Here is a 44,440-nt window from a genome sequence, read left to right on the forward strand (position 1 = left end):
GAAGCCGATGCGCTGGCCCGAGCGGTCCGACAGCTTCGCGGCCATCGGCGACACCACGATCATCAGCAGCCAGTAGAGCAGCAGCACGCGCCCAATCCAGGACTGGCTGACCCCCTGGTCGTCCAGCGCCAGCGGCAGCAGGAAGAACAGCAACGCCGTCAGCCCCAGCTTGGCCGGGACCGCGCTGAAGACGGCCAGACCGACGAAGCGCGGGTTGCGCAGGCACAGCACGGCGTCCGCCAGACGCAGGCCGCGGCTGGATTTCGCCTGCGCCGCGCGCACCCGCGGCAGCACCTGCCACGCCATGAAGGCGGCCAGCAGCGCCAGCCCGGCGGAGATCAGGAAGGTCGTGCGGAACCCCACCTGCCCGGCGATCACGCCACCGATGGCCGGGCCGCAGACGCCGGCGCTGAGGATGCCGCCGGCGTACAGGGCGATGGCCTGGGCGCGCTGCTTGGGGTCGGTGGCGTCGATGACGAAGCCCTGAGCCGCGATGAAGACGCTGGCGTAGCCGATTGCGGTCAGGCAGCGCGCGACGATGAGCTGGATGAGGTCGGTGGCAAGGCCGGAGCCGACCAGACCGACGAAGGAGAGCAGCGCCCCGCCAAGGAACACCGCCCGCCGCCCCCGCCGTTCCGACACGCTGCCGGCGATCGGCTGGCTGACCGCCCAGAGCAGCATGAACAGGGCGATGGGCGCGCCGATGACCATCTCCATCGACAGGCCGGGCACCGGCTCGAACAGCTGCTTGATGTAAACGGACAGGAAGGTGCGGGTCAGCTCCTCCGCCAGGGAGAAGATGAAGATGGCGAAGCGCAGCTCCACCACCCGCTGCATCATGCCGATCTTGGTCATGGCCTGCTCGGAGGCGGTCATGTCGGCCTTGTGCTGCACGCTGTCCAGCGCCCAGTCGACGGCGCGCGACAGCTCGCCCACCTCGTCGCGGTTGCGCAGGGCGACGCGCACGCCGAGATGCCCGTCGGCGGCCTGCTTCATCACCGCCGTCACCCGGCGCAGCGGCGCCGCGACGGAGGAGCCGACGACCAGCAGCAGAATCTCGATGTTGAGCAGGATGGCGACGATCAGCACGGAGCCGAGGTCGAACACCACCTCGTTCATGGCGGAGCGGACATAGCCGGAATCGACGCCGACATGCAGCCGCGCCTCGCCGTTCCCCTCCAGGGGCAGGACGGTGTCGAGGAATTGCGGGGACTCGCCCTCCGGCGGGGCATCGGCGACGGTCAGCCGGCTGCCGGACCGCGCCTCCTCGGTCCCGGAGAAGGCGTGGAGGCGCCCGCCGATCTCCAGCGCCAGATACTTGACGTCCGGGTTCGCAGCCAGCGCGTCGGACAGCAGCTCGTCCATCCCGACCAGCTTGTCCAGCTCGAAGCCCAGCGCCACCGCGCGGTCGATCTGCGCCACCACGTAGGAGCCGACGACCTCGGCCTTGCGGGCCAGCTCGGGCTCGATCAGCGGGCGGAACAGCGTGTTGACGTGGTTGGTCTGGACGGCGAGGCTGACCAGCATCAGAATGGACACGACGCCCGTCAGCAGCCAGTTCAGGCGGCGGATGAAGGACAGCTTCATGGCGTGACTCCCGCCGGACGCGCGGACTCCGCCGCCGGACCGGCGGGCGGGGGATGGTCCTCCTCCGCCCCGTGCTGCTGCTGTTCCAGGATGCGGTCGGCGAAATCCTTCAGGCCGGGGGCGAAGGCCGCCAGTTCCGGGGTCAGGTTGGGCGGCTCGCCCATGCCCAGCATGTTGATGCTGGCGGTCATCTCGCGCAGCCGCCGCTGGATCGGGCGCAGCAGCAGCCAGACCGCCACCATGGTGACGAGAAGCCCGGTCAGCAGATTGATGCCGCCGGACAGCAGCAGGTCCGGGATGGTGCCACGGATGCCCGCCTGCACCTCGCCCAGCGAATAGGTCAGGGCGACGCCGCCGGCCACGCCGCCGAAGGCGTTGCGGATGCCGAGCAGAAGCGCCTGGCTGTCGCCATCGGCGACGGCGGCCACCCGGTCGGACTTGCCGTCGCGGGCGAAGGCCGCCTTCCAGCCGGCGGGGATCGCTCCCACCGGCCCGCTATGTCCCGCCCCCCGGCCCGCCGCCGCCAGCACCTCGCCCGTGTCGGTGAACAGGACCAAGCCGGTGATCCGGTCGTCCCGCGCCATCGCGCGCTGGATCAGCGCATCGAGATTGCGCAGGGCGGTGATGGACACGCCGAGGCTGACGGCGCCCTCCACCTCTCCCGCCAGCCCGCGCAGGGCGACGGTGAAGCGGGACGCCACGGTGTCCTCCACCATGCGCTCCATCTTCAGATAGGAGAGCGCCGCGGTGGAGAGCAGCGCGAAACAGAGCGCCACCTGCAGCAGCAAAATGATCTTGGTGGTCAGGGTTAGGCGCATGGGTCCGGTGCCGGCAAGGGATGCGGCCAACCTTACGCGCATCGCGCAAGCCGCCGATTCCAAGACGGGTCCAGTCTGGAGAAGACCCCGGCGACATGGCTCCGCTCCGGCCCGACCCTGCCGAACGCGTACCCTTGCCCACCGCACCGCAACCCAAAAGGGCAATCCGTTGAATTTGACTTATCAAACCAAGAATAGAAGACGCGGCGAACTCATCGTCTTATGCCGTTCCGCCTAATCCATCGAATTTTTGCGGAATTTTGAGACATTCTTCGATTGCTCTATTTTGGACCATGATTGCATCCATGATGGTTTGCTTTGCGTGGTAATCCTTAAGCACAGCATTCCATGCACCCAACGGGGAAGGGCTTCGATGCGGATCGAGTTGGAGCGACCCTTGGCGTGGCCGGTGCGCCCGGTCCAGACCACCACCGGCCTTCATGTTTCGGCGACGTCCATCCTGATCGCCTGCGCGGACCGCGCGCTGGGCATCGGCATGCACGACGCCTTCGAACGCAACGGCCACCGCATCCATGTGACCCACGACCCCATCGCGGCGCTCGACACGCTGGAGGCGGACGGCAGCATCGGCATCGTGGCGGTGGAACTGGCCCTTCCCCATTTCGACGGGCTGGCCCTGGTCGAGCGGATGCGCAAGAGCGTGCAGCGGCACCTCCAGGTCATCGTCGTCGCGCCCAACGCCACGGCGGCCGACGTCGTCCGCGCCATGCATCTGCGCGCGGCGGATTTCGTCAGCGATCCGCAGGACGGCAGCCAGCTTCACGGCGCGCTCGCCCGCGCACTGGCCGCCCATCAGGCGGCGGCCCCCTTGCCCGCCCCGCCCCCGTCCGCCGGCAATGGCGAGTTGCAGGGTGCGCTGGAGGACGCCTACCGCCACGGCCTCGCCCTCATCGAAGCGGTGAAGGCGCTGCGCGAGGGCCAGCCGGCGGCTGCCGCTCCGGCCCCGGTCCCCGCTCCCCCCGCCTCCACCTCCGCCGCGACAGGAGAGAACCGGCGCTTGGCGGTGCTGAGAACCCTCCAGCAATCCCGCGTCGCCCGCGACAAGTATTTCCCGAAGGGGCTGTTCGAGGACCCCTGCTGGGACATGCTGCTCGATCTGATGGCCAACCATCTGCGCGGGCGGCGGATTTCCGTGTCGTCGCTGTGCATGGCCTCCGGCGTGGCCCAGACCACGGCGCTGCGGCGGATCACCGAACTGCACGACCGCGGGCTGGTACGCCGGATCGCCGATGAGAAGGACGGCCGCCGTGTCTTCATCGAACTGACCGAGCAGGGGATCGCCGCCCTGTCCGACTATGTCGAGCACATTCAGGAATTGACCTGACCGGCAGGAGTTGACCTGACCGGCAGGAGTTGACCTGACCGGATCGGCGCGAATTGGCCCGGTCCGGCGGGTTTCCCGCCCAGACTGCTTCAACCGGGACCCGTCCCGGATCGACAGCGCTCCCCGAAAGCGGCCAACATCGCGGTAAGGAACGCCCTGCGCGCAGGACGGCGGAGACCCGATGGCCGACCAGAAACTGAAGGATGTGATCGTCGTCGCGACCCCCACCGAGGGGATCGGCCCGACATCCTCCCTGCCCACGCGCCCGGCGACGCCCAGCGAGGAGCCGGACCGCCAGCGTCTGGCCGAACGGCTGCGCGCGCAGGGCTGGAGCTACCGCCGCATCGCGGAGGAACTTCAAGTCTCCTACATCCTGGTGTCGCGCTGGCTGGGGGGTGACGGCGCCACGCCCACCGGCTCGCGCACGCCCCCTGCCGCCGCAACTCCCTCCCCACCGCCGCCCGTGCCAAACGGGGGGCGGACGACCAAGGCGACCAAGGCCGCGAAGTCGACGGCAACCGCAGCGGCGGCCAACGCCGACGAGGATGTTCTGGCGCTCCAGTTCCGCGCCTTCGAACAGTATGTGCGCGAGGTCATCGACGCGATGGAGACGCGGCACGAGTCGCTTCTCCAACGCCAGGAGGATTTGATCCAGGCGCTCGACACGGAACGCGCCGCCGCCCGCGTGCGGGAAGAGGAACTGCTCGCCACCCTCGACCAGGAGCGCCAGCGCTGGAGCGAGGCCGAGGATCGCTTCCGCGAGGAGCTCGATCGCTTCAAGGCGGAGATGCGCCGCGGCCAGGGCGCGGCGAGCGCGGTCGCCGTTGCCGCCACGGCTCTCGGCGAGGACGATGAGGAGGAAGAAGAATCCTCGGATTTCTCTGCCTTCAGCTTCGACGACGATGAGGACGAGGCCAAGGACGACGAGGCGGGCGGCGGTGACGCCAACGCCTTCAACTTCGATGATGACGAGGACGAGGACGAGGACGGCAGCGATCCCTTCAGCTTCGACACCGACGACACGGAGGAGAAGACCGAAGACGAAACGGCCGAGGCGACCGACTCGGCCAACAACTCCGACGACGACAGCGACCCCTTCAGCTTCGACGATGACGAAACGGAGGAGACGGCCGAGGACAGCCCCGCCAAGACGGATGCGGAACCGGAGGAGGACCCGTTCTCCTTCGACACGGACGACGATCCGGACGAGTCCAAGGCCGAAACCGAGCCGGCCGGAACCGCGAAGGCCGACGCCGAGGACGATCCCTTCTCCTTCGACGACGAGCCGGAGCCGGAACCCGAACCGGAGGCTCCGCCGAAGAAGAAGGGGCTCTTCGGCTTCTGGCGCAAATGAAGCGCCGGGCCTGAGTCTTGAGACTGCGGCCAACGCACACGTTTGCGTGTTGATCGTGCCCCGCCTCCGGTTGTATGAAGTGGCTTATGATTCAACCGCGCCGCACCCTGTCCGCCGCCGAGCGGTTCGACTGGCTCCGACTCATTCGAACCGAGAATGTCGGACCGATCACCTTCCACCGCCTGCTGGAGCAGTTCGGCAGCGCCGGCGCCGCACTGGAGGCGCTGCCCGACCTCGCCAAGCGCGGCGGGCGGACCAAGCCGCTGCGCATCGCGGCGAAGGCGGACATCGAACGCGAGTTGCGCGCCAATGACCGCATCGGCGCCCGCCTGCTCTTCTCCTGCGAGCCCGACTATCCGGAACCCATGGCGGCGCTGGACGACGCCCCCCCGGCTGTGTCGCTCCTCGGTCACCCGCATCTGCTGCAACGGCGCGCGGTGGCGCTGGTCGGGGCGCGCAACGCCTCGATGAACGGCAAGAAATTCGCCGAGCGGCTGGCGCGGGAACTGGGAGAGGCCGGACTGCTGGTCGTTTCCGGGCTGGCGCGGGGGATCGACACGGCGGCCCATGCCGGGGCGCTCGGCAGCGGAACGGCGGCGGTGGTGGCGGGCGGCGCCGACGTGGTCTACCCGCCGGAGAACGAAAAGCTCTACCGCGACATAGTGCAGCAGGGTGTGATCGTGGCGGAAAGCCCGGTCGGCACGACGCCGCAGGCCCGCCATTTCCCGCGCCGCAACCGGCTGATTTCCGGCCTGTCGCTGGGGGTTCTGGTGGTGGAGGCGGCGCTGCGGTCCGGCTCCCTCATCACCGCGCGCATGGCGCTGGAACAGGGACGGGAGGTGATGGCGGTTCCCGGTTCTCCGCTCGACCCGCGCTGTCAGGGCACCAACAATTTGCTGCGTCAGGGGGCGGCCTTGGTGGAGGGGGTGGACGACGTGCTGCGGGCGCTGGACAACCGGTCGCCGCCAACCCTGCGGGAGCGCCAGGGCGACCTGTTCGCCCAGGCCCGCCCCGCTCCGCCGTCCGAGGCGGACCTTGATTCGGCGCGCGCCGTCATCCTGGAAAACCTCGGTCACACACCAGTTGCCATTGACGAACTCGTCCGCGGGTGCCAATTGTCCGCTCCGGTGGTGTTGACCGTGGTGCTGGAACTTGAGCTTGCGGGCCGTGTCCAGCGCCAGCCTGGGAATCAGGTGAACCTGATCTGATCCCGATCCGCACCGCCGGTGAATGGGATAGGCACTTTCAGGGGCGCGGACTCTTGCCGGGCAGCAACGTCGTCATCGTCGAATCGCCGGCCAAGGCGAAAACCATCAACAAATACCTTGGCTCGGACTACACCGTGGTCGCCAGCTTCGGCCATGTGCGCGACCTTCCGGCGCGCGACGGATCGGTGCGTCCGGACGAGGACTTCGCCATGGACTGGGAGTTGGGCGACCGCTCCAAGCGCCACATCGACGAGATCGCCAAGGCGGTCAAAGGGGCCGAGCGCGTCTATCTCGCAACCGACCCGGATCGCGAAGGGGAAGCCATCGCCTGGCATTTGTCGGAGCTGCTGCGCGAAAAGCGGCTGATCGACGACTCCAAGGTCCAGCGCATCACCTTCAACGAAATCACCAAGACCGCCGTCCAGGCCGCGCTGGAAGCCCCGCGCGACGTCTCGCGGGAGCTGGTGGACGCTTATCTGGCCCGCCGCGCCCTCGACTATCTTGTGGGCTTCACCCTGTCGCCGGTGCTGTGGCGCAAGCTGCCGGGCTCGCGCTCGGCCGGCCGCGTGCAGTCGGTGGCTCTGCGCCTGATCTGCGAGCGCGAGTCGGAAATCGAGGTCTTCAAGCCGCAGGAGTATTGGACCATCGAGGTGGGCTTCGCCACGCCGGGCGGCGCCTCCTTCACGGCCCAGCTCACCCAGCTCGACGGCAAGCGGCTCGACAAGTTCGCCCTGCCCGCCCGTGAGGCGGCGGAGGCTGCGGTGGCGCGCATCAGCCCGCAGGCCTTCTCGGTCGCGACGGTGGAGCGCAAACAGAGCCGCCGCAACCCCTCCCCGCCCTTCACCACCTCGACCCTTCAGCAGGAGGCCTCGCGCAAGCTGGGCTTCGGCGCCACCCGCACCATGCGCACCGCGCAGCGGCTGTACGAGGGCGTGGACATCGGCGGCGAGACGGTCGGCCTGATCACCTACATGCGAACCGACGGCGTCAGCCTGTCGCAGGAGGCCATCGAGGGCGCCCGCAACCTGATCGGCTCCCATTGGGGCGAGCGCTACGTCCCGGCGCAGCCGCGCGTCTACAAGACCGCCGCCAAGAACGCCCAGGAAGCCCACGAGGCCATCCGCCCGACTGACCTGTTCCGCCGCCCGGAGGAGGTCGCCACCTATCTGGAAGGCGACGAGCTGCGGCTGTACGAGCTGATCTGGAAGCGCACGCTGGCCAGCCAGATGGAAAGCGCGGTGTTGGATCAGGTGGCGGTGGACATCGCCTCGCCGTCCAAGGACGTCGTGCTGCGCGCCACCGGCTCGGTCGTCGTGTTCGACGGCTTCCTGAAGGTCTATCAGGAGGACCGCGACGACGGCGCCGCCGACGACGACCAGGAGCGCCGCCTGCCCGCCATGGAGCAGGGCGACGCCCTCGCCCGCGGCGACATCAGCCCCGAGCAGCATTTCACCCAGCCGCCGCCCCGCTACACCGAGGCGAGCCTGGTCAAAAAGCTGGAGGAGCTGGGCATCGGCCGCCCGTCCACCTACGCCTCCATCCTCCAGGTGCTCCAGGACCGTAATTATGTGCGGCTGGACAAGCGGCGCTTCATTCCGGAAGACCGCGGCCGTTTGGTCACCGCCTTCCTGAAGAACTTCTTCAACCGGTATGTCGAGTACAACTTCACCGCCGACCTGGAGAACAAGCTCGACGAGATTTCCGACGGGCGGATCGACTGGAAGACCGTGCTGCGCGACTTCTGGCGCGCCTTCCACGTCGCGGTGGACGGGACCAAGGACCTGACCATCACCCAGGTTCTGACCACGCTGGACGAGGAGCTGGGTCCCCATTTCTTCCCGACCAACGCCGACAGCGGCACGCCGGGACACGACCCGCGCGTCTGCCCGGTGTGCAGCCAGGGCCGGCTCGGCCTGAAGCTCGGCAAGATGGGCGCCTTCATCGGCTGCTCGCGCTATCCGGACTGCCGCTACACCCGCCCGCTCGCCGTCGCCAACGACGAGAACGGCGAGGCGCAGGAAGGCCCGCGCGAGCTGGGCAACGATCCGGAAACCAGCCTGCCGGTGACCGTGCGGCGCGGCCCCTACGGCGCCTACATCCAGCTCGGCCCGCCCCCGGTGGCCGCCGCTCCGGCCGAGGCCGTGGCCGAGGAGGCGCCCGCCGACGGCAAAAAGACCAAGGGCAAGAAGAAGGTCAAAACCGAGGAACCGAAGCCCAAGCGCGTCTCGCTGCCCAAGGGCATGGCCGCCGCCGACGTGGATCTCGACACCGCGCTGAAGCTGCTCGCCCTGCCGCGCAGCATCGGCAACCACCCGGAAACGGGCGAGGACATCAGCGCCGGCATCGGCCGCTTCGGCCCCTACCTGAAGCACGGCAGCGTCTACAAGTCGCTGACGCCCGACGACGACGTGCTGACCATCGGCATCAACCGCGCGGTGGATCTGCTGGCGGGCGCCGCCAAGAAGGCCTCGGCCCCCGCCAAGACACTGGGCGACCATCCGAAGACCGGCAAGCCGGTGACCACCGGTTCGGGTCGCTTCGGCCCCTACGTCAAGCACGGCTCCGTCTACGCCTCCATCCCCAAGGGCACGGAAGCGGACAGCGTGACCCTGGAGCAGGCGCTGGAGCTTCTGGAGGCCAAGGCCGCCAAGGACGCCGCCAAGAAGGGCAAGGCCCCGAAGGACGCCGAACCGGCGGCGGCCGACGGCGCCGAGGCTCCCGCCAAGGCCGAGAAGCCGACCAAGGCCAAGGCGACGGCCTCGAAGAAGGAGCCGGCCAAGAAGGACGCGGTGAAAAAGGCCGCTCCGAAGAAGGCGGCTGCCAAAAAGGCCGATACCGAGAAGGCCGATGCAGGCAACGAGGAAAAGCCCGCCCCCCGCAAGCGGGCCTGACCGCGGGGAGAATCTCGGCCCGATGAGTGAGCGCACGGCCCCCGTCAGGCGGTGGCGGTCGCCTTGGCCTTGGCCGCGTTGCGGCGATGGCGCAGCTTGACGCGGATGCGCTCGACGGGGCCGAGCAGCCGGGGATGACGACGCTTCAGCCGAACGAACAGGCGGCGGGCGTTCGCAGAATTGCGCAGCAGGATCACCCCACCGGCAAGGGCCACCGGGAAGCCGAACGGCCCCGGCAACGGCGACATCAACGCGCCCAGACCGATCAGGCTCCACCCCGTGCCGATCAGAGCCAGTTGCCGGACACGGGCTAGCGTGGGCCTCGGAAAAGTGGACCGGGCCAGCAGCGAACGGCGAATGATGGCGCGGCGATGCATCGGGGCTCCTCCTCCTGTGCCGAGAGCCATATGGGGGCAGCCGGGCATGGGGGAAGAGCCTGGAGGATGTGACTTTTCGGGGAGGTCGCGGGCAAAGGGGGGTGTCAGTGCAATGGCGCGGCGCTGCGGGGCGGTCCCAGGACGAACAGCGCGGCGGTCACCTCCGCCGGGGCCGGCGCCCATTCGAAGTCGCGCATCAGCTCGCTGCGGGCGGCGTCGGCGCGCTCCGCCAGGGCGTTGCAGTCGGTCCGCCGGGCCGGCTTGCGGCACCTCCGGTCGGCGCAGCTTTCTAGCATCAGGCGGATCATCCGTTCCCGCTTGGCGGCGTCGACGAATCCCGACTGGTCGAAATACAGCTTGGTGAAGGCGACCTCGGTCACCGTCGGCGTCGCGCCCTGCTTGCCGACCAGCACCGCCGACACCAGTTCAACGCAGCGGCCGGCGTAATCGGGGATCGGCGCCGTGCCGTCGTCGGCGCGGTCGTATTGGCGGCTCGGCAGTTCGACCAGCCGCCCGGTCGATTCCTTCACGAGGTAACGGCGCCACACCGGCATATCCGTCTCCCGTCTGGTTTCCCCATGGGCTGAAAAAAGGGTACACCAGACCGGACCGCGACGGAACAGCCCCTTTCCGGCTTCGGCCGGAACCGGACAGCACTCACCGGAGGAGAGGCGCGGCTCAACCTTCGGGAACGGGAAGGGTTTAGACTGATGAAACTTCTGCGATTCGGCCCGCCGGGCGATGAGCGTCCGGGCCTTCTGGACCGCAACGGCGTGATCCGCGACCTGTCGGGCGTGGTGTCGGACATCGGTCCGGCCACGTTGACCGAGGACGGTCTGGCCCATCTGCGCACGCTCGACACCGACCGGCTGGCCCAGGTGCCGGACGGGACCCGGCTCGGCCCCTGCGTCACCGGGGTGTCCAAGGTGGTCTGCGTCGGGTTGAATTACCGAGCCCACGCCGCCGAATCCGGCCTGCCCGAGCCGGCGGAACCGGTGCTGTTCATGAAGGCGACCACCGCCATCTGCGGCCCCAACGACCCGGTCCAGATGCCGAGGGGCGCCACCAAACTCGATTGGGAGGTCGAACTCGGCATCGTCATCGGCCGCACCGCCCGCTACGTCGATCGGGCCGACGCCTTCGACCACATCGCCGGCTACTGCGTCCTCAACGACGTGTCGGAGCGCGCCTTCCAGACCGAGAGCACCGGCCAGTGGGTCAAGGGCAAGAGCGCCGACAGCTTCTGCCCGATCGGTCCCTGGATGGTCACCCGCGACGAGGTGCCCGACCCGCAGGCGCTGCGCCTGTGGCTGGAGGTGGACGGCCAGCCGATGCAGGACAGCACGACCGCCGACATGATCTTCGGCGTCGCCGAGATCGTGTCCTACATCAGCCGCTTCATGACCCTTCTGCCGGGCGACGTCATCGCCACCGGCACGCCGCAGGGCGTGGCGATGGGGCGCGGACCGAACCATCCCTGGCTCCAGCCCGGCCAGACCATGCGCCTGGGCGTCGAAGGGCTGGGCGAGCAGCGCCAGTCCGTCCGCGCCTTCGAAGGCTGAGCGGCGCCGGGACCGGAATGGGAGAGTCTTCGATGAAGCGAAAAAGCCGTCTGGCCGCGTGGCTGCTCGCCGCCGGTCTCGGCACCTTGGCGGCGTCATCAAGCGCCGCAAGGGCCGAGGACAGCGCCGCGGCGCTGGCCGGGAAGACCTGCGGCACGCTGGAGTCGCGGGTGGCGGAGATCTCCGGCTCCGGACCGGTGTTCCTGCGCAGCTACGACAGCAGCTTCGGCGTCGGCCAGACGTCGGAGCTGCCGTTGCGCGACGCGGCCTTCACCTACGACAACGCGCTGGCCGTCATCGCCCTGGTCGCCTGCGGCAAGACCGAGCCGGCGCTGCGCATTGGCGAGTCGCTGCTCTCCGCGGCCACGCTGGACCGGGCGCGGCGCCAGGGGCGGCTGCGCAACACCTACCGCGCCGGCGCCCAGACCCAGAAGCCGATCCCGCCCATGGGCTGGTGGGACGTCACCGCGAACCGCTGGTTCGAGGACGCCTATCAGGTCGGCTCCGCCACCGGCAACGTCGCCTGGGCGGGGTTGGCGCTGATGACTCTGGGCGAGGCGACCGGCGAGGAGCGCTTCCGCAACGGTGCGGCGGAGCTGGCCCGCTGGGTGGTGGCCAACACCGCCGACCCGCGCGGGCCGGGCGGCTTCAACGGCGGCGTCCAGGGCTTCGACGACAAGCCGCAGGCCCTGACCTGGAAGGCGACGGAGCACAACACGGACCTCGTCGCCCTGTTCGGCTGGCTGGAGCGCAGCGGCACGGCAGGCGACTGGGCCGGGCCGGAGAAGGCGGCGCGCGGCTTTCTCGACCGCATGTGGGCGGACGGCGGCGGGCATTTCCCCACCGGCACGGCGCCGGACGGGGTAACGGTCAACCGGGCCACGTCCGGTCTGGACGCCCAGCTCTGGCCGTTGCTGCTGCGCGGCGCGCCGGAGGCGTGGCGGATGGCGCTGGATTATGCGGAGACGGCCCACGGGGTCGACGGCGGTTTCGACTTCAACGACGACCGCGACGGCATGTGGGTGGAAGGTACGGCGCAGGCCGCGCTGGTCTACCGCCTGCTGGGGCGGTCCGACGAGGCGCAGCGGCTTCTGGCCGAGGTCGGCAAGGAGGTCAGCCGCGGCGGCCATGTCTGGGCGACGCGCGAGGACAGCATCACCACCGGCCTCGCCATCGGGCCGGACAGCACCACGGACGATTTCCGCTACTACCGCCGCCCGCATCTGGCGGTGACGGCCTGGACGGTCCTGGCCGCCGTGGGCTGGAACCCGTTCACCGGTGAGCGGGTGAAGTAAAAAACCCCTTCTCCCCTCCGGGGAGAAGGTTGGGATGAGGGGGCGCCCGCAGGGCGGATACGCACTGCAATGAGGCTGCGTTTCCGGCCTGTGGCCGCCCCCTCACCCTGACCCTCTCCCCGCTTTCGGCGGACCACAGGTCCGCCTGTCGCGTCAGCGCAAACTTCGTTTGCGCGTGAGCGGAGGGGAGAGGGAATTTAGTGGCTTACTTGCGGACCTTGCTTACTTGCGGACCTTGTTGATCTCGCCCTGCAGTTCGTTGAGCAGGTCGGCGCCGCCTTCCGCGGCGAACTTGTCCATGGCCGGCTTGACCATCTCACGCATGCGGCCCAGTTCGGCGTCGCTCAGCTCGTTGATCTGCATGCCCTTGTCCTTGAGGTAGGCGATGCTCTGCTTCGACGCCTCGCGGCTGTCCTTGCGCTCGAAGTCGCGCGAGGCGGCGGCGGCTTCGTTGATGATCTTGCGCTCGTCGTTGGACAGGCCGTCGTACCAGCGCTTGGAGGCCAGAACGATCCACGGGCTGTAGACGTGCTTGGAAATGGTCAGGTACTTCTGGACCTCGTAGAACTTCGAGGACTGGATGGTGGTGACCGGGTTCTCCTGGCCGTCCACGGTGCCCGTCTCCATGGCGGTGAACAGCTCGGAGAAGGACAGCGGCACGGCGTTGGCGCCGAAGCCGTTGAACATGTCGATGTAGACCGGGTTCTGCATGACGCGCAGCTTGATGCCCTTCAGGTCCTCGACCTTCTCGACCGGGCGCTTGCTGTTGGTCAGGTTGCGGAAGCCGTTCTCCCAATAGACGAGGCCGACGAGGCCCTTGTCGTTCAGCTTGGCCGCCAGCTTCTGGCCGAACGGGCCGTCGAACACGGCGTCGGCCTCCTGCTCGTTGTTGAACAGGAAGGGCAGGTCGAAGACGGCGAAGTCCTTGACGATGCCGACCAGCGTGGCGGTCGAGCCGACCATCATCTCCTGCGCGCCGCCGATCAGGGCGTTCTGCATCTGGATGTCGCTGCCCAGGCTGGCGTCGGCGAAGCCCTTGACCTTCAGCTTGCCGCCGGAGCGCTTGGACATCTCCTCGACGAAGAACTTCACGGCGCGGCCCTGGTTGCTGCTCTCCGACAGGCCATAGCCGAAGCGGATCAGGCGCGGCTTGATGTCCTGGGCAGAGGCGGCGACGGGGGCGAGGATGGCGGCGGCGAGGCCGGTCGCCAGAAGGACGGAACGGAGCAGCTTCATGGATCGGTTCTTCCCTGTAGCGTGTTGTGATTAATGGCGGAACAGAGTCAGCGGGGCCGTGACGATCTCCGGTACGGCGATCAGCAGGCTCAGCAGAAGCAGGTAGGTCAGAAGGAACGGCCAGATGCCGCGCGTGGCGCTTTCCAGCGAGATGCGGGCGACGCCGCACACCACGTTCAGCACCGTGCAGACCGGCGGATGGATCAGGCCCAGCGTGCCGGTCAGGACGAACATCACGCCGAAATAGGTCGGGTCGATGCCCGCCGCCGCCGCCAGCGGAGTCAGCACGGGGCCGAGCACCAGGATCGTCGGCGTCAGGTCCATCACCGTGCCGACGGCCAGCAGCAGCAGCGTGATGGCGACCATCAGCAGCTTCGGGTGCTCCAGCAGCGGCGACAGCATCTCGTTCATCTGCTGCGGCAGGTCGGCCAGCGTCACCATGTAGGACGACACCAGCGCCGCCGCGCACAGGAACATCACCGTGCTGGTGGTGCGCGCAGCCTGGACGAGCAGCGGCACCAGATCCTTCAGCGTCACCTGCCGGTAGACGAACAGCGCCACGACCAGCGAGTAGACGGCGGCGACCACCGCGGCCTCGGTCGGCGTGAAGATGCCGCCGCGCAGGCCGCCGATGATGATGACCGGCAGGGCCAGCGCCCACACGCCGTCGAGCAGCGCATGGCGGCGCTGCTGCCAGTTCGCCTTGGGCTGGAGCTTCACGGTCATGCCGCGCACCACCCACATCCAGGTCAGCACCAGACCGGCGCCCATCAGCAGGCCGGGCACGATGCCGGCCATGAACAGGCCGCTGATCGAGGTGTTGGTGGTCACGCCGAAGATGATGAAAGGCATGCTGGGCGGGATGATCGGGGCGATGATGCCGCCCGACGCGATCAGGCCGGCGGAGCGCGGCACAGGGTAGCCGTTGTCGCGCATCATCGGGATCAGCAGCGTGGCGAGCGCCGCCGTGTCGGCGATGGCCGAGCCGGACAGGCTGGCCAGCATCACCGAGGCGCCGATGGTCACGTAGCCCAGACCGCCGCGGATGTGTCCGACGAGGCTGACCGCGAGGTTGATGATGCGCTGCGAGATGCCGCCGGCGTTCATCAGCTCGCCGGCCAGGATGAAGAAGGGCACCGCCATCAGCGGGTAGTTGTCGGCGCCGCTCAGCATGTTCTGGGCGACGAGCTGGGCGTCGAAGAAGTCGAGATGCACCATCAGCGCCACGCCCGTCAGCATCAGGGCGAAGGCGATGGGCATGCCGAGCAGCATCAGGCCGAACAGCGAGGAGAGGAAGACCGCAAGGGCCATGGAACGGGCTCCGCTTTCAGAAGGCCGGACGGTGTCAGTGCTCGGCGATGGCGCCGCCCTGCGGGGCGGTGGCGCCGTGGGGGTCGCCGTTGCCGGGAATGTGCGCCGTCGCGTCGCCCGACAGGATTCGCCAAAGGTTGGCGAGGATCGTCAGAGCCATGGCGATCGCCGGGAAGAAGCCCGCGGCGGCGTAGAAGGCCATGGGGAAGCTCAACACCGTGGAGCGCGTCTCCATCCCGATCAGAAGCTGGAACCAGCTCCCCTCGATGAACAGCCACAGCGCGTAGATCATCAGCAGGTGGCTGACCACCGCGCAGGCCCGGCGGGCGCGGACCGGCAGGCGCGACTGGAGGATGTCCAGCCCGAGATGCTGGTTGCGGCGCAGCGCCAGCGTGGCGCCCAGGAAGACCAGCCAGACGAACATCAGGCGGGCCAGTTCCTCGGCGGCGACGATGCCGCTGTTGAAGCCGTACCGCAGAACCACGTTGCCGAAGACCAGCACCACCATCACGGCGAGCATCAGCGCCATGATCCATTCGGTGACCATCTCCAGCGCTTCCACCACGCGCTTCATGCACACTCCTCGGCCTGCCTCGCGGCGGGGCTCACCTGATCGGAAAGGGCGGCGGCAGGGGACGGCGCGGGAAGGCACGGGCGGCGCGACGCACCGGCAGCGGGGCCGGGCGGCGGGTCGGGGTTCCTCCCACTTGGTCTCTTGCCGGGGTCTCTTGCCGGGACCTTGAATTTTCTGTGTCGGAAAATAGAGGAGTCCCGCAACCGAGTGAAGAAGATTTTCTTCATATCGGCGGGATGGAGGCCCGACAATGAGCCTAACGACGAAAATTATCTTCACAAGCCGCCCCACCCCGCATAGCTTGGGGCCCATGGAAGGCGGCGCGACGACCCGGCCGCGCGGACCAGGGCACGCTATGCCGTTCGCGGCGGCGGTGGTACGGTCCCGCCGCCCAACGACGCCCGGAGCCGAGAAGGCCGGGGCCCAAGAACGCTTTTAGGGCAAGAACGCTTTTAGGGATGGACGGTCCGTTTCGATGCTCCAGCCGGTGAACATCCTCGATCACATCCGCGGCCGCCTGCCGGAGTTGAAGCGTTCCGAGGCCCAGGTCGCCGAGATGGTGCTGGTCGAGCCGCAGAAGGTCCTGGGGCAGAGCATCACCGTGCTGGCCCAGGCCGCCGGGGTCAGCGAGGCGACCGTCGTTCGCTTCTGCCGCAGCATCGGCTGCGCCGGCTTCCCGGATTTCAAGCTCCGGCTGGCCGAGGGGCAGGCCCGCGGCACGCCATTCGTCAGCCAGGACGTGGCGCCGGACGACGAGACTCCGACCGTCGCGCGAAAAATCTTTTCATCCGCCGCCGCCGCCCTGAACGACGCGGCCGGCGCGCTCGACATGGCGGCCGTCTCCCGCTCCGTGGAGCTGCTGGCCGAGGCCTCCAGCATCCTGTGCATCGGCACCGGCGCCTCGGCGGTGGTTGCGGAGGACGCGGCGCACAAGTTCATGCGCTTCGGCATGGCGGCGCAGGCCAGCGCCGACCCGATGATGGTCCGCATGCTGGCGGTCAACCTGGGAGCGCGCGGCGTCCTGCTGGCGATCTCCAACACCGGGCGCACCGTGATGGTGACCGAGTTGGCGCAGATGGCCCGCGACCTGGGCATCCCGGTCATCGCGATCACCGCGCCGGGCTCGCCGCTGGCCGCCGTCTCGTCGGTCGCCATCGGCCACACGCCGGTCGAGGACGCGGAGATCTACACGCCGATGGCCTCCCGCCTCGTCCATCTGGCGATCATCGACGTGCTGTCCACCGGCGTGGCGCTGAAGCTCGGCGCCGAGGCGCGGCATCATCTGGCGAAGGTGAAGGCCGTGCTGTCCGGCACCCGCTCCTCCCACGGCAAGCCCGCCCGGGGCCGCCATCGGGCATAAAAGGACAAGCCCCCTTGCCATCCGGCCCGGCTTGGTCCAATTGGTGCGCCGCCGTTCCCGATTTACAGACAGTTCTTGCCCATGCCCGCCATGCCCGCCATTGCCCTCAGCGTTGCACCGATGATGGACTGGACGGACCGCTCCTGCCGGTTCTTCCATCGCCTGCTGTCGAAGAACACGCTGCTCTACACCGAGATGGTCACCACCGGCGCCGTGCTGCACGGCGACCGCGAGCGGCTGCTCGGCTACGACGCGGCGGAGCATCCGGTGGCGCTCCAACTCGGCGGGTCGGACCCGGCGGAGCTGGCCGCCTGCGCCCGCATCGCCGAGGAGTGGGGCTATGACGAGGTCAATCTGAACGTCGGCTGCCCGAGCGACCGCGTTCAGTCCGGCCGCTTCGGTGCCTGCCTGATGGCCGAGCCCGATCTGGTCGCCCGGCTGGTCGGCGCCATGCGCGAGGCGGTGTCGATCCCCGTCACCGTGAAGTCGCGCATCGCCATCGACGAGATGGAGGAATGGCCGACGCTGGACCAGTTCGTCCGCACCGTCTCCGCCGTCGGCTGCACCCACTTCATCGTGCACGCCCGCAAGGCGTGGCTGAAGGGCCTCAGCCCCAAGGAGAACCGGGACATCCCGCCGCTGCGCTACGACCTCGTGCACCGGCTGAAGCAGGAGAACCCGCAGCTCACCATCGCCATCAACGGCGGCATCCGCACCCTGGACGAGGCGGCGGAGCATCTCGCCACGCTGGACAGCGTGATGATCGGGCGCGCCGCCTACGAGACCCCCTACATCCTGGCCGACGCCGACCGGCGCCTGTTCGGCGGGGAACCCGGCCCCGACCGCTGCGCGGTGGTCGAGGCCATGGCGGCCTACGCGGAGGAGCGGATGCGTCAGGGGGCGCCGCTGTCGGCGATCACCCGGCACATGCTGGGACTGTTCCAGGGCCTGCCCGGCGCCCGCGCGTGGCGCCGCCACATCAGCGAGAACGCCCACCTCCCCGGCGCCGGGCCGGAAGTGCTGCTGAAGGCCGCGGCGCTGGTGCCCCAACGCGAAGCGGTCATGCAGCGAGCGGGATGAGCGCGGCGAGCGACAGGCAGACGACGATGCTCAGGCGGGTCCGAAGCGTGCCGAACCAGCGGGGATAGCGCCCATCCGCCGCCGCGCTGCGGTCCACCGCCCAGGCGAGGAGGAAGGACAAAATCAGAGCCGGCACCGTCAGGCCGGACGGCAGCAGGGTGGCGCCCCACCCCAGCAGCGACGGCGCGACTCCCCAAGCCAGCCACGCCGGCCCGCTCGTCCCGCCGTCCCGCCCCGCCCCATCCCGCGCCGCGAGGATGCGGCCCCAGTGGATGGCGCCGATGAAGGACAGGATCGACACCGCGTAGACGACAACCGCCCGAACCACGGCGGCCTGCCCGTCGCCCTCCGCCATCCAGGCCAGCGCGGTGCCGACGACGAAGGGCACCAGCCCGCCGTAGGACAGCAGCCGGACGACCGAGGCCCGGCGATCATCGAAGGACAGCGCGTCCATGCGCTTACGGCGTCGGTGAGGATTGGGCCAACGCCTTGTCAACGGCCGCGGTCAACGTGGCGGACTCGGGCGTGACCGCGCTGCCGAACCATTCCAGCAGCCGTCCGTCGCGGCCGATCAGGATCTTGTGGAAGTTCCAGCGTGGCACGCCCTGCGGCCCGGTGACCGACGCCGCCCAGCGGTAGAACCCATGGGCCTGCGGTCCGGTGACGGACTGCTTTTCCATCAGGGGAAAGTCCACGCCGTAGTTGAGTTCGCAGAAGGACGCGACCTGGGCGTTGCTGCCGGGCTCCTGCCCGCCGAAATCGTTGCTCGGCACCCCCAGCACGACCAGCCCGCGGTCCCGCCGTCCGGCCCAGAGCTTCTGCAGCCCCTCGTACTGGCCGGTGTAGCCGCATTGCGACGCCGTATTGACCACCAGCACCGCCTTGCCCTGAAAGGCATCGGGCGCGAGCGTGCCGCCGTCGATGGCCGGCAGGGGCAGCGCAGCCCAGTCGAGCGCGTCGTCGGGCGCAGCCCGGCCGCCATCCGCCGCCGCCGCGCCAGGGACGGCCGCGGACAGCATCAGGACGGTGGACAGCATCACGGCGGCGGATTGGGCGGCATCGCGGATCGTTGGCATGGCTCTCTCCCGGTCGGCGGCTCTGGTCGGTACGGCCTTTTCCTATACGGCGGTCGAGGCGTGTCGGATCATGCACGCGCATGGGTGCCATGGCCATCTTGCCATGCGCCGGGCGGGTACGTCTGCTTTAGGGTTGTGCCCCCGCACGCCCCAGACCATAGACCGGCCGACGCCCTCCCATGCGCCTTCTCATCCTGATGCTCGGCCTCGCCGGATTCGCGAGCGCCTTTTCGCTGCGGACCACCGATCCGATGCTGACCGTCATCGCGTCGGACCTGGGCATCGGCGTGGCCGAGGCTGCCCTGCTCTCCTCCGCCTACACCCTGCCCTACGCGGCAATGCAGCTCATCCTGGGGCCGGTCGGCGACGCCATCGGCAAGACGCGGCTGATCCGGCTGTCGCTGGTCGTCCTGACCATCGGCGTGGCGCTGTCTGCGGTGGCGCCCGGCTACTACACCGTGCTGGCCTCGCGGATGCTGGCCGGCGCCTTCGCCGGGGGGATCATCCCGGCCGCCATGGCGCTGATCGGCGACCGGGTCATCTACACGGAGCGGCAGTTCGCCATCAGCCGCTTCCTGCTGGCGGTCATCCTCGGCCAGATGTCCGGCTCCGCGGTGGCCGGCGCCCTGTCGGAGGTGGCGGGCTGGCGCACCGTCTTCGCCCTGGCCGCGCTGGTGACCGGCCTGATCGCGCTGACCGCCTTCCTGGTCCTGCGGGGCGAGCGGGAGGAGCGGCATCCCCTGTCTGTGGCCGACGCGCGGGCGCGCTACGCCTCCGTCCTGGCGAATCCGGTGTCGGTGTGGGTCTTCGCGACGGTGGCGGCGGAAGGGCTGCTGATCTTCGGCGTTTTCCCCTTCGTCGCCCCCATGCTGGCCCGCCACGGGGCGGAGGGCGCCTTCGAGGCCGGGGTGACGCTGGCCGCCTTCGCCATCGGCGGAGTCGTCTACAGTTTCATCGTGCGGCGCCTGCTCGGCACGCTCGGCCAATGGGGGATGATGGGGGCCGGCGGTCTGGTCGCCGGCGGGGCCTATCTGGCGATGCTCGCACCGGTCCCCTGGCCGGTGGTGTCCATGCTGTTCCTGGTCGCCGGATTCGGCTTCTACATGCTGCACAACACCATGCAGACCCAGGCGACCGAGCTGTCGGCGACGGCCCGCGGGTCGGCGCTCGCCCTCTTCGCCTCCTCCTTCTTCCTGGGGCAGGGGATCGGGCCGGTGGTCTATGGGGCGGTCGCCGATCAGGTCGGCCTGCCCGCCCTGTTCCTGTTCGGCGGCGTGCTGACCATGCTGCTGGGCTTCGGGGCCGTTCAATTGATCCGTCGCCGGCCCGCCTGATATTTCAATATTTCGGATATCCCCAGATTCTGTGGATAACTCTGTTGGCGAATCGAGGGGTAACCGAAGGGACAGGCGGCCCCTCAAGGGGTCTGGCAGAAATGCACTGTTTTTAGGCACATTAGAAAACCGCGCCAATCAAGGGTTTTTCCCGTGCCCCTCGCCTCTCCAGCCCCGTTCCGGCGGCTGCCCCGCCCTGCAATGGGAGTCAAGCGAAGGATGTGGCCGCCTGTGAACAACTTTCCTTGACAGGGTCTATGGGCCACGGCAAAGGGCTGTTCCCGGCGCCGAGACGACTTGCGCGCCATAGGTCCGCGGGGCACTCTGGCGCCATGTTCACCGTCAGCGAAAGCGAAGCCGAAACGATCCGCCGGGCCTTCCACGACCGCGGCGAATGGTCCGCCGTGGTGGAACTGCGCCGGCTGTTTCCGGTCTTCGCCAACAACCCGGAGGCGCTGCGCTGCGTGCGCGCCATCGCCGGCTGGCAGCCACTGCCCGATCCCGCCGCAGCCCAGCCCAAAGTGACTCCGCTGCGGCGCCGCAAGCCGGCGGAGCCGCAGCCTTAAGTTAGGATGCTGTGCGCGGCCCGCGGTCGCCGAGGGTGTCGGCCAGCGGCACGACCTTGCCGCCGTCGGCCACCACCTGAAGCTCCGGCACGCCGCCCTGCGCGCGGCGCTCGGCCAGGAGGACCTCCAGCATCGCCTCCACCTTAGGCATGTGGACCGTCTGCTGGTCGAAGGGCATCTGAATGCCCTGCTCGCGGAACTGCTCCAGGATGCGCAAGCGCAGCTCGTTGCGAACCGGGATGATGTGCTCAGTGTTGGCGACGAAGCAGCGCAGCTCGAATTCCGGACCGCTCGGCCCGAAGTCGCGGAACATCACCACCGGCTCCGGGTTGCGCAGCACTTGGGCGTGGCCGTAGCCGATCTTGAGCAGCAGCGCGTAGACCTGCCGGGCGTCGGTGTCGTAGGTGATGCGGACCTTGATCTCGATGCGGGTGGTCTTGTCCTTCAGCGTCCAGTTGACCACCGACTTGGAGATGAACTCAGAGTTGGGGATGATGACCGACGCGCGCTGGAAGGTCTGAATTTCCGTCGCGCGGACGCTGATGCGGCGCACGGTGCCCTCCAGCCCGTTGACGACCACCCAGTCGCCCACCTTCACCGGCCGCTCCACCAGCATGATCAGACCGGAGATGAAGTTGCTGACGACGTTCTGGAGCCCGAAACCGATACCGACCGACAGGGCCGACGCGATCATGGCAAGGCTGGACAGGTCGAGCCCCAGCGTGCCGACCGACATCAGCACCGCCATGGTGGTGCCGAGATAGCCGACGCCCATGCGGATGGAGTTGCGCACGCCGTCGTCCATGTTGACGCGGCCGAGGATGCGCTCGTCGAGCTGGCGCTGGATGAAGCGGGTCACCGCGACGACGACGCCCAACACCATCAGCGCCGACATGATGTCGCCCGGCGCGATGCGCACGCCGCCCACCGTGACGCCGCTGAGGAAGCCGTCGGCCAGCCCCTTCATCTCCGACAAGGTCATGCCGGTCAGCGGCAGCAGGAAGAAGGCCGCCACGGTCAGCAGCAATCCGTCGATCACCGTCCGCCCGGCCTGCCCCAGCATCCGCCGGCCGCGGTCGGTGGCGATCACGATGTCGCGCACCTCGGCCACCTGCCCGCTGCCGCGCTCCAGCAGGACGCACAGCAGCTCGCGCAGGACGCCGCGCGCCACCAGAAGGACGCCGCCGATGATGAGGGTGGTCAGCATCAGCTTCGAGGCGTAGATCGCACCGACCAGATATCCGGCGCCCGAGGCGACCAGCGAGGCGAGCGCCACCGCGCCGATCAACAGGCGCAAACGCAGTCCGACGACCCGCGGACGGGCGGGCGGCACGTCCTCGGCCTCCGCCGCGGCGGAAGTCGCGGCCGGCGGCGGCAGAGTGACATCCAGTCCGGCCCCTGGCGTCGGTTCGGGGCACCCGCAATCGTCGGCCGCCTCGGCTTCCGGCGGCGGGGCGGCGAGCCAGAGGTGATCGGGGTAGAGGAACAGCAGCGACACGGCGATCAGCGCCATGGTGCCGAAGCCGGTGATCGAGCGCAGTTCCGGCGGGGTGAACATGCCCTCAGACAAAGCGATGCCGGTGCCGGCCAGAGCCAGCCCGATCATGACGAGCGGGACGCGGCGGACCAGACGGCGCGCGCTGTCCGGGTCGAGGTTGGCGAGCTGCCAGGACGGATGATCGGGCGCCAGGGTGGCGCGGGCGACGCCGGTGACCAGGAAATAGGCGGTCAGGCCACCCGACACCCCGACCACCAGAGCGGTCAGCGGACCGGCGTCCGCCGCGTCGCGCAGCAGGCCGACCAGGGCGCCGCTCAGCACCAGCGTCGGCACCAGCGGCACCAGGCAGCGGGCCAGCGCCTCCACCGCCATCGCCACCACCCGCTGGCGGTAGCTGGGCCGCTCATCCAGATCGCGGTGGCCATAGCGGCGAAGCAGCACCCGGCGCACCGGCCAGGCGACCAGGAACAGAATGGCGGCGAGCGCGCCCAGCCCGTAGAGGCGGCCGCGCCATTCGTCGTCGCCCATCACGATGCCGAAGGCCCGTCCGATGCGCTCCTGCACATAGGCCGTCTGCTCGGGCAGGGCGGCCCAGCTGGCCGGCAGCAGCGGTACAGGGCCGCGCCGGACGATCTGCTCGGTGAGCTGGGTCATGCGCTGGTCGGCGGCGGTGCGCAGCAGGATGTCGGCGCGGGTGACGATCAGCTCGGTCTGCTTGGTCCGCCCTTCCGCCTCGCCAATGGTCTGGCTCAGGCGTTTGCGCTCGGCGGCGATCCCCGCCTCCTCCGGCGGAGCGCCCTGGGCCGGCGGCGGACCCAGCGCGTCGAGCATGCGCTGGGCGGTGTCGCGGGCCGCCGCCGCCGCCGCGCCGGCCTCCCGGACCTCGTGCTGGATCTTGGCCAGATCGGCGCGCAGGGTCTCGTATTCGGTGTTCGCCAGATCGCCCCCGGCGATGCGGTTGGCCGCCCGCTCCAAGGCGTTCTGCCATTGCGGCAGCTTGGTCTTGAAGTCCGCCGCCGCTTCCGCCGCCGGAGCGGCGGACTGGGCCAGGGCCGATGGAACCACGGCACCCGCCGCAAGCGCGCCACACAGCATCAGAACTGCCAGAAGCCGGCCGATCCGGCAGCGGAAGGCGAAGGAAATCTGCATCACCGTTCGAAGTCTCGTGTTGGCGAAAGGCTGCGGCCCCGGCGAACCGGGAAAAGGGATACCTATACTCTTCGGCGTCGCGGCAAAAGTATGGCACTGCGTGTCACCAGGATGTGACAGAGAGGATGGGGATCGCGGTTCTGTTCGCTATGGCCAGGGGCACCGGTGCGGGGCCGCCGTTTCGTGCGCCTGCCTTCGGATTGGGCATGGCGTGGTTGCGTGTCTTGATGATACAGGTTGAGCATCGTCGCTTCACACGCACGTCATCATCATGGCCGGCTTGACCGACATCGACCGCACCCTGCTCCGCACGGCGCTGAAGGCTGCCAAACGCAACGACGTCCCGTCCGTCGGGATGCCGACCGAAACGCTGGAACGGCTTTTGGAGTATCTGGCGGTTCTGGAAGGCGCGCAGCCCACCGCACGGACCGAGGGCAACCCAGGGTCGAACTGACCCTTCCAGCATGGCTTGGCCGGCGATGGCAGGGCATCCAAACCCAGCATTACATACTATAGTATGATAACCTGCTGGTGCTGAACCGGCGAGGCTGCTGAACGGTACGTTGTGACATTGAATTCGAGTCGCAACCGACGCTCGACGAACCCTATCGAACGGAGTAAGACTTTAGGACCCACTCCTATAGGCGGACGATCCCCTTGTGCCAGTTTGCCACACCGGAATGCGGTCACGCCTGTCGTGCGATCAGGCTCGTCCGCGAACACAGCCGCGGCCCCGTGGGGTTGGACGCGCGCGCCTATCTGATCCGGGTCGAGCGCCGGTTGATGCAGTTCCATTGCAGCGCCCCGCTGGGCATTCCAACGGAAGCGACGACGCCCCGCGAGGCCGCCGAGTAACCCGCCGGCCCGTTTGAATCTGGAACGTCAATCCCGCCCGCTGGGTGCATCGGAACGGCCCCGGTCCGGTTCGCGGCCCGGTTCGCCCTCCCGGCGGCCATCTCCGTCCGACGACGCCTCGTCGCGTTCCCGCTGACGCTGCCATTGATCGAACTTCTCGGGATCGGTCACCAGATCGATGACGGACGGCTTCCGGTTGCCGTCGTTGCGCTGTTCGGGCATGAACACCTCCATCGCTGCGCCACACCTGTCCTTTTGCACATCAACAGCGCAAAGGGCCCGGCGCACCAAGCCCCGCAAGGGGAGAACCCCACAAGCACAGCCTTGCCCCTTTGGCGCCCGGTTTTTGACACAGCACACCCCCGCCCGAATCCTTAGCCTGCGACGACGATCAAGTCACAGACAACGATCAAGACACAGTCGGGGGCGGGATGCTGCGGTTGGGAACACGGGTGAGGTTTGCGGGCCAGGACGCCCTCGTCGTCGCACGGACCCTTGCCGGAGAGCCAACCTACGACATCCGCTTGGCCGATGGCCGTCTCATCAAATACGCCGCCGAAAGCGACCTGGAAGCGATCGAGGAAGACGGGTCCGACCCCCCGCCCGCCTCGGTGCGGCCATCCGGCTCCGGCGGCTCCAATCAGGGGGGCATGCAGTGACCCGCGACGACTTCCCCTATTCGCTCCAGCCCTACGCGATGCCGGAGAACGGCGGCGACGGCGCGCAGCCGTCCGACGCCTGGACTCTGGTCCTGTTTCGCGCCGCCGATGAGGCGGAACGCCTGTGGTTTCGCGATCATGGATTTGTCATGGAGGGCCGCCGCTGGGTCCGCCACGCCCCCATTCCGGACAGCCGTGCCGAGACGCCGGCCTCCGGCAGCGCGCCCGAGGACGAGGACTTCGGCAACCGCGAATCCGACGAAAAGGCGCCGAGCACCGGCGGCCCCGCGCCCGACGTCGCCGCCTGATTTTCCGTTCCGGCGTCCGCGGCCTTTTGCAATGCCGGCGCCCCTGTTCGCGGACACGCACGCCCCATGCCCGACAGCCTCGACTTCGACCGGAACGACCTTGCTCCAAACGAATCCGGGCAAAACCATCTGAGTCCCGACGATCCGAACCGGCCCGCTCCCTCCCCATCCGCGCCGCCGTCCGCCGTTCCGCCATCCACGGTTCCGCCATCCACCGTTCCACAGGCCGCCCTGATCCGGCGGCTGCGCCGGGCGGCCTCCGGCAACGTCCCGGCGCCGGAAGGCGTGACGCTCCGTCAGGCCCAGCAGCGCGAGGTGATGGTCGGCGCCCATCTGACCCTGAGCATCGATTGGGCGACGGAGGTCGAGGTCCGGCTGGGCGCGGAGATGGTGCGCTTCGCCATCTACTGCCGCAATGCCGCCGAACTGAACGCGACGCTGGCCCGCGACCTGGACGCCGAGGCGGCCTCGCTGGAGACGGCCCATCGCTTCGCCACGCTGCTCGGCCCGCTGGACGAGCGAGTGGAGGCGATGGCCGCGGCGGAGGAGCCCCTGCCGCCCCTGCCCTCGCTGCGCGGCCCCTACTATCTGCATGAGGTCTGCACCGGTTGCGACGGCGGCGGGGTGCGGGGCTGCGGTGGCGATGGCTGCCGCGGCGGCAAGATCCGCTGCACCCACAGCGCGACGGCCGAGACGCCGGATTGCCCGGAGTGCGGCGGGCGCGGCCAGCACCGCTGCCCGGTCTGCGCGGGCGACGGGGTGGTCGCCTGCGAGACCTGCAGCGGGGTCGGTCAGTTCACGCACATCCACCATCCCCGCCTGACCGCCCATCCCTCCTACAGCCTCACCGCGCCGCCGGACGCACCGGCGGCGGTGCGGATGGCGCTGGAGGAGGCCGGCTTCGCCGGCTTCGCGGCGCTCGCCAACCCGGCGCCCGCCACGGTGCGCCATTCCGGCACGCAGCTTCTCTATCAGCGCAGCGGCACGCTGACGGTGGTCGCCCTGTCCTGGGACTGCGACGGCGTGCCGTTCGACGTGGAAACCGTCGGGCCGGACGCCGATTCCGCCCCCCTTCCCCCCTTCCTGGACACGGTGCTGGCCCCGGTGCTGGCGCGCATCGCGGCGTTGCCACCGGCCGACGCCTTCGCCCTGGCCGGCGCCTACCGCCTGACCCGCTCCGTCGCCGAGGCGGTGCTGGGCGGCCGGGAGCCGGACACGGCGGCGATCGTTGCCGACCATGAGAGCTGCGTCAGCCCCGCCTTCGTGAAGGAAACCGCCGCCGTGTTGGCGGAGCGGTTTGCCGAGACCAGCCGCACCGCCGTCGCGCGGAGTTGGATCGCCGCCGCGGGGCTGCTCGCCCTGGTCCTGCTTCTGGTGGCAGGGGTGGACGGTCCGGCTCTGCTGACCGGCGCGACTCCTGAACAGCCGGCCCCGGCGGCGCTGCGGCTGGGCTGGGACATCGGAATCCCCATCGCGGCCGGGCTGGGCCTGTGGGCGCTGGTGCGCGGAGTGGTGCGCGGGGCGTTGGGCGCGGCCTTCGGTGGGCCGGTCCGTGCGCCGGCCCAGGGGGCTTGGCCGCTCGTCCTGCTGTCCGCCGCGGCGGCGATCCATCTCGGCCTGCTGACCCTGTGGAACGGCGGGCCGGGGTTCAGCCGGCTGAACCATCGGCTGGACGTGGAGGCGATCACCCAGGGCCGTGCTCCGATGCCCGCCCCGCGCGTGCTCACGCCGGAAGAGCGGATCATGGCGGCGCAACGCGCGTTGGCCCGGCTGGGGCGCTACGACGGGGCGATCGACGGCAAGATGGGCGAAGGCACGCGGACGGGGCTCGCCAGCCTAACCGGTTTGGTCGACACGCCACCGGGCGTGGCGCCCGAAGACCCGCTGGAACTGGCGGTGGCCATCGCCGCCGACCGTGTTGCGGTCAACGTCCGGGCGCCGGAGCTTCTGGTCGGGCCGGGCTGGAGCAACGCCACCCGCCTGCGCATGACGCACGACGACCAGCCGATGGTCGCCGGGGCGTTCCTTGGGGCGCTGGCCGCATCGGGCACGGAGCGGGCGGCAACGGGCCAGGAGTGGGTTTCGGGAGACGGCTTGCGATCCGGGTTGATCACCGTGACGGGCCGCATCGCCGACCCGAAGGACCGCGGGCGCCTGTGCTTCGCGCTGACCCACGTCGTGACCACGCCGGCCGGCCGGGATGCCGGCGCGCCGCTGCGCACCTGCCGGACCGCCGGAAACTGGACCCTGGAGGAATGAGGGGGAGATAAGGGGAATGGACCCGTTGCACGCGGGCATGAAAAAGGGGCCTGGAAAGGCCCCGATTTTCGTATCCGTCCGGCAATCCGCCGAAGGAAAGATGGTGCGGTCGAGAAGACTCGAACTTCCACAGCATTTCTGCCACAGCGACCTCAACGCTGCGCGTCTACCAATTCCGCCACGACCGCAACTTCATCATTCGAATGGACTGCGCGTAACGGCTCAACCCATTGAATTTCTTAACTTTCCTAAGCCGGACGTTACGCGGCGCCGCGTCGGAATGCAACAACTTTCTCATGTTGAGAGCAAACCGACAACAGGCCGTATCGACCCGCACGCGCACCTTTCCGTGCGCGCCGCGCCCTGTTATCGCATTCCCAAGGGATAAGCAAGCGGCTTGCGTTCACAGCCCGCTCACGGTGCCATGGGAAGAAGCGCAACGGTGTCAGGCCGTCAGATGACGGCGCACCGCATCGGCGGCCTGCAGAACGGCATGGTGGGCCTGATCGACCAGACGGGTCATGGTGGCGAAGGAGTGGGGAAGCCCATCATAAACGGCGAGCCGGTGGGAAACGCCTGCCTCGGCCAGACGCTCCGCCAGACGCAGGGTGTCGTCGCGCAGACAGTCCAGATCCGCCGCCAGCAGAAGCAGGGGCGGTAGCCCGCGGAGGTCGGCCAGCAACGGGACGGCGCGGGGATCGTCGGGAGTGGCGACGCTGCCGAGATACTGTTGCCAATACCAGCGCATCCGCGCCGTCGTCAGCCCGTACCGTCCATCGCCGAACCGGCGGTGCGATACGGTGTCGAAGTCATTTGCGAACATGCCGTAGTACAGGAGCCCGAAGGACACCCGCGGCTCCCCCGGCGCACGGGCGGCGAGGGCGAGGCCAAGCGCGAGGTTGGCCCCGGCGGAGTCGCCGCCAACCGCGATCCGGGCCGCGTCGATCCCATGCGCCGCCCCAAAGGCGGCAACCCAGCGCAGGGCCGCCAGCGCCTCTTCATGCTGGTGCGGGAAGCGTCGTTCCGGCGCCAGACTGTAGCGCACCGCGCAGACCACGGCGCCGCTGTGCAGGGCAAGCAGCCTCAGCAGCCGGTCGTGGGTGTCCACGCTGTTCACGACGAAGCCGCCGCCGTGGAAATAAACCAGAACGGGCAGGCGTTCCATCCCGCGGCCCGCCGTACGGTAGAGCCGCAGCGGCAGAGGGCCGGCGGGACCGGACAAGGTCACCTCCATCACCTCCGCGGGAAGCGGCATGGGGCCGTTCAGAAAGCTGTGGTAACGCTCCGCCGCCGCACGGGCTTCGGCAAGTGGGAGGCTCAATGGGTCGGCGGGAGCGGCGCCGAGACGGGCTGCCGCCTCGTTCATCGCGATGACTTGAGGATCCAGGCGTTCCGTCGTGGGCCGCAAGATCGTGTCCGGCATGACATCCTCCTTCTCAACCGAAGCGACGGCGAACAGCCGCGCGGACCGGGAGCAGTGCCGGCAACCGGGAAAGCCCCCGATTGCCGGGCGGAGATCAACACTGGACACCATGATAGACACTTTAAATCTACTATGTAAATAGGTTTACTAGATCTCTAATAACATTCATGCAGTGTTCTTAAGCGGAAAGGCGTTTCCTCGTGCTCCGGCGGACGAGGGCCAACGCAGCGTCGGCGCATTGGCTTCTCAGTTCGGGCACCGCGGTCATCTCCCAGAATGGTGCCCGGCTGACCGGTCCGAGCGCGAAGAGGCGGTCGGTCACCGCCCCACCCTCGCCGATCAATGCACCCTCCTCGGTGACGTCGAGGCCGAGGCGCAAGGGGTCGGGACGGGCCAGCCCCTGCTGAAGCAAGGCGCGCATCAGCGGATGGCGGATGCGCCCGAAGTCGCACTCGGTGCCGGTCGCGTTGACGATGGCGCCCACCGTGCATGTCCAGAGCGCGTCTTCGGCACCCCGCGCGCGGACGGTCGCCTCCACCCCCTCTGGGGTCAAGGCCAGAGCCTGAAGGCGCCCAGCCCGGACGGCCAGCCGCCCGTTCTCGCGCAGCGCCTCGATGCGGGCGGCCACCTCCGGCGCCATGCGGTGGCGGTGCACCTCCCAGTATGGCCGGGCGTGGCGCAGGAAGCGCTGCCGCTCCTCCAGCGGCAAGTGCTTCCAGATCAGCGGGTGGAAGGGCCGCAGGGAGTCAAAGGCGGCGCGCCAGTCCAGCCCCTCCTCCCGCGCGCGGCGGACGTCGGCCTTCAGGGCGATCAGCACGTCCAGCACCGTGCCGGGCATCGTCTGGGGATGGACGAAGCTCTTGAAGGGCCGCGTCTCCAGATGGGTGGTGGGCAGCAGGCCGCGGCGCGACAGCGCCAGGATCGGACCACGGTGGCCCTGGTTCTCCAGGGACAGCACCACATCGACCATCGTCAGCCCGGTGCCGAGGATCAGCACCGGCGCGTCCGGATCGATGACGGCGACGGCCTCGCGGTTCCAGGGGTCGCCGACGAAGCGGTCCGACGCGAAGACCTCCGGCGCCGGAAGCGACGGCGGCGAGGGCGGAAAATGCCCGACGCAGAGCACCGCCCGATCCACCGCGAGGCTTTCCCCATTGGCGAGCCGCAGACGCACGCCGCTGCCGGCGGCGCCGTCCAGCGCCGCATCGACCACCTCCGCCTGCACCGTGTCGAGCGTCACATGGGCGGGGGCCTCCGCCAGGGCCTCGCGCAGCACGTCCTGGATGTACGCGCCATAGAGGCGGCGCGACACGAAGGCGTGGCCGCTGGGCGGCACGGCGCCGCCGAGGTCCTTCGCCCACAGCCAGCGCAGGAAGTGGCGCGGGTCGTCGGGATAGGCACTCATGTTGTAGGCGCGCACGTTCAGCAGATGCGCCGCGCTGTCGGTGGAATAGGCCAGCCCGGTGCCCAGCGAGCCGGCGCGCTCGATCAGATGGATGCGCGTCGGTTCCTCCGCCTTGCGCAGAAGGTGGGCCGCCAGGATACTGCCGGTGAAGCCGGCGCCGACGATGGCGATGCTGTGCGCGGTGTCGTGGGACGGCATGCTCGTCGTTCCTCTCCCTGTGTCCAGCACCCCGCGGGGCGCCCCCGAATTGACATCATTAGAGCACCATGAATCCCTATTTAACAAGTTGGCTTTTGCCGTATCGCATGTGCTTTCATGTTCCATGCGCTGAGAACCACTTCTAAAATATGTTGATTCCCCGCTCCACCATCCGGACCCGGACCGCAGAATGACCATGGGCAAGCGTGCACCCTTCGTCGTCGGAATCACCGACCATATGATCCCCCCGCCGGACCTGGAGGCGGCGGTTTTGGACGGCTGTGCCGAGGTCGATTTCCTCGACACCCGCCGCGAAGAGGACCTGGACCCGGAGCGGCTGGCCCGGCTGGACGCGCTGCTGGTGTGGAGCACCCGCATCGGTCCGGCGACGGTGGCGAAGCTGCCGCGCTGCCGCGTCGTCGTGCGGTTCGGTGTCGGCTACGACAAGGTCGACGTGGCGGCGCTGGAGGCCGCCGGCATCCCCTTCTGCAACAACCCGGATTACGGGACGGAGGAGGTGGCCGACCACGCCGTCTCCCTGCTGCTCTCCCTGCAGCGCCGCCTGTGGGAGCATGACGCCCGCGCCCGCGGCTACAGCACGACGTGGCAGGCCAACACGCTGACCCCGCTGCGGCGGTCCAGCGCGGCGACGGTCGGCGTGGTCGGCGTGGGGCGGATCGGCACGGCGGTGGTGAACCGGCTGAAGCCCTTCGGCCACCGCATCCTCGGCTACGATCCGCAGCAGCCGGCCGGGCACGAGAAGGCGGTCGGCTACCGCCGCGTCCGCCGGCTGGACGAGTTGCTGGCCGAATCCGACATCGTGACCTTCCACTGCCCACTGACGCCGGACACCCGCGGCCTGATCGACGCGGAGTTCCTGGCGAAGCTGAAGCCCGGCGCCCTGCTGGTCAACACGGCGCGCGGCGAGATGTTCGCCGGGCTGGACCCGCTGGAGGCGGCGCTGCGCAGCGGCCAAGTCGCCGCCGTGGGAACGGACGTGCTGCCGACCGAACCGCCCGCCCCTCACCCGCTGCTGGACGCGTGGCGCCGGCGGGAACCCTGGCTGGAAGGCCGTCTCGTGGTGACGCCGCACAACGCCTTCCATTCCGACGAGGCGGCGATCGAGATGCGCCGCAACGCCGCCGAGACCGCCCGCCTGTTCCTGGAGGACGGGGTTCTGCGCAACCGCATCCTGCCCTGACCCCACCCGGTCAAGCCCCCAGGAAGGCCGGAACGTCGAGGCCGAGCGCGCCCCCAATTTCATGCAGGGCGCGCTCGGTGTCGGGGTCGAGCGTGATGCCGCGCTCCGCGGCCAGCGCCCGGCTGCGCCGCTCCGGCCCGCCGGGCACCAGAACCCCATTGCCGCCAGGGACCGGCGGGGTGTCCTGGATGTGGTCCAGCACCGCGTCGGTCAGGGCCTGCCAGCCAACGTTCTCCGCTTCAGCGACCTGCGCCGGGTCGATCAGGAACGCCAGCGCGTTGTTCACCACCCGGCCCGGACGCAGATTCTCCGGCAGGGCCGGCAGCCCGCCGGCCAGCGCCCCGGCGAGGATCTCGCAGGCGAGCGCCAGCCCGTAGCCCTTATGCCCGCCAAAGGGCAGGATGGCGCCGGTCGGATCGCGGAACATCACGCCGGGGTCGCGCGTCGGCGCGCCCCGTTCGTCGATCAGCAGACCGTCGGCGACCTCCTTGCCGGACGCGGCGACGACGCGGCACTTGTTGGCCGCCACCGCGCTGGTCGCGAAATCCAGCAGGAAGGGCGGATGGCCCGGCGTGGCGGGAACGGCGATGCAGATCGGGTTGGTGCCCAGCCGCGGCCGCCCGCCGCCATGGGGCGCGGCCAGCGGACGGCTGACCACGTTGACGAAGAGGACGCCGATCAGCCCGGCCGCGATGCACTGCTCGCCGTAGGAGCCGACCCGCCCGATGTGGTGGGCGTTGCGCAGGGCAAGCACGCAGGCCCCGCCGGCCTTGGCCCGCGCGATGGCGAGATCCGTCGCCTCCCGCGCGATCACCTGCCCATAGCCGACCTCCCCGTCCACCACCAGGAAGGGCGCCTCGTCGCGGACGACGCGGGCGTGCCGGTTGGGTTGCAGGTGGCCCAGTTCCAGGCTCTTCGCGTAGACGGCGATCTGGCACACGCCGTGGCTGGCGTGGCCGGTGGCGTCGGAGTCCACGAGGTTGGCGGCGACGATGGCCGCCTCCTCCGGGCTGCTGCCGGACCGCTGCAGGATGGCGTCCAGAAGGGCCACCAGACGGCCCGCCGCGTAGGGACCACTCATCCCCGGAACACCGAATAGTCGATGGGCTGGTGGCGGTCGAGCGTCCGGTGGACGGGCGGCAGCGGGTATTTCAGCCCGGTCGCGCAGTTGAACAGCACCGCGCGCTCGTCGCGGCCCACCCGCCCGTCGGCCAGCGCCTGCTTGTAGGCGGCGTAGGTGGCGGCGCCCTCCGGGCAAAGCAGGAAGCCCTCCTCCCGCGCCGCCTCGTCCAGGGCCGCCTGGATGGCCTCGTCCGGCACGGCGACGGCGAAGCCGCCGCTCTCCCGCACCGCGCGCAGGATCAGGAAGTCGCCGACCGCCTGCGGCACGCGGATGCCGGATGCGACGGTGTGCGCGTCCGGCCAGCGCGGCGCGTGCTCCTCTCCGGCCTCGTACGCGCGGACCATCGGGGCGCAGCCGGCGGCCTGCACGGCGACCATCCGCGGGCGCTTCGAGCCGATGAAGCCGATGACCTCCAGTTCGGCGAAGGCCTTCCACATGCCGATCAGCCCGGTGCCGCCGCCGGTCGGGTAGAAGATGACGTCCGGCACCTCCCAGCCGAGCTGCTCGGCCAGCTCCAGACCCATGGTCTTCTTGCCCTCGATCCGGTAGGGCTCCTTCAGGGTGGAGACGTCGAACCAGCCGGCCTTGGCCTTGCCCTCCCCGACGATCTTGCCGCAGTCGTCGATCAGCCCGTTGACACGGTAGACGGTGGCGCCCTGGAGTTCGATTTCCGAGACGTTGACCTCCGGCGTGTCCTCCGGGCAGAAGATCGTCGTCTTGATGCCCGCCCGCGTCGCGTAGGCGGCCAGCGCCGCGCCCGCGTTGCCGTTGGTCGGCATGGCCATGTGCGCGATGCCGAAGGCCTTCGCCATGGACACCGCCATGACCAGCCCGCGCGCCTTGAAAGAGCCGGTGGGCAGACGCCCCTCGTCCTTCACCAGCAGTTCCGCCGCCCCCAGCTTCGCGGCAAGCTTGGGGAGTGGGACCAGCGGTGTGACGGCCTCGCCCAGGCTGACGATGTCCTGCACCCGGCGCACCGGCAGCAACTCGCGGTAGCGCCACAGGTCCTGCGGGCGTTCGGCCAGCGCGTCCTTGGTCAGCGCGCCGCGCACCCCTTCCAGGTCGTAACGGACCAGCAGCGGCTTGCCCGCCTTGGACAGGTTGTGGACGGTGTCGGCCTCGTACCGCTCGCCGGTGTAGGCGCATTCCAGATGCGTGACGAAGGTCGGGCGCTCGGTGGTCAGGTTGCTGTCGAAAGGCACGGATGGATTTCCTTGCTCAAGAATCCCCTCTCCCGCCCCGGGAGAGGGGATTTGATTGCTAGCGGACCATTCCCCACTTGCGGACGGTGTGGGTCTCGATCCAGCGGAAGACGACGTTCTCGACGACGAGGCCGATCAGGATGACGGTGACGAGCCCGGCGAACACCTTGTCGATGTACAGCTCGTTGCGGTTCTGGAAGATGAACCAGCCCAGCCCGCCCTTGCCCGACGAGACGCCAAACACCAGCTCCGCCGCGATCAGCGTGCGCCAGGCGAAGGCCCAGCCGACCTTCAGCCCGGTCAGGATCGCCGGAAAGGCCGCCGGGATCAGCAGGGTGACGACGTAGCGGATCCCGCTCAGCCCGTAATTCCGCCCGGCCATGCGCAGCGTCTCCGACACCGAGGTGAAGCCGGCGTGGGTGTTCAGCGCCAGAGGCCACAGCACGGCGTGGACCAGCACGAAGGTCAGGCTGACCGCCCCCAGCCCGAACCACAGCATGGCGATGGGCAGCAGCGCGATGGCCGGAAGGGGGTTGAACATCGAGGTCAGGGTGGACAGCACATCGTTGCCGATGCGCGTGGACACCGCGAAGCTGGTCAGCAGCACGGCCAGCACCACGGCGATGGCGTAGCCCTTCAGCAGAACCGACAGCGACACCCAGGCCATCGACAGCAGGTTCTCCCGCCAGATCGCCTCCCACAGCGCCGTGACGGTGGCGACGAAGGTGGGGAACATCAGCGGGTTGTTCTGCCACGTCGCGGCGATCTGCCAGAGCAGCGCCACCGCGGTCAGAACGGCGAAGCGGCGGAGCGCGGTGACGTTGCCGATCCGCTCCCATAGGGACAGCGGTCGGGCGACGTCCCCGATGGGGCCGGTGGTCGCGACCGTCCGTTCATACTCCGGGCGGATGGGGGGCACACGGCGGCCTCGCGGAGCAAGCGACAGGCCGGTCATGAACGCGGCCCCTTCACCGTTTCAACCTCGTCGGCGAACAGCATGGTGTGGATGCGCCGAGCCGTGTCCTGGAACGCCGGGCTGCCCACCGCGAAGTGGTCGTAGCCGTCGCAGTTCAGCTCCGCCTTGACCTGCCCGGGATGCGGCGACAGCACGAGGATGCGCGAGCCGACGACCAGCGCCTCCTCGATGGAGTGGGTGACGAACAGCACGGTGAAGCGCAGATCGTCCCAGAGCTGGAGCAGTTCCTCCTGCATCTTGCGGCGGGTCAGCGCGTCGAGCGCCGCGAAGGGCTCGTCCATCAGCAGGATGTCCGGCTCCATCGCCATGGCGCGGGCGATGGCGACGCGCTGCTTCATCCCCCCCGACAGCATGTGCGGATGCACGTCGGCGAACTTGGACAGGTTCACCCGCGCGATGCAGTCCAGCGCCTTCTCCTCCGCCTCCCGGCGCGTGGCCTTGCCGCTGGCGAGCAGCGGGAACATGACGTTCTGCTTCACCGTCTTCCAGGGCGGAAGCTGGTCGAACTCCTGGAACACCATCATGCGGTCCGGCCCCGGCCCGGTCACCGCGCGACCGTTCAGGCGGATGGCGCCCTCCACCGGCTGAAGGAAGCCGCCCACCGCCTTCAGCAGCGAGGACTTGCCGCAGCCGGACGGACCCAGCAGAACGTAGCGTTCCGCCTGGAACACCTGGAAATCGACGCGGTAGGTGGCGGTCACCAGATGGCGGCGCGTCTTGTACTGGAGCGTCACGCCGGCCACGTCCAACAGCGGGCGTTCGGACACGTTGGCGGTGTCCACGGTGTCGGGATAGGTGAAGGCGTTCATCGGCTCAGCTCCCGGTTTCGCCGTGCAGGTCTTCGAAGAAGAGGTCCTTCCAGGAAGCCGGCTTGTTCTTCATGGCGCCGACCTTGTGCATGAAGTCGGCGAAGGCGCCGACGCGGGCGGGGGCGACGGTGAACTGGTTGTCCGGGTCGTCGAGGATGCTGACGACGAAGGCCTTGTCGAGATCACCCCGGTTTTGCGCCAGATAGATGTCCGCCGCCGCCGAATGGTCGGCGTTGATGACGTCCATCGCCTCCTTCAGCGCGCCCAGGAAGGCCTGATAGGTCTTGGGATTCTTGGTCCGGAAGGCTTCCTTCGCCCAGATGAGGTTGAAGGTGTGCGGTCCGCCCAGCACGTCGTAGGAGCTGAAGACCTTGTGGATCTTCGGGTCTCGCAGCTGCTGGTACTGGAACGGCGGGCCGGAGATGTGGCCGGTGATCTCCGACGAGCCGGACAGCAGGGCGGCGGTGGCGTCGGGGTGCGGCAGCGAGACGGTCAGCTTGTCGAGCGCATCAAACCTCCCCTCCCCGAATTCCTTCTCCACGGCCATCTGGAGCACGCGGGCCTGGACGCCGACCTTCACCGCCGGCAGGGCGACCTTGTCCTTGTCGGTGAAGTCCTTGAGCGTCTTGACGGTCTGGTTGGTGGTGGTCAGGAACAGCGGCATGCTGTTCAGGGCGGCGATGGCTTTGACGTTGGCGTTGCCCTTGGTGCGGTCCCAGATGGTCAGCAGCGGACCGACGCCCGCCGACCCCAGATCGATGCTGTCCGACAGCAGCGCGTCGTTCATCGCCGCACCGCCGGAGAGCTGCACCCACTCCACATTGACGTCGAGCCCCAGTTCCTTGCCGTGCTTCTCGATCAGCTTCTGGTGGCGCAGCACATGCAGCGGCAGATAGCCCAGCCCATACTGTTCGGCGATCCGTATCCGGCCTTCCGCCGCCGCCGGACCGGCCAGCGCTGCGGCGGCGAGCCCCAGCCCGGCCAGGGCGCAGAGCGCGCGGCGGATGACACGTCCAGGCTTGACCATACGAACCTCCAATCATTTTACCTAATCTCTAGTAGGAAAATGACATCACGATTCCACAAGTTATTCAATAGGGGAAAATCGCATAAAAATACATTATTAGTACGTTATATTAACGCATGGAAACGCGGAACCGACACGGGGAACGTGGCCCCGCGCCGGTCCCGGCATAACGTCAGGCGGCGAGGCTCGGCTTGCGGCCGAGCACACGGGTCACGCTGGGGCGTCCATCGACGCCGACCACCACGTCGCCGGCCACGGTCGTGCGGCGGACGACGCGAGGGCGGTCTCCGTAATCATCCACAGCGCGGTGGATGGTGGCGCGGTTGTCCCAGATCGCCACGTCGCCCGGCGACCAGTGCCAGCGCACCGTGTTTTCCGGACGGGTGGCGTGGTCGGTGAAGATGCCGATCAGCCGGTTGGAATCGGAGGTGCCGAACCCGATCAGCCGTTGCAGGAAATGCCCGACCAGCAAGGTGCGTTCGCCGGTGACCGGATGCACGGAAACCAGTGGATGCTCCGTCTCATAGACGGTGGCGGTGAAGACCTCATTGAAGCGCTTCAGCCCGTCCTCGCGGACGTTTCCGCGGTCGCCCACGTAATCGTACTGGTTGGTGTGGATCGCCCGCAGCCCGTCGGCCAGTTCGCGCAACGGCTTCGGCAATTCGGCGTAGGCCGCCGCCGTGTTGCCCCACAGCGTGTCGCCGCCGCGGTCCGGCAGCTCATGCGGGCGCAGGATGGTGATGCTGGGGTAGTCACCGAGGAAGGTGATGTCGGCGTGCCAGGAACTGGCGCGCTCCCCGCGCGACCCGTCCACGTCCAGGATGCCTTCGGTCCCGCTCAGGGACGGGACGGTGGGATGGCCGACCAGATTGCCCCACAGCCGCCCGAACGCCTCCTGCCGGGCGTCGTCGATGTGGTGCTGATCGCGAACGAAGATCACCTTGTGCTCGTAAACGGCGTCCTGGATCGCCTTCAGCACCGCCGGGTGCAGATCGCCGGAGAGGGTGACGCCGCGCAGTTCGGCGCCGATGTTGCCGTTGATGGGCTTGATGTCGAAACCGTTGGGAAGGCTCATCGGTCAGGCTCCGTTATGATGTAAGGAATGACGGGCAGACGGTGAAAGGGCAGAAAGTGAAAGACCGGCGTCAGGTCAGCTCCCCGCTTCGCTGTGCAGGACCGGGAAGGTGTAGTCCTTCCACGAGGCCGGCTTGGTCTTGATCGAGCCGGCACGGTGCATGAACTCGGCGATCACGCCGGTGTTGTGCGGGACCTGGGAATAGCTGATGTCCGGATTGCTCAGCAGCGCCACGACCTCGTCCTGGGTCAGCCTGCTGCGCTCCTCCGCCAAATAGATGCGGGCGGCCTCGGCCTTGTCGTGCTTGATCAGCGCAAAGCCGTCACCCAACGCCTTCACCACAGCGGCGGTGAGCTTCGGGTTCTCGTCGTAGAATTTCTGCGTGGCGTAGGACAGCACCAGCGTCGCCTCGCCGATCACGTCGCGCGAGTTCAGGATGCGGTGGACGTTCGGGTGGGCGAGTTGCTGCGACCCGTAGGTCGGGCTGGTGATGTGGCCGGTGATTTCCGTCTTGCCGGAAACCAGCGCCGCGGTGGCGTCCGGCGGACTGAGCGTCGTGGTCAGCGGCTCGAAGTCATACTGGTGACCCGGCCCGAACTCCTTCTCCGCGGCGATCTGGAGAATGACCGAATTGATGGAGACCTTCACCGCCGGCACCGCGATGCGGTCCTTGTCGGTCAGGTCGCGGATGCTGCGGACGTTCGGGTTGTTGCTGTTGAGCCAGTAGGCCGAGGAGTCCAGCCCCGAGATGGCCTTCACGCCGATACCGCCGCGCGTCTTGTCCCAGACGGTCAGCAGTGGCGCGATGCCGGCGGAGACGATATGGGCGTTGCCGCTCAGCAGCGCGTCGTTGGCGGCGACCCCGCCGTTCAACACCAGCCAGTTGACCTTGAGCGGTCCGACTCCCTGCTCCTCGGCGTGTTTTTCGATCAGCCCCTGGTTCTTGGCGATCATCAGCGGCAGGTAGCCCAACCCGTACTGGATGGCGATGGTCAGATCCGTCGCCTCGGCCCGCGCGCCACCGGAGGAAAGGAGGGCCACGCCCGCCGCCAAGGTCATGCCGAGAAAAGCCCGTCTTGCGGTGGACCCAACCCGTTTCACACCCGCTGTCATCGAAGCCTCCCGAAATGGCGTCACCAAGGTTGATTTGCACCTCGATCACACCAATCCCGGGGCGTCCTGTCAAATAAAATCTACTTATTAACTAGATTTCTAACTCCATAATTTACATATATAAATTGTTCTTATGCCGCCGAGGGTTTTGTCACAGCATCGCTCTCACAAGGGCGTTCGAGCCGCCTCCACCGGACCGTTCCAAGCTCTGATTGCGCATAAAAAAGCCGCCAGGAGCTTTGCGGCTCCTGACGGCCTTCCATGTTCAACCCTTATCGACAGCGATCGTCGCGGATCACTCCCACTCGATGGTCCCCGGCGGCTTCGAGGTGATGTCGTAGACGACGCGGTTGACGCCGCGGACCTCGTTGACGATGCGGCTCGACACGCGGGCCAGGAAATCGTGCGGGAACGGGTACCAGTCGGCCGTCATGCCGTCGGTGGAGGTCACCGCGCGCAGAGCCAGCACATGGTCGTAGGTCCGTCCGTCGCCCATCACGCCCACGGTGCGCACCGGCAGCAGCACCGCGAAGGCCTGCCAGATCGCGTCGTAGAGGCCGGCGTTGCGGATCTCCTCCAGATAGACCGTGTCGGCCTTGCGCAGGATGTCGAGCTTCTCCGGGGTGATCTCGCCGGGAACGCGGATGGCGAGGCCGGGACCGGGGAAGGGGTGGCGCCCGATGAAGGCGGCCGGCAGGCCGAGTTCACGGCCAAGCGCCCGGACCTCGTCCTTGAACAGCTCGCGCAGCGGCTCGACCAGCTTCAGCTTCATGCGCTCCGGCAGGCCGCCGACGTTGTGGTGCGACTTGATGGTGACCGACGGGCCGCCGGTGAAGGACACGCTTTCGATCACGTCGGGGTACAGCGTGCCCTGGGCCAGGAACTGCGCCCCGCCGACCTTGGCGCTCTCCTCGTCGAACACCTCGATGAACAGGCCGCCGATGATCTTGCGCTTCTGCTCCGGGTCGGTGACGCCGGCCAGCTTGCCCAGGAACAGGTCGGACGCGTTCCGGTGCACCAGCGGGATGTTGTAGTGGTCGCGGAACAGCGTCACCACCTCCTCCGCCTCGCCGGCGCGCATCAGGCCGGTGTCGACGAAGATGCAGGTGAGCTGGTCGCCGATGGCCTCGTGGATCAGCACGGCGGCCACCGAGGAATCGACGCCGCCCGACAGGCCGCAGATCACCTTGCCGCTGCCGACCTGGGCGCGGATCTTCTCGATGGCCTGCTGCTTGAAGGCGGCCATCGTCCAGTCGCCCTTCAGGCCCGCAACGCGGTGCACGAAGTTCGACAGAAGCTGCGCGCCGTGCGGGGTGTGCACGACCTCCGGGTGGAACTGCACGCCGTAGAACTGGCGGGCGTCGTCGGCGATGGCGGCGAAGGGCGCGCCGTCGCTGACCGCCACGGCCTGGAAGCCGTCCGGCAGGGCGGTGACGCGGTCGCCGTGGCTCATCCATACCTGCTCGCGCGAACCCACATCCCACAGCCCGTCGAACAGCGCGCAGGTCTGCTTCACTTCGATGAAGGCGCGCCCGAACTCGCGGTGGTCGGAGCCCGACACGGTGCCGCCGAGCTGGTGGCACATCGTCTGCTGGCCGTAGCAGATGCCTAGGACCGGAACGCCCAGCGTGAAGACCACCTCCGGCGCGCGCGGCCCGTTCTCTTCGGTGACGGAGGCCGGGCTGCCCGACAGGATGATCGCCTTCGGCGCGTAGTCGCGAATCCGCTCCTCGCTCATGCTGAACGGGTGGATTTCGCAGTAAACGCCGGCTTCACGGACGCGGCGGGCGATGAGCTGGGTCACCTGCGACCCGAAATCGAGGATGAGAACGCGCTCGGCGGACATGGACGACAACCTGATGCGGGGGGACAAGCCCCTGACTACCGCATTTCAGGCCCCGCGGACAAGCGTGCAAGCGGGGCGAGGTCGCGCCAGCCATAGGCGATCTCCACCAACTCCTTCCCGGCGAAGCGGATGGGCCGTTCCGCCACGCGGACACCGCCCAGCCGTTCGTAGAACCAGCGGGCCGGATTCTCGCGCAGGCACCAGACCACGGCGGTGCGCTTGCCGCCCTCCTGGAGCCGCTCGGCCATGGTCGCCATCAGGCGGCGCCCCACCCCCAGCCCCTGCGCCTCGTCCAGCAGGTAGAGGGCGTAGAATTCCCCCTCGTACCCCTCCACGGGAATGCGGCGCCCGCCGTAGGTGGCGAATCCCACCACCGAATCCGCGCCGTCCACGACGACGAGGGCGCCCTGCCCCGGCCCGTGCGCCTGGACGGCGTTGTGCCAGCGCATCGCCGCGGCGGCTTCCGACAGGTTGACGAGATAGGTGTCGGGGACGAGGCCCGGATAGGTGGATTGCCAAGTGGCGACGTGGACCTTGGCGATGCCCACCGCGTCCGACGGGCGCGCGTCGCGAATCACCAGCGCTTCATCCATGGGACACCTCCGGACCCGTTTCCCACCCCAATGGAAACTGGGAGCCGGGCCGGAGCATGTCCAGTCAGCCAAAAGGGCCGGGCCTTCGGGTTACTGGGCCGGAAGGGCCGGAACGCCCGCCTGCCACTGGTCCCAATGGGACACGATGTGATCGGTCATGCGCGCGCCGACCAGCGCCACATTCTCCACCGTCTCGGCGAAGCCCCCGGCGGTCTCGCCCGGCTTCGGGTCGAGATGCTCCAGCGTGGTCTCCTTGGGGTTGCCCTGGTCGAAGTTCACGGCGCCGCGCAGACTCATCACCCGGTCGGAGCCCAGCGTGCGCTTGATGACCAGCGTGATCGCCGCGGCCTCCATCTCGGTGATGACGTAATCGTCGGCGCCGTAGAGCTTGGCGATGTACTGCGCCTGCTCGGACATGCCGGGGCCGTGGAAGAAGGTGTCGCCGGTCATGTGCGTGCCGGTGCCGACGAAGGGCGCTCGCCGGGCGGCGTCCTGCGGGTAGCGCTGGCGGTAGGCGCGGGCGCTGTCGGAATCTTTCAGCGGCGTGTCGCCGGTCAGCTTCATTGCCCAGGAGACCAGGGCCGGGTTCAACTGGAACAGGCGGACGGACTCGTAGCCCTTGCGCGGCATGAAAGTCGGCTCGCCCGGCTTGCCCTCTTCCGGCGCCCAGCGGTGGCCCAGGTCGTAATCCACCAACCAGGTTGCCCAGTTGACCTCGGCGATGGTGCCGCGCGACGGCGGCGTGCCGGCCACGCCGGAGATGATGAAATAGGCCTGCGACAGGTCGAGCTGCGGGTTCAGCAGGATCGCCTGCATGGAGGCGGAGGAGCTGACCTTGCCCATGCCCAGAACTGCGCCGCAGACGCCGTCGGCGTTGCAGTAGACGGGGTTCAGCGCGCCCTTCACGGCGATCGGCTCGGCGGACTGCCAGTAGCGCTCGTACCAGTTTTGGAACTCGCCGGCGCGGTCGCCGGTGTTCTTGCCGATCTCGAACATGGCGCCGACAAACACCTTAACCTTGACCGGCTCAGCCGCTTCGGCGGAGGTGCCCAGCCCCAACAGGAAAAGGGCGGACAGGGCGGCGCTCCGCCAGCGGGACGTGTTCCACATCATTGCGCTCCAACATGCGGGGAAAGGTCGCACCCTAACCGCAAACCTCGCGGTATGACCCGCACGAAATCAGCAGGCCCGTCCGTGTGTCCCCGCATGAGTGGCGGGGCTCGTCCTTTCTTGGGTTGGCGCACATTCGCCGCTTTTTCGGCCCGCCGCCAATCTCCCTTATCAGTTTGATTTCGCCAAATTCTTAGCGGGGCGCCAACTGTCACCTTTCGACGCGAGCCTGGCCGCCAACCGGTCACCCCATACTCCAGTATTCGCATAGCTCATTAGGTGCACAAATACTTAGGGTTCGAACTTTAATATTTCATTATTAATCTTCGCTCAAATTCATAAATCAAAAGGTCAATAGTATCTATTTCTTTCCACGACGGCCTCGGCCATCGATCAATGGAGTTTTCCAATGGCTCCCACAGGCGTCACATCGCCCGCCGATGTTCCCGCATATATCGGAGCTGGATCAGCAGCGCGCTCAACGAACACATCGACACCTTCCGTCACCACGACGACCGTCCGGAATGGCGGAGCCAGCGACAGCGTGGATCTCAGCGCCCTTGCAACCGCCCTGAAAGGCAACGCCCTCACCATGTTCAACGAGGCGCTGGGCGACGAGGACCGCCGGAAACTGGATGACGCCGTGCGCGCCGGCACCCTGACCGGCGAAGACGTGGCGAAGGGTTTGACCGCGCGCCTGAAACGCGTCGGCTTCGCGCAGTCCGGGGTCGATGTTGCCGCCGTCGATCTCGATTCGGAGGCCGCCAGCCGCGCACTTGGCGGAACGCCCCTCCTTCAACGCGGCCAGCGTCGGGCCGACCCCCAGACACAGCCGGACAACTCCCCGATCCGCGTCGACAAACCTTCGGCATCGCCCTCCTCGGCGACCGGCAGGAATGCTCAGGCCAACGCCTATTTCCTCGCCATTCAGGATGGCGGCGACGATGCGTCAAAGAAGATCGCCGATCTCGGCATCAACCTGAGTCCGTTCGCCGCCTTCGGCGACGTCGTCCGTCGTCTGATCGGCAAGGGGGCCTTCGATTACCGATAGGCTCACGTCTTCCACTGCCAAGCCCTTCACAGATCCATCGCGTCAAATCCAAATAACATCCTCTATAATCTCGCCTTATGAAAGAGCGGCCAATCACATCAATCAATGCCACCATAATATTGCAAGAAATCTAGTGATCATTGACTGGAAACTAGTTTTTATTTTCCTCCATATGGATACCCGAGAATGATGGGCGACAATTAAGGAGGCGGACCGATGAACAACGGCACAATCAGCTCCTCTCTTCCTCTGTCCGCCACCGGATACTGGAAGCCTGTACAGTCCGGAACCGGTTCCTCCGGGCATCAATCCTCAGGCGTCGGGAGCGGCGAAAAGACGGATGCCGTTTCCCTGAGCAAGCTTGGGCAGGCCTTGAACGGCGCCGCCGCCGATGTGTTCAAGCAACTCGACTCAAAGGCGCGCGGGATGCTGGAAGGGGCCGTGTCCCGCCGAGTGGTGTCTGAGACGTGAGGCTGGCCCGCCGGAGCGCTCCCCATAGCTGGCGCAGGCGGGCCAGCCGTCCGGGAGCGGGCGGTCACCGTGCTCTTCGGCTAAGTTGAGGTTGCTTGACGACCATCAACCGAGA

General features: G+C 68.3%; 40 protein-coding genes and 1 tRNA gene (1 of these 41 running past the window's edge). 17 read left to right on the forward strand and 24 right to left on the reverse strand.

Translation table 11 applies throughout. The annotated features are described in order from the left end of the window. Nucleotides 1-1,587: the 5' portion of an MFS transporter gene (locus AC1DVI_RS19140; protein ID WP_476959328.1), read on the reverse strand. Its footprint begins 393 nt before the window's first position; the window shows 1,587 of its 1,980 coding nt (coding positions 1-1,587); the start codon lies at nucleotides 1,585-1,587; its stop codon lies beyond the left edge, outside the window. Next, nucleotides 1,584-2,405, reverse strand: a complete 822-nt coding sequence (locus AC1DVI_RS19145) for a hypothetical protein (protein WP_476959329.1) — start codon at nucleotides 2,403-2,405, stop codon at nucleotides 1,584-1,586. The genes AC1DVI_RS19140 and AC1DVI_RS19145 overlap by 4 nt, the downstream gene beginning before the upstream one ends. 373 nt (nucleotides 2,406-2,778) lie before the next feature. Here AC1DVI_RS19145 and AC1DVI_RS19150 point away from each other — a divergent pair, with 373 nt between their 5' ends. The 4 genes from AC1DVI_RS19150 (at nucleotide 2,779) to topA (ending at nucleotide 9,203) form a co-directional block, all read left to right on the forward strand. After that, nucleotides 2,779-3,750 carry a response regulator gene (locus AC1DVI_RS19150; RefSeq protein ID WP_476959330.1) on the forward strand — a complete coding sequence of 324 codons (972 nt, stop codon included), beginning with the start codon at nucleotides 2,779-2,781 and terminating at the stop codon, nucleotides 3,748-3,750. A 181-nt stretch (nucleotides 3,751-3,931) separates the two neighbouring features. After that, nucleotides 3,932-5,104 (forward strand): helix-turn-helix domain-containing protein, encoded by a 1,173-nt coding sequence (locus tag AC1DVI_RS19155; RefSeq protein WP_476959331.1) that lies wholly within the window; start codon nucleotides 3,932-3,934, stop codon nucleotides 5,102-5,104. 86 nt (nucleotides 5,105-5,190) lie between these two features. Further along, nucleotides 5,191-6,312 (forward strand): DNA-processing protein DprA, encoded by a 1,122-nt coding sequence (gene dprA, locus AC1DVI_RS19160; RefSeq protein WP_476959332.1) that lies wholly within the window; start codon nucleotides 5,191-5,193, stop codon nucleotides 6,310-6,312. Between the two features lie 53 nt (nucleotides 6,313-6,365). Then, a complete protein-coding gene (gene topA, locus AC1DVI_RS19165) occupies nucleotides 6,366-9,203 on the forward strand; it encodes a type I DNA topoisomerase (RefSeq protein ID WP_476959333.1) in 2,838 nt (945 codons plus the stop codon). A 44-nt stretch (nucleotides 9,204-9,247) separates the two neighbouring features. On the opposite strand, the gene AC1DVI_RS19170 is transcribed toward topA, so the two are convergent. Together AC1DVI_RS19170 and AC1DVI_RS19175 are read right to left on the reverse strand one after the other, a co-directional pair. After that, entirely contained in the window at nucleotides 9,248-9,580 is a 333-nt protein-coding gene (locus AC1DVI_RS19170) for a hypothetical protein (protein ID WP_476959334.1), read from the reverse strand. 104 nt (nucleotides 9,581-9,684) lie between these two features. After that, entirely contained in the window at nucleotides 9,685-10,134 is a 450-nt protein-coding gene (locus AC1DVI_RS19175) for a hypothetical protein (RefSeq protein WP_476959335.1), read from the reverse strand. A 156-nt stretch (nucleotides 10,135-10,290) separates the two neighbouring features. Between AC1DVI_RS19175 and AC1DVI_RS19180 the strand changes: the two genes are divergently transcribed. Then, the gene (locus tag AC1DVI_RS19180) at nucleotides 10,291-11,142 is read left to right on the forward strand and encodes a fumarylacetoacetate hydrolase family protein (RefSeq protein WP_476959336.1); all 852 of its coding nucleotides are present in this window, start codon (nucleotides 10,291-10,293) and stop codon (nucleotides 11,140-11,142) included. Nucleotides 11,143-11,174: 32 nt separating this feature from the next. After that, the gene (locus AC1DVI_RS19185; protein WP_476959337.1) at nucleotides 11,175-12,437 is read left to right on the forward strand and encodes a hypothetical protein; all 1,263 of its coding nucleotides are present in this window, start codon (nucleotides 11,175-11,177) and stop codon (nucleotides 12,435-12,437) included. A gap of 222 nt (nucleotides 12,438-12,659) precedes the next feature. On the opposite strand, the gene AC1DVI_RS19190 is transcribed toward AC1DVI_RS19185, so the two are convergent. From AC1DVI_RS19190 to AC1DVI_RS19200, 3 genes are read right to left on the reverse strand one after another with little or no spacing between them, the layout of a single operon-like run. Next, on the reverse strand, nucleotides 12,660-13,673 hold the full coding sequence (locus AC1DVI_RS19190; RefSeq protein WP_476959338.1) for a TRAP transporter substrate-binding protein: 1,014 nt from the start codon (nucleotides 13,671-13,673) through the stop codon (nucleotides 12,660-12,662). A gap of 30 nt (nucleotides 13,674-13,703) precedes the next feature. Beyond that, nucleotides 13,704-14,984 carry a TRAP transporter large permease gene (locus tag AC1DVI_RS19195; RefSeq protein ID WP_149167141.1) on the reverse strand — a complete coding sequence of 427 codons (1,281 nt, stop codon included), beginning with the start codon at nucleotides 14,982-14,984 and terminating at the stop codon, nucleotides 13,704-13,706. Between the two features lie 34 nt (nucleotides 14,985-15,018). Then, entirely contained in the window at nucleotides 15,019-15,558 is a 540-nt protein-coding gene (locus AC1DVI_RS19200; protein WP_476959339.1) for a TRAP transporter small permease, read from the reverse strand. A 475-nt stretch (nucleotides 15,559-16,033) separates the two neighbouring features. On the opposite strand from AC1DVI_RS19200, the gene hexR reads away from it, so the two are divergent. Beyond that, nucleotides 16,034-16,918: a transcriptional regulator HexR gene (hexR, locus tag AC1DVI_RS19205; protein WP_476959340.1), complete on the forward strand. Its 885-nt coding sequence runs from the start codon at nucleotides 16,034-16,036 to the stop codon at nucleotides 16,916-16,918. 90 nt (nucleotides 16,919-17,008) lie between these two features. Next, nucleotides 17,009-17,998: a tRNA dihydrouridine(20/20a) synthase DusA gene (gene dusA, locus AC1DVI_RS19210; RefSeq protein WP_476959366.1), complete on the forward strand. Its 990-nt coding sequence runs from the start codon at nucleotides 17,009-17,011 to the stop codon at nucleotides 17,996-17,998. Here the strand turns inward: dusA and AC1DVI_RS19215 are convergent. After that, entirely contained in the window at nucleotides 17,979-18,452 is a 474-nt protein-coding gene (locus AC1DVI_RS19215; protein ID WP_476959341.1) for a DUF3429 domain-containing protein, read from the reverse strand. The two genes, dusA and AC1DVI_RS19215, sit on opposite strands and share 20 nt — an antisense overlap. A gap of 4 nt (nucleotides 18,453-18,456) precedes the next feature. Continuing rightward, nucleotides 18,457-19,074, reverse strand: coding sequence for a glutathione peroxidase (locus AC1DVI_RS19220; protein WP_476959342.1), 618 nt, complete (start codon nucleotides 19,072-19,074; stop codon nucleotides 18,457-18,459). 179 nt (nucleotides 19,075-19,253) lie between these two features. Here AC1DVI_RS19220 and AC1DVI_RS19225 point away from each other — a divergent pair, with 179 nt between their 5' ends. Next, the gene (locus tag AC1DVI_RS19225; RefSeq protein WP_476959343.1) at nucleotides 19,254-20,408 is read left to right on the forward strand and encodes an MFS transporter; all 1,155 of its coding nucleotides are present in this window, start codon (nucleotides 19,254-19,256) and stop codon (nucleotides 20,406-20,408) included. 332 nt (nucleotides 20,409-20,740) lie between these two features. Continuing rightward, the gene (locus AC1DVI_RS19230; protein ID WP_476959344.1) at nucleotides 20,741-20,974 is read left to right on the forward strand and encodes a hypothetical protein; all 234 of its coding nucleotides are present in this window, start codon (nucleotides 20,741-20,743) and stop codon (nucleotides 20,972-20,974) included. A gap of 1 nt (nucleotide 20,975) precedes the next feature. Here AC1DVI_RS19230 and AC1DVI_RS19235 read toward each other — a convergent pair whose 3' ends face one another. Next, nucleotides 20,976-23,621 carry a DUF3772 domain-containing protein gene (locus AC1DVI_RS19235; protein ID WP_476959345.1) on the reverse strand — a complete coding sequence of 882 codons (2,646 nt, stop codon included), beginning with the start codon at nucleotides 23,619-23,621 and terminating at the stop codon, nucleotides 20,976-20,978. 271 nt (nucleotides 23,622-23,892) lie between these two features. Here AC1DVI_RS19235 and AC1DVI_RS19240 point away from each other — a divergent pair, with 271 nt between their 5' ends. Continuing rightward, nucleotides 23,893-24,075: a hypothetical protein gene (locus AC1DVI_RS19240; RefSeq protein ID WP_476959346.1), complete on the forward strand. Its 183-nt coding sequence runs from the start codon at nucleotides 23,893-23,895 to the stop codon at nucleotides 24,073-24,075. A 428-nt stretch (nucleotides 24,076-24,503) separates the two neighbouring features. On the opposite strand, the gene AC1DVI_RS19245 is transcribed toward AC1DVI_RS19240, so the two are convergent. Then, complete coding sequence (locus AC1DVI_RS19245) at nucleotides 24,504-24,698, reverse strand: hypothetical protein (protein WP_476959347.1); 195 nt, start codon at nucleotides 24,696-24,698, stop codon at nucleotides 24,504-24,506. A 209-nt stretch (nucleotides 24,699-24,907) separates the two neighbouring features. Here AC1DVI_RS19245 and AC1DVI_RS19250 point away from each other — a divergent pair, with 209 nt between their 5' ends. The 3 genes from AC1DVI_RS19250 (at nucleotide 24,908) to AC1DVI_RS19260 (ending at nucleotide 27,702) form a co-directional block, all read left to right on the forward strand. Then, on the forward strand, nucleotides 24,908-25,135 hold the full coding sequence (locus AC1DVI_RS19250) for a hypothetical protein (protein ID WP_476959348.1): 228 nt from the start codon (nucleotides 24,908-24,910) through the stop codon (nucleotides 25,133-25,135). Next, nucleotides 25,132-25,443: a hypothetical protein gene (locus AC1DVI_RS19255; RefSeq protein WP_476959349.1), complete on the forward strand. Its 312-nt coding sequence runs from the start codon at nucleotides 25,132-25,134 to the stop codon at nucleotides 25,441-25,443. Before AC1DVI_RS19250 ends, AC1DVI_RS19255 begins: the two co-directional genes overlap by 4 nt. Before the next feature lie 66 nt (nucleotides 25,444-25,509). Then, nucleotides 25,510-27,702, forward strand: coding sequence for a hypothetical protein (locus AC1DVI_RS19260; protein ID WP_476959350.1), 2,193 nt, complete (start codon nucleotides 25,510-25,512; stop codon nucleotides 27,700-27,702). Between the two features lie 101 nt (nucleotides 27,703-27,803). On the opposite strand, the gene AC1DVI_RS19265 is transcribed toward AC1DVI_RS19260, so the two are convergent. From AC1DVI_RS19265 to AC1DVI_RS19275, 3 genes are all read right to left on the reverse strand, one after another. Beyond that, nucleotides 27,804-27,890: transfer RNA gene (locus tag AC1DVI_RS19265), tRNA-Leu, on the reverse strand. Between the two features lie 257 nt (nucleotides 27,891-28,147). Further along, complete coding sequence (locus AC1DVI_RS19270) at nucleotides 28,148-29,125, reverse strand: alpha/beta hydrolase (protein ID WP_476959351.1); 978 nt, start codon at nucleotides 29,123-29,125, stop codon at nucleotides 28,148-28,150. Between the two features lie 178 nt (nucleotides 29,126-29,303). Continuing rightward, a complete protein-coding gene (locus AC1DVI_RS19275; protein WP_476959352.1) occupies nucleotides 29,304-30,728 on the reverse strand; it encodes an FAD/NAD(P)-binding protein in 1,425 nt (474 codons plus the stop codon). 190 nt (nucleotides 30,729-30,918) lie between these two features. Between AC1DVI_RS19275 and AC1DVI_RS19280 the strand changes: the two genes are divergently transcribed. Next, nucleotides 30,919-31,929: a C-terminal binding protein gene (locus tag AC1DVI_RS19280; protein WP_476959353.1), complete on the forward strand. Its 1,011-nt coding sequence runs from the start codon at nucleotides 30,919-30,921 to the stop codon at nucleotides 31,927-31,929. A gap of 10 nt (nucleotides 31,930-31,939) precedes the next feature. On the opposite strand, the gene AC1DVI_RS19285 is transcribed toward AC1DVI_RS19280, so the two are convergent. From AC1DVI_RS19285 to AC1DVI_RS19330, 10 genes are all read right to left on the reverse strand, one after another. Next, complete coding sequence (locus AC1DVI_RS19285) at nucleotides 31,940-33,010, reverse strand: malate/lactate/ureidoglycolate dehydrogenase (protein WP_476959354.1); 1,071 nt, start codon at nucleotides 33,008-33,010, stop codon at nucleotides 31,940-31,942. Further along, a complete protein-coding gene (locus AC1DVI_RS19290) occupies nucleotides 33,007-34,254 on the reverse strand; it encodes a threonine synthase (protein WP_476959355.1) in 1,248 nt (415 codons plus the stop codon). The genes AC1DVI_RS19285 and AC1DVI_RS19290 overlap by 4 nt, the downstream gene beginning before the upstream one ends. A gap of 58 nt (nucleotides 34,255-34,312) precedes the next feature. Then, entirely contained in the window at nucleotides 34,313-35,173 is an 861-nt protein-coding gene (locus AC1DVI_RS19295) for an ABC transporter permease (protein ID WP_476959356.1), read from the reverse strand. 32 nt (nucleotides 35,174-35,205) lie between these two features. After that, entirely contained in the window at nucleotides 35,206-36,039 is an 834-nt protein-coding gene (locus AC1DVI_RS19300) for an ABC transporter ATP-binding protein (protein ID WP_476959357.1), read from the reverse strand. A gap of 4 nt (nucleotides 36,040-36,043) precedes the next feature. Then, nucleotides 36,044-37,066, reverse strand: coding sequence for an ABC transporter substrate-binding protein (locus AC1DVI_RS19305; protein WP_476959358.1), 1,023 nt, complete (start codon nucleotides 37,064-37,066; stop codon nucleotides 36,044-36,046). 172 nt (nucleotides 37,067-37,238) lie between these two features. Further along, entirely contained in the window at nucleotides 37,239-38,141 is a 903-nt protein-coding gene (locus tag AC1DVI_RS19310) for a TauD/TfdA dioxygenase family protein (RefSeq protein WP_476959359.1), read from the reverse strand. A 75-nt stretch (nucleotides 38,142-38,216) separates the two neighbouring features. After that, nucleotides 38,217-39,182 (reverse strand): ABC transporter substrate-binding protein, encoded by a 966-nt coding sequence (locus tag AC1DVI_RS19315; protein ID WP_476959360.1) that lies wholly within the window; start codon nucleotides 39,180-39,182, stop codon nucleotides 38,217-38,219. A 367-nt stretch (nucleotides 39,183-39,549) separates the two neighbouring features. Next, the gene (guaA, locus tag AC1DVI_RS19320; protein WP_476959361.1) at nucleotides 39,550-41,100 is read right to left on the reverse strand and encodes a glutamine-hydrolyzing GMP synthase; all 1,551 of its coding nucleotides are present in this window, start codon (nucleotides 41,098-41,100) and stop codon (nucleotides 39,550-39,552) included. Between the two features lie 35 nt (nucleotides 41,101-41,135). Then, nucleotides 41,136-41,693, reverse strand: coding sequence for an N-acetyltransferase family protein (locus AC1DVI_RS19325; protein WP_476959362.1), 558 nt, complete (start codon nucleotides 41,691-41,693; stop codon nucleotides 41,136-41,138). Nucleotides 41,694-41,783: 90 nt separating this feature from the next. Beyond that, the gene (locus tag AC1DVI_RS19330) at nucleotides 41,784-42,803 is read right to left on the reverse strand and encodes a purine-nucleoside phosphorylase (RefSeq protein ID WP_094306422.1); all 1,020 of its coding nucleotides are present in this window, start codon (nucleotides 42,801-42,803) and stop codon (nucleotides 41,784-41,786) included. Between the two features lie 544 nt (nucleotides 42,804-43,347). Here AC1DVI_RS19330 and AC1DVI_RS19335 point away from each other — a divergent pair. Both AC1DVI_RS19335 and AC1DVI_RS19340 read left to right on the forward strand, forming a co-directional pair. Next, entirely contained in the window at nucleotides 43,348-43,854 is a 507-nt protein-coding gene (locus AC1DVI_RS19335; RefSeq protein WP_476959363.1) for a hypothetical protein, read from the forward strand. Between the two features lie 216 nt (nucleotides 43,855-44,070). Continuing rightward, nucleotides 44,071-44,325: a hypothetical protein gene (locus tag AC1DVI_RS19340; protein ID WP_476959364.1), complete on the forward strand. Its 255-nt coding sequence runs from the start codon at nucleotides 44,071-44,073 to the stop codon at nucleotides 44,323-44,325. Nucleotides 44,326-44,440 lie beyond the last annotated feature (115 nt).

This window comes from Azospirillum sp. P4_B5 (assembly GCF_056402275.1).

Coding starts and splice junctions, on each gene's coding strand:
- AC1DVI_RS19145 (WP_476959329.1), bottom strand. CDS start 2,405: ATGCGCCTAACCCTGACCACCAAGATCATTTTGCTGCTGCAGGTGGCG.
- AC1DVI_RS19150 (WP_476959330.1), top strand. CDS start 2,779: ATGCGGATCGAGTTGGAGCGACCCTTGGCGTGGCCGGTGCGCCCGGTC.
- AC1DVI_RS19155 (WP_476959331.1), top strand. CDS start 3,932: ATGGCCGACCAGAAACTGAAGGATGTGATCGTCGTCGCGACCCCCACC.
- dprA (WP_476959332.1), top strand. CDS start 5,191: ATGATTCAACCGCGCCGCACCCTGTCCGCCGCCGAGCGGTTCGACTGG.
- AC1DVI_RS19170 (WP_476959334.1), bottom strand. CDS start 9,580: ATGCATCGCCGCGCCATCATTCGCCGTTCGCTGCTGGCCCGGTCCACT.
- AC1DVI_RS19175 (WP_476959335.1), bottom strand. CDS start 10,134: ATGCCGGTGTGGCGCCGTTACCTCGTGAAGGAATCGACCGGGCGGCTG.
- AC1DVI_RS19180 (WP_476959336.1), top strand. CDS start 10,291: ATGAAACTTCTGCGATTCGGCCCGCCGGGCGATGAGCGTCCGGGCCTT.
- AC1DVI_RS19185 (WP_476959337.1), top strand. CDS start 11,175: ATGAAGCGAAAAAGCCGTCTGGCCGCGTGGCTGCTCGCCGCCGGTCTC.
- AC1DVI_RS19190 (WP_476959338.1), bottom strand. CDS start 13,673: ATGAAGCTGCTCCGTTCCGTCCTTCTGGCGACCGGCCTCGCCGCCGCC.
- AC1DVI_RS19195 (WP_149167141.1), bottom strand. CDS start 14,984: ATGGCCCTTGCGGTCTTCCTCTCCTCGCTGTTCGGCCTGATGCTGCTC.
- AC1DVI_RS19200 (WP_476959339.1), bottom strand. CDS start 15,558: ATGAAGCGCGTGGTGGAAGCGCTGGAGATGGTCACCGAATGGATCATG.
- hexR (WP_476959340.1), top strand. CDS start 16,034: ATGCTCCAGCCGGTGAACATCCTCGATCACATCCGCGGCCGCCTGCCG.
- dusA (WP_476959366.1), top strand. CDS start 17,009: ATGCCCGCCATTGCCCTCAGCGTTGCACCGATGATGGACTGGACGGAC.
- AC1DVI_RS19215 (WP_476959341.1), bottom strand. CDS start 18,452: ATGGACGCGCTGTCCTTCGATGATCGCCGGGCCTCGGTCGTCCGGCTG.
- AC1DVI_RS19220 (WP_476959342.1), bottom strand. CDS start 19,074: ATGCCAACGATCCGCGATGCCGCCCAATCCGCCGCCGTGATGCTGTCC.
- AC1DVI_RS19225 (WP_476959343.1), top strand. CDS start 19,254: ATGCGCCTTCTCATCCTGATGCTCGGCCTCGCCGGATTCGCGAGCGCC.
- AC1DVI_RS19230 (WP_476959344.1), top strand. CDS start 20,741: ATGTTCACCGTCAGCGAAAGCGAAGCCGAAACGATCCGCCGGGCCTTC.
- AC1DVI_RS19235 (WP_476959345.1), bottom strand. CDS start 23,621: ATGCAGATTTCCTTCGCCTTCCGCTGCCGGATCGGCCGGCTTCTGGCA.
- AC1DVI_RS19240 (WP_476959346.1), top strand. CDS start 23,893: ATGGCCGGCTTGACCGACATCGACCGCACCCTGCTCCGCACGGCGCTG.
- AC1DVI_RS19245 (WP_476959347.1), bottom strand. CDS start 24,698: ATGCCCGAACAGCGCAACGACGGCAACCGGAAGCCGTCCGTCATCGAT.
- AC1DVI_RS19250 (WP_476959348.1), top strand. CDS start 24,908: ATGCTGCGGTTGGGAACACGGGTGAGGTTTGCGGGCCAGGACGCCCTC.
- AC1DVI_RS19260 (WP_476959350.1), top strand. CDS start 25,510: ATGCCCGACAGCCTCGACTTCGACCGGAACGACCTTGCTCCAAACGAA.
- AC1DVI_RS19270 (WP_476959351.1), bottom strand. CDS start 29,125: ATGCCGGACACGATCTTGCGGCCCACGACGGAACGCCTGGATCCTCAA.
- AC1DVI_RS19275 (WP_476959352.1), bottom strand. CDS start 30,728: ATGCCGTCCCACGACACCGCGCACAGCATCGCCATCGTCGGCGCCGGC.
- AC1DVI_RS19280 (WP_476959353.1), top strand. CDS start 30,919: ATGACCATGGGCAAGCGTGCACCCTTCGTCGTCGGAATCACCGACCAT.
- AC1DVI_RS19285 (WP_476959354.1), bottom strand. CDS start 33,010: ATGAGTGGTCCCTACGCGGCGGGCCGTCTGGTGGCCCTTCTGGACGCC.
- AC1DVI_RS19300 (WP_476959357.1), bottom strand. CDS start 36,039: ATGAACGCCTTCACCTATCCCGACACCGTGGACACCGCCAACGTGTCC.
- AC1DVI_RS19305 (WP_476959358.1), bottom strand. CDS start 37,066: ATGGTCAAGCCTGGACGTGTCATCCGCCGCGCGCTCTGCGCCCTGGCC.
- AC1DVI_RS19310 (WP_476959359.1), bottom strand. CDS start 38,141: ATGAGCCTTCCCAACGGTTTCGACATCAAGCCCATCAACGGCAACATC.
- guaA (WP_476959361.1), bottom strand. CDS start 41,100: ATGTCCGCCGAGCGCGTTCTCATCCTCGATTTCGGGTCGCAGGTGACC.
- AC1DVI_RS19325 (WP_476959362.1), bottom strand. CDS start 41,693: ATGGATGAAGCGCTGGTGATTCGCGACGCGCGCCCGTCGGACGCGGTG.
- AC1DVI_RS19330 (WP_094306422.1), bottom strand. CDS start 42,803: ATGTGGAACACGTCCCGCTGGCGGAGCGCCGCCCTGTCCGCCCTTTTC.
- AC1DVI_RS19340 (WP_476959364.1), top strand. CDS start 44,071: ATGAACAACGGCACAATCAGCTCCTCTCTTCCTCTGTCCGCCACCGGA.